The sequence below is a fragment of the Kitasatospora sp. NPDC056184 genome (genome assembly GCF_042268405.1).
In the GTDB taxonomy this organism is placed as follows: Bacteria; Actinomycetota; Actinomycetes; order Streptomycetales; family Streptomycetaceae; genus Kitasatospora.
Genome location: NZ_JBHJUI010000012.1, coordinates 206,330 through 263,105 on the forward strand (window position 1 = coordinate 206,330; position 56,776 = coordinate 263,105).

At 74.4% G+C, this 56,776-nt stretch carries 46 protein-coding genes, 1 tRNA gene, 1 other RNA gene and 1 riboswitch (2 of these 49 cut by a window edge); of the genes, 10 read left to right on the plus strand and 38 right to left on the minus strand.

The features are described 5' to 3' along the window. Positions 1-561: the 3' portion of a GNAT family N-acetyltransferase gene (locus ACFC0B_RS24485; protein ID WP_376089521.1), read on the plus strand. 9 nt of this gene lie to the left of the window's left edge; only the last 561 of its 570 coding nucleotides appear in the window; its start codon lies off the left edge, out of view; its stop codon occupies positions 559-561. On the opposite strand, the gene mycP is transcribed toward ACFC0B_RS24485, so the two are convergent. The 6 genes from mycP to ACFC0B_RS24515 all read right to left on the minus strand — a co-directional run bounded on the left by mycP (position 552) and on the right by ACFC0B_RS24515 (position 7,122). Further along, positions 552-1,781, minus strand: coding sequence for a type VII secretion-associated serine protease mycosin (mycP, locus tag ACFC0B_RS24490; protein ID WP_376089524.1), 1,230 nt, complete (start codon positions 1,779-1,781; stop codon positions 552-554). The two genes, ACFC0B_RS24485 and mycP, sit on opposite strands and share 10 nt — an antisense overlap. A 124-nt stretch (positions 1,782-1,905) precedes the next feature. Continuing rightward, positions 1,906-3,432, minus strand: a complete 1,527-nt coding sequence (locus ACFC0B_RS24495; RefSeq protein ID WP_376089527.1) for a PPE domain-containing protein — start codon at positions 3,430-3,432, stop codon at positions 1,906-1,908. Beyond that, on the minus strand, positions 3,429-3,881 hold the full coding sequence (locus ACFC0B_RS24500; RefSeq protein WP_376089530.1) for a hypothetical protein: 453 nt from the start codon (positions 3,879-3,881) through the stop codon (positions 3,429-3,431). Before ACFC0B_RS24500 ends, ACFC0B_RS24495 begins: the two co-directional genes overlap by 4 nt. Positions 3,882-3,976: 95 nt before the next feature. Next, positions 3,977-4,717: an endonuclease V gene (locus ACFC0B_RS24505; protein WP_376089533.1), complete on the minus strand. Its 741-nt coding sequence runs from the start codon at positions 4,715-4,717 to the stop codon at positions 3,977-3,979. A 163-nt stretch (positions 4,718-4,880) separates the two neighbouring features. Continuing rightward, positions 4,881-5,606, minus strand: a complete 726-nt coding sequence (locus ACFC0B_RS24510) for an RDD family protein (protein ID WP_376089536.1) — start codon at positions 5,604-5,606, stop codon at positions 4,881-4,883. Between the two features lie 91 nt (positions 5,607-5,697). Beyond that, positions 5,698-7,122: an RDD family protein gene (locus ACFC0B_RS24515; RefSeq protein ID WP_376089539.1), complete on the minus strand. Its 1,425-nt coding sequence runs from the start codon at positions 7,120-7,122 to the stop codon at positions 5,698-5,700. Between the two features lie 421 nt (positions 7,123-7,543). Here ACFC0B_RS24515 and ACFC0B_RS24520 point away from each other — a divergent pair, with 421 nt between their 5' ends. Then, the gene (locus ACFC0B_RS24520) at positions 7,544-7,987 is read left to right on the plus strand and encodes an SsgA family sporulation/cell division regulator (protein ID WP_376089542.1); all 444 of its coding nucleotides are present in this window, start codon (positions 7,544-7,546) and stop codon (positions 7,985-7,987) included. 41 nt (positions 7,988-8,028) lie between these two features. On the opposite strand, the gene ACFC0B_RS24525 is transcribed toward ACFC0B_RS24520, so the two are convergent. The 4 genes from ACFC0B_RS24525 to ACFC0B_RS24540 all read right to left on the minus strand — a co-directional run bounded on the left by ACFC0B_RS24525 (position 8,029) and on the right by ACFC0B_RS24540 (position 13,722). Further along, a complete protein-coding gene (locus ACFC0B_RS24525) occupies positions 8,029-9,429 on the minus strand; it encodes a glycosyltransferase 87 family protein (RefSeq protein ID WP_376089545.1) in 1,401 nt (466 codons plus the stop codon). 163 nt (positions 9,430-9,592) lie between these two features. Further along, positions 9,593-11,224: a cellulose binding domain-containing protein gene (locus ACFC0B_RS24530; RefSeq protein ID WP_376089548.1), complete on the minus strand. Its 1,632-nt coding sequence runs from the start codon at positions 11,222-11,224 to the stop codon at positions 9,593-9,595. Between the two features lie 216 nt (positions 11,225-11,440). Continuing rightward, on the minus strand, positions 11,441-13,000 hold the full coding sequence (locus ACFC0B_RS24535) for an ATP-binding protein (protein WP_376089551.1): 1,560 nt from the start codon (positions 12,998-13,000) through the stop codon (positions 11,441-11,443). Beyond that, on the minus strand, positions 12,997-13,722 hold the full coding sequence (locus ACFC0B_RS24540) for a response regulator transcription factor (protein ID WP_376089554.1): 726 nt from the start codon (positions 13,720-13,722) through the stop codon (positions 12,997-12,999). Before ACFC0B_RS24540 ends, ACFC0B_RS24535 begins: the two co-directional genes overlap by 4 nt. A 154-nt stretch (positions 13,723-13,876) precedes the next feature. On the opposite strand from ACFC0B_RS24540, the gene ACFC0B_RS24545 reads away from it, so the two are divergent. After that, positions 13,877-14,428 carry a hypothetical protein gene (locus tag ACFC0B_RS24545; RefSeq protein ID WP_376089557.1) on the plus strand — a complete coding sequence of 184 codons (552 nt, stop codon included), beginning with the start codon at positions 13,877-13,879 and terminating at the stop codon, positions 14,426-14,428. 10 nt (positions 14,429-14,438) lie between these two features. On the opposite strand, the gene ACFC0B_RS24550 is transcribed toward ACFC0B_RS24545, so the two are convergent. Further along, on the minus strand, positions 14,439-15,044 hold the full coding sequence (locus ACFC0B_RS24550; protein ID WP_376089560.1) for a VOC family protein: 606 nt from the start codon (positions 15,042-15,044) through the stop codon (positions 14,439-14,441). A gap of 203 nt (positions 15,045-15,247) precedes the next feature. Between ACFC0B_RS24550 and ACFC0B_RS24555 the strand changes: the two genes are divergently transcribed. After that, on the plus strand, positions 15,248-15,823 hold the full coding sequence (locus ACFC0B_RS24555; protein ID WP_376089563.1) for an Lrp/AsnC family transcriptional regulator: 576 nt from the start codon (positions 15,248-15,250) through the stop codon (positions 15,821-15,823). A gap of 30 nt (positions 15,824-15,853) precedes the next feature. Here ACFC0B_RS24555 and ACFC0B_RS24560 read toward each other — a convergent pair whose 3' ends face one another. The 5 genes from ACFC0B_RS24560 to ACFC0B_RS24580 form a co-directional block, all read right to left on the minus strand. Continuing rightward, complete coding sequence (locus ACFC0B_RS24560; protein ID WP_376089565.1) at positions 15,854-16,660, minus strand: S16 family serine protease; 807 nt, start codon at positions 16,658-16,660, stop codon at positions 15,854-15,856. Between the two features lie 80 nt (positions 16,661-16,740). Then, a complete protein-coding gene (locus ACFC0B_RS24565) occupies positions 16,741-17,391 on the minus strand; it encodes an IclR family transcriptional regulator (protein WP_270146684.1) in 651 nt (216 codons plus the stop codon). 409 nt (positions 17,392-17,800) lie between these two features. Next, on the minus strand, positions 17,801-18,241 hold the full coding sequence (locus ACFC0B_RS24570) for a DUF2752 domain-containing protein (RefSeq protein WP_376089569.1): 441 nt from the start codon (positions 18,239-18,241) through the stop codon (positions 17,801-17,803). Positions 18,242-18,244: 3 nt separating this feature from the next. Beyond that, positions 18,245-18,490, minus strand: coding sequence for a TM2 domain-containing protein (locus tag ACFC0B_RS24575; RefSeq protein ID WP_376089572.1), 246 nt, complete (start codon positions 18,488-18,490; stop codon positions 18,245-18,247). A 265-nt stretch (positions 18,491-18,755) separates the two neighbouring features. Further along, positions 18,756-20,588, minus strand: a complete 1,833-nt coding sequence (locus ACFC0B_RS24580; protein WP_376089737.1) for a DEAD/DEAH box helicase — start codon at positions 20,586-20,588, stop codon at positions 18,756-18,758. A 327-nt stretch (positions 20,589-20,915) separates the two neighbouring features. Between ACFC0B_RS24580 and ACFC0B_RS24585 the strand changes: the two genes are divergently transcribed. Continuing rightward, positions 20,916-21,353 (plus strand): SsgA family sporulation/cell division regulator, encoded by a 438-nt coding sequence (locus ACFC0B_RS24585; RefSeq protein WP_376089575.1) that lies wholly within the window; start codon positions 20,916-20,918, stop codon positions 21,351-21,353. Between the two features lie 91 nt (positions 21,354-21,444). Here ACFC0B_RS24585 and ACFC0B_RS24590 read toward each other — a convergent pair whose 3' ends face one another. From ACFC0B_RS24590 to ACFC0B_RS24600, 3 genes are read right to left on the minus strand one after another with little or no spacing between them, the layout of a single operon-like run. After that, on the minus strand, positions 21,445-24,081 hold the full coding sequence (locus ACFC0B_RS24590; RefSeq protein ID WP_376089578.1) for a bifunctional lysylphosphatidylglycerol flippase/synthetase MprF: 2,637 nt from the start codon (positions 24,079-24,081) through the stop codon (positions 21,445-21,447). Further along, positions 24,078-25,406, minus strand: a complete 1,329-nt coding sequence (locus ACFC0B_RS24595; protein ID WP_376089581.1) for an alpha/beta hydrolase — start codon at positions 25,404-25,406, stop codon at positions 24,078-24,080. Before ACFC0B_RS24595 ends, ACFC0B_RS24590 begins: the two co-directional genes overlap by 4 nt. Beyond that, positions 25,403-26,047: a class F sortase gene (locus ACFC0B_RS24600; protein WP_376089584.1), complete on the minus strand. Its 645-nt coding sequence runs from the start codon at positions 26,045-26,047 to the stop codon at positions 25,403-25,405. The genes ACFC0B_RS24595 and ACFC0B_RS24600 overlap by 4 nt, the downstream gene beginning before the upstream one ends. 440 nt (positions 26,048-26,487) lie before the next feature. Here ACFC0B_RS24600 and ACFC0B_RS24605 point away from each other — a divergent pair, with 440 nt between their 5' ends. Then, on the plus strand, positions 26,488-27,774 hold the full coding sequence (locus ACFC0B_RS24605) for a hypothetical protein (protein ID WP_376089587.1): 1,287 nt from the start codon (positions 26,488-26,490) through the stop codon (positions 27,772-27,774). Between the two features lie 4 nt (positions 27,775-27,778). Here the strand turns inward: ACFC0B_RS24605 and ACFC0B_RS24610 are convergent, their stop codons facing one another. After that, a complete protein-coding gene (locus tag ACFC0B_RS24610; RefSeq protein WP_376089590.1) occupies positions 27,779-29,218 on the minus strand; it encodes an MFS transporter in 1,440 nt (479 codons plus the stop codon). Positions 29,219-29,312: 94 nt separating this feature from the next. Beyond that, positions 29,313-29,627, minus strand: a complete 315-nt coding sequence (locus tag ACFC0B_RS24615; protein ID WP_376089593.1) for a DMT family transporter — start codon at positions 29,625-29,627, stop codon at positions 29,313-29,315. Positions 29,628-29,672: 45 nt separating this feature from the next. Continuing rightward, a riboswitch (guanidine-III (ykkC-III) riboswitch) is annotated at positions 29,673-29,738 on the minus strand. A gap of 245 nt (positions 29,739-29,983) precedes the next feature. Between ACFC0B_RS24615 and ACFC0B_RS24620 the strand changes: the two genes are divergently transcribed. Further along, positions 29,984-30,055 (plus strand) — tRNA-Cys (locus ACFC0B_RS24620). Between the two features lie 110 nt (positions 30,056-30,165). On the opposite strand, the gene ACFC0B_RS24625 is transcribed toward ACFC0B_RS24620, so the two are convergent. The 6 genes from ACFC0B_RS24625 to ACFC0B_RS24650 form a co-directional block, all read right to left on the minus strand. Next, positions 30,166-32,493 carry a xanthine dehydrogenase family protein molybdopterin-binding subunit gene (locus tag ACFC0B_RS24625; RefSeq protein WP_376089596.1) on the minus strand — a complete coding sequence of 776 codons (2,328 nt, stop codon included), beginning with the start codon at positions 32,491-32,493 and terminating at the stop codon, positions 30,166-30,168. Next, entirely contained in the window at positions 32,490-33,737 is a 1,248-nt protein-coding gene (locus ACFC0B_RS24630) for a 2Fe-2S iron-sulfur cluster-binding protein (protein WP_376089599.1), read from the minus strand. The genes ACFC0B_RS24625 and ACFC0B_RS24630 overlap by 4 nt, the downstream gene beginning before the upstream one ends. Next, positions 33,734-34,600, minus strand: a complete 867-nt coding sequence (locus tag ACFC0B_RS24635; protein ID WP_350545037.1) for an FAD binding domain-containing protein — start codon at positions 34,598-34,600, stop codon at positions 33,734-33,736. The genes ACFC0B_RS24630 and ACFC0B_RS24635 overlap by 4 nt, the downstream gene beginning before the upstream one ends. Positions 34,601-34,923: 323 nt before the next feature. Then, positions 34,924-36,531, minus strand: a complete 1,608-nt coding sequence (locus ACFC0B_RS24640) for a beta-N-acetylhexosaminidase (protein WP_376089602.1) — start codon at positions 36,529-36,531, stop codon at positions 34,924-34,926. 95 nt (positions 36,532-36,626) lie between these two features. After that, complete coding sequence (locus ACFC0B_RS24645) at positions 36,627-36,908, minus strand: DUF3039 domain-containing protein (protein WP_376089604.1); 282 nt, start codon at positions 36,906-36,908, stop codon at positions 36,627-36,629. A gap of 76 nt (positions 36,909-36,984) precedes the next feature. Further along, positions 36,985-37,569 (minus strand): YqgE/AlgH family protein, encoded by a 585-nt coding sequence (locus ACFC0B_RS24650; RefSeq protein ID WP_376089607.1) that lies wholly within the window; start codon positions 37,567-37,569, stop codon positions 36,985-36,987. A 299-nt stretch (positions 37,570-37,868) separates the two neighbouring features. Here ACFC0B_RS24650 and murA point away from each other — a divergent pair, with 299 nt between their 5' ends. Continuing rightward, complete coding sequence (murA, locus tag ACFC0B_RS24655) at positions 37,869-39,221, plus strand: UDP-N-acetylglucosamine 1-carboxyvinyltransferase (protein WP_376089610.1); 1,353 nt, start codon at positions 37,869-37,871, stop codon at positions 39,219-39,221. Positions 39,222-39,296: 75 nt separating this feature from the next. On the opposite strand, the gene ACFC0B_RS24660 is transcribed toward murA, so the two are convergent. The 8 genes from ACFC0B_RS24660 to ftsE all read right to left on the minus strand — a co-directional run bounded on the left by ACFC0B_RS24660 (position 39,297) and on the right by ftsE (position 48,362). Continuing rightward, a complete protein-coding gene (locus ACFC0B_RS24660) occupies positions 39,297-39,578 on the minus strand; it encodes an HU family DNA-binding protein (protein WP_030308200.1) in 282 nt (93 codons plus the stop codon). A 559-nt stretch (positions 39,579-40,137) separates the two neighbouring features. Next, positions 40,138-41,610: an NAD-dependent malic enzyme gene (locus ACFC0B_RS24665; RefSeq protein ID WP_376089613.1), complete on the minus strand. Its 1,473-nt coding sequence runs from the start codon at positions 41,608-41,610 to the stop codon at positions 40,138-40,140. A gap of 369 nt (positions 41,611-41,979) precedes the next feature. Further along, positions 41,980-44,295, minus strand: coding sequence for a HelD family protein (locus ACFC0B_RS24670; RefSeq protein WP_376089616.1), 2,316 nt, complete (start codon positions 44,293-44,295; stop codon positions 41,980-41,982). A 128-nt stretch (positions 44,296-44,423) separates the two neighbouring features. Further along, positions 44,424-44,805, minus strand: a transfer-messenger RNA (tmRNA) gene (gene ssrA / locus ACFC0B_RS24675). Positions 44,806-44,892: 87 nt separating this feature from the next. Beyond that, the gene (gene smpB, locus ACFC0B_RS24680; RefSeq protein ID WP_350544683.1) at positions 44,893-45,369 is read right to left on the minus strand and encodes an SsrA-binding protein SmpB; all 477 of its coding nucleotides are present in this window, start codon (positions 45,367-45,369) and stop codon (positions 44,893-44,895) included. Positions 45,370-45,413: 44 nt separating this feature from the next. Beyond that, positions 45,414-46,562, minus strand: a complete 1,149-nt coding sequence (locus ACFC0B_RS24685) for a S41 family peptidase (protein WP_376089619.1) — start codon at positions 46,560-46,562, stop codon at positions 45,414-45,416. Between the two features lie 122 nt (positions 46,563-46,684). Next, a complete protein-coding gene (gene ftsX, locus ACFC0B_RS24690; RefSeq protein WP_376089622.1) occupies positions 46,685-47,596 on the minus strand; it encodes a permease-like cell division protein FtsX in 912 nt (303 codons plus the stop codon). 76 nt (positions 47,597-47,672) lie between these two features. Then, a complete protein-coding gene (gene ftsE / locus ACFC0B_RS24695) occupies positions 47,673-48,362 on the minus strand; it encodes a cell division ATP-binding protein FtsE (RefSeq protein ID WP_350544679.1) in 690 nt (229 codons plus the stop codon). 350 nt (positions 48,363-48,712) lie between these two features. On the opposite strand from ftsE, the gene ACFC0B_RS24700 reads away from it, so the two are divergent. After that, positions 48,713-48,907, plus strand: coding sequence for a hypothetical protein (locus ACFC0B_RS24700; protein ID WP_344325125.1), 195 nt, complete (start codon positions 48,713-48,715; stop codon positions 48,905-48,907). An 87-nt stretch (positions 48,908-48,994) separates the two neighbouring features. Here the strand turns inward: ACFC0B_RS24700 and prfB are convergent, their stop codons facing one another. The 3 genes from prfB to ACFC0B_RS24715 all read right to left on the minus strand — a co-directional run bounded on the left by prfB (position 48,995) and on the right by ACFC0B_RS24715 (position 53,682). Further along, positions 48,995-50,107, minus strand: a complete 1,113-nt coding sequence (gene prfB / locus ACFC0B_RS24705) for a peptide chain release factor 2 (RefSeq protein ID WP_376089627.1) — start codon at positions 50,105-50,107, stop codon at positions 48,995-48,997. A gap of 115 nt (positions 50,108-50,222) precedes the next feature. Beyond that, complete coding sequence (locus tag ACFC0B_RS24710) at positions 50,223-51,482, minus strand: serine/threonine-protein kinase (protein WP_376089630.1); 1,260 nt, start codon at positions 51,480-51,482, stop codon at positions 50,223-50,225. 211 nt (positions 51,483-51,693) lie between these two features. Further along, on the minus strand, positions 51,694-53,682 hold the full coding sequence (locus ACFC0B_RS24715) for a protein kinase (protein ID WP_376089633.1): 1,989 nt from the start codon (positions 53,680-53,682) through the stop codon (positions 51,694-51,696). Positions 53,683-54,107: 425 nt separating this feature from the next. Between ACFC0B_RS24715 and ACFC0B_RS24720 the strand changes: the two genes are divergently transcribed. Then, positions 54,108-56,776, plus strand: the 5' portion of a protein-coding gene (locus ACFC0B_RS24720; protein ID WP_376089636.1) for an FtsK/SpoIIIE domain-containing protein. Its footprint extends 139 nt past the window's final position; 2,669 of the gene's 2,808 nt are visible here — the first part of the coding sequence; the start codon lies at positions 54,108-54,110; its stop codon lies beyond the right edge, outside the window.

Here is a 56,776-nt window from a genome sequence, read left to right on the forward strand (position 1 = left end):
TTCGACCCCGGCGCGCTCGCGCACAAGCCGACCCTGCCCGGTGCCACCGTCACCCTCGTGCCGCTCACCGCCCGGCACACCGACGCCATGTGGCGGTTCACCGCCGACGAGGAGACCAACCGCCTCACCGGCACCCGCCGGGCCTTCACCCACGACGAGATCCGCGACTGGTGCACCACCCGCCCCGAACAGCCCGACCGCCTCGATCTGGCCGTCGAGGACCGGGCCACCGGCCGCTTCCTCGGCGAACTCGCCCTCAACGACCTCGACCCCGACAACGCCTCCGCCCACTACCGGATCGCCCTCACCCCCGGCAGCACCGGCCGCGGCCTCGGTACCGAGGCCACCCTCCTGCTCCTGCGGCACGCCTTCGCGACCGTCCGCCTCCACCGGGTCGAACTGGAGGTCTACGCCTACAACCCCCGCGCCGCCCGCGCCTACGAGAAGGCCGGCTTCCACCACGAGGGCCGCGCCCGCCAGGCCCACCACTGGGCCGGCGAATACCACGACGTCCTGCGGATGGCTGCCCTCGGCCCCGAGTGGCTCGCCGCTCACCCCTGAGACGGCGGCCACTGCTGCGGCGGCGGATACCCCTGGTACCCCGCCGCCGCGGCCCGCTCCCGCCGACGCCGCCCGCGCACCACCAGCAGCACGGTCACCACGACCCCGATCAGCACCACACCGGCGACCCCCGCCGTGCCCGCCAGCACCCACTGCACGCCGCGGTTCGGCCCGCTCGGCGGCGGCACCGCCACGGGCGACCCCCACTCCTCCTCGCTCGGCGTCGGGGTCGCACCCCGCTGCGCCTCCGCCCGCCCGGCCAGCGGGTTCTCCCGCGGTCCCCCGTCCACGGCGGGATTCGGCTCCAACGCCTTCGCCGGCGACAACAGCCCGTACCCGTAGCGGTTGCTCGGCACCGCCGAGCCGTCGGCGGGCGGCGCGGCGCTCTTGATCATCCGGTTGATGACCTGGCCGGCGGAGAGGTCCGGGTACTTCGCCCGGATCAGCGCGGCGGTGGCGGAGACGTAGGCGGTGGCACTCGATGTGCCGTTACCGATGGCATGTCCGCTCGTGGAACTGGCGCTCGCCCGAGCGATCTCCGCACCAGGCGCCGCCAGTGTGGTCTCGGGACCGAAGCTCGACTTTCCCCAGATCAGCCCGTTCCGGTCCACCGCGCCGACCGCCACGACCCCGGGGAAGGCGGCCGGATACTCCACCGAGCCACCCTTGTCACCGCTGTTGCCCGCGCTCGCAACCAGGACGACGTCCTTGTCCATCGCGTACTTGACTGCCGCACGCTCGTCGGGGTCGCTTCCGGACGGCCCGCCCACCGACAAGTTGATGACCTTCGCACCGTGGTCAACCGCATAGCGGATCGCCATGGCCGTCTCCGACCGCGGCGAGAGTGAGTCTTCGTTCAGCGCGATCCGGATCGGGAGGATCTTGCTCTCTGGAGACAACCCCATGATGCCTGCGCCGTTCCCATGGCCGTGCCCGGCGATAAGGCTCGCCATGCCGGTTCCGTGGCCGTTGGTGTCCACCGTGCCATCGGTCTTCTCACCGGTGAAGTCCACCCCTGCCAGCACCTGGCCCGTCAGGTCTTGATGATCCTTTAGGACCCCGCTGTCGATGACGGCGACTGTGACGCCTTCGCCCCGGGAGATCGGCCAGATTGCCGACTCTGCCCGGTACGTCGCGAGCGGCCACTGCGCATCGCGCACGTTGTCGGCATGGGCGGGACCCGTAGCCACCGCCGCCAGAAGTCCGCCCGCCAGCAGCACGGCCGCCCCGCGACTCAGACGCCAGTTCCTCAAGTCCCGCCACCCCACTCAGCGCAGAGGTTGTCCCACGGCCCTTTGAACCGCAGGGCACCCGATCGATCCAGCCGGCCCCGACGTCCGGGCGTCATTCCACCACGTTGGGATTGACCGGGTCGTCCGACGCCCAGGTCTCCTCGTCCTCGACGAGGTAGTCGGGACGGCCCTTCCTCTTCTCGTCGTCCCTCTTGCCCCGGTCGGCGCTGCCCAGGGGAACCATGGGTGGCTGCGCCAACGGACTGCCCGAGCCGGCCTCTGGCCGGATCCGCCCGCGCGCTCCCAGGCCTGAGCCGCCCTCGGTGAAAGCCTGCTTGCCACCGTTGCTCTTGCCAGACCGGTCCCCGACACCGACGACCGTGCCACCGGCTGCGGCCTCGGCGGCGCCCATTCCCCGGCCAGAACCCCCTCCGGCAGTCCCGCCGCCGCTCACACCAGGAACGCCCTCGGCACCGAAGATCGCACCACTGCGGCCAGCTCCGGTCCGACCCGGTAACCCCGAGCGGTCGCCGCGTACGGCCTCCGGACGGGCCTGTCCATTCCATCCGGCACCTGATCCGGGCGCCTGCCCTCCGACGGAACCAAAGGGCTGCGGGATCCCGCTCGGGTGGGGCGTTCCTCCCCCCTGGCTGCCCTGCGGCGCAGCGGGCTGCAACAAGGGACTGTGGGAAAGGGACTGGCCTCCGCCGTTCCCCTGCGACCCGAGGATCGACGTACCGGTCCCCCCGGACGGCGACTGCCCGCCTGACGCCGACGGGGCTGACACGACCGCTGCACCGTCAACGACGGTCCCGGTACCGAAACTCACCGGCGTGGCCTTGGGCTGCGGCATGGCCACCCCGCCCTTGACACCGGGGTCGGAGGGAGTCGACGGTGCCTTCGAGAACGACGGGCTTGGCCCCTGGGGGTTCGAGCGTCCGGCGCCGCCTGCACGAGGATCCGCCACCGCTCCTTCCCGTGGGCGGGACACCGGCGCCGTACCCGTACTGGCGTTGCCGACCCCGACGCCGCCGAGGAAGCCGCCCACAGCCGCGTACCCGCTTTCTCCCGTGCCATCCGCCGGGAGGTCCGTGCTGTCGCTGTCCTTCCAGTCATTCTTCGGCGGCCCTGGAGGCTGCGGGGGCTTCAGCATCGGAGTAGCGGTGCGGTAGTGCATGGCCAGGGTCTGCAGGACCGTGGCGGCTTCGGTCTTCTTCTGGTTGACGAGGTCGGTGTGGGCGTCCTCGTCGTCGGCGCCGAAGAGGGAGGAGAAGGTGTCGCCGACGGCGTCCTTGAGCTGCGCGAAGCCGCTGGGTTCCTCGGGCATGTCGGCCTTGGCCTTGTCGATGGCCTCGGAGATCGCTTTGAGGGTGATGGCCGCGTCGTTGGCGTAGGACGCGGCGGTGTTGATGGTGGTGGCGAGGTGGAGCATGCGGCTGTGGAAGGCGTCGCTGGTGCTGCCCTCCCAGGAGGTGGCGGCTTCGGTGCTGGCGCGGGTGAGGGTGGTGCGGATGGCCTTGAGGGTGTCGGCGGCGCGGCGCCAGGGGTCGGCGGCGGCCATCACCTCGCCGGGGTTGAGGGTCTGGACCATCCGGCGGAGTTCGGCGTGGCTGTACTTGCTGAAGTCGGTGTAGCTCACCGGACGCCCTTCCCGTCGTCGTGCTGGGCCTGCGCGACGGTCCAGCCGTAGCTCGCGTAGCTGGTGGCGGAGGGGTTGGCCACGGACCAGCCGTCGTCGCCGAGCTTCAGCTTGGACTTGGTCTGCTGCTCCTGCTCCTCGTAGTTGGTGGCGGTGAGCTCGGCCTTCTTCTGGGCCTCGTCGACCGCTTCCTGGAGCTGGTTGAGGACGTCGCGCAGGCCGTCCCGCATGGTCTGGTAGCGGCCGTGCAGGTCGGTGGCCTCGGCGAAGGTACCGAGCGACGTGGGGCCGATGCCGCTGCGGCCGTGTGTCGCGTTGCCGTCGGCGTGGTGCTGGAACTCGGCCAGCAGCAGCCGCACTTGGGCGGCGAAGGCGCGCAGCTGCTCGACCTCGACGCGGTAGCCGCGTCCCGATCCGCCGGTCGATCCCGTTCCGTTCCCCGTTGCCACGTGCGGCGCCTCCCCCGTGCGTCCGGCCGGTGTGTCGTTGACGGTTCTGGTGAGCCAGTCATGTCTAACACACGGGCCGCCCCCCTGGCGTGCCGTCAGTTCACGTCCGGTACCCGACTCTCGGCGGCGAGGGCGCGGCGGCAGAGCGAGTCGGCGTGCCGGGTGGTTTCGGGGAGGCGGTAGCGGGGGGTGAGCGCGAGGGTGGTCTCGACGGCTTCGGCGAGGCCGATCCGGTGGCCGACCGAGACGAAGACGGGTTTGACGCCGGGCCGGGTGCGCAGGGCCCGGCCGACCTCCTCGCCGGTGGCCGGGTCGCTGAGCGGGGACGAGTCGCCGCGGGCGGGGCCGGGCTCGCGGTGGTCGAAGGTGAACGGGGTCTTGGCGACGCCGAGGGTGCGCAGGCCGGTGAGGACGCCGAGGTGGCTGGCGAGGCCGAGGCGGCGCGGATGGGCGAGGCCGTAGCCGTCGCAGACGACGGTGCCGGGGCGGTGGGTCAGGGCGGCGAGGGCGTCGAGGACGGCAGGGAGTTCGCGGAAGGCCAGCAGGCCGGGGATGTAGGGGAAGGCGATGCGTCCGGTGGCGGTGGCCTCCTCGACGACGGCGAGGGTGGCCCGGTCGAGGACCACCGCGGCGGCGACGACGAGGTCGCGGTCGTCGTCGTAGGCGACGTCGACGCCGGCGATCAGCCGGTCATCACCGGCGCCCTCCGCACGGTCGTCCGCGCCGGTTGCGCCGGTCGCGTCGTCCGCGCCGGTCGGCCGGACGAGCGGGCGCAGGCGTTCCTGTTCGGCGAGCGCCTCGGCCTCGGTGGTGGGCCAGTCGGCGGGGATGGGCACGGTGGTTCCCCCAAGGTGCACGGAGCGGTGGTGGTGCGGTCGGGCCCACCGTACCGAGCGGGGCGGACGGCCCCGGGGGCGAGTCCGCGCGCCCGTACGCGCCCGACCGGCGTGCGGGCCCCGCACGCCGGTCGGTGGAGGAGGCCGGGGCCCGGCCGCCGGTTCAGGCGGTGGAGACCACCACCGTCTTCGCGGCCTTGTCGTGGATGCACTGCCGGTACGGCTTGTCGAAGACGCCGAACAGACCGTCGATGAGCCACCAGAGCACGGCGCAGCAGAGCACGGCGGGCAGGATGAAGACCGCCGCCCTGGTCCAGGCGGCCGACTGGGTCGGGGAGTTGCCGTCGACGAGCATGGCGACCCGGATCTTCATGGCCTTCTTGCCGAGGGTCTGCCCGTCCCGGCCGAGCATCACGCCCTCGTAGACGAGGTAGAGCGCGCAGGCGAGCCAGAAGGACCCGGCCGAGCCGGAACGGTCGGAGAGGCTCGCGAACGGCAGGACCAGCAGGAGGGCGACGGCCTGCACCAGCAGGTAGTCGATCACCCGGGCGAGGATCCGGTTGGGCCAGCTGCCGAGCGGGGGCATGCCGGGGACGGGTCCGCTGCCGGGCGCGCCGTACCCGGCGGGGCCGTGGCCGGGCGGGGGCTGGTCGTACGGCGACCGGCCGTAGGGGTCCTGGCCGTAGGGCGGGCCTGCGGGAGCGCCGCCGTAGGTGCCGCCGTACGCACCGGGCCCGCCGGCCGGCGGCGGGCCGGCGGGGGGCGGGGTGCCGTACGGGTCCGACGGCGCACCTTCCGGCGGGCCGCCGCCCGACTGCGGGGGCTGCTTGCCGAAGGAGGGCTTGCCGCCCCCCTCCGGCTCGGGGCCTGAGGGGTCGTAGGTGCTCATGCCCCGAGTAGAACATCACGGATTGTACGAACTTGGGATATTGAGTCCGTTTTGTTCGACAGAGCCATTGATCGGGGCGGCCGGTGGGACCTCAGACCCGGACGACCCGGGTACCGGCCGCCCGGTCGTGCCAGCCGCGCCGGGCCGGGCGGTCGAACAGCGGCCAGAGCAGGCCGGCCACCAGCAGCATCGAGAGCTGCCTGACCAGCCACCGGACCAGGGAGCGGCCGATCCCCGGACGGACCGGTGCGGCGGCGGCCGGTGTCCGGGCCGCCGCGACCACCCGGATCCGGGCGAGCCGCTTGCCGAAGGTCTGGCCGGTGCGGGCGGTCGGCAGGACCTCGTAGAGCAGGCCCACGAAGAGCAGGATGCCGAGCAGGACGGCGGCCTTGCCGACCACCGTGCCGTCGACCAGCCAGACGTCGATCTGGCGGCGGGTGAGGCGGCTGGCCATCCGGGCCTGGTCGAGCTTGCGCTGGAGGTGGGCCTCGACCGAGCGGCCGAGCGGGACGCCCGCGGCGACGGCGACCACGGCCAGCACGGCGGTGTCGACCAGCCGGGCGGCGAGGCGGCGCCCGAGCCCGGCCGGCAGTGGCGCGGGCGCCGGTGCGGCCCCGGCGCGACGGCGCGACGTCGCGGGCGTCGGTCGAACGGCGGTGGCGGCAGCGGCGGGCCGGGTGACAACCGGAGGGACCGGTGCGGACGGGGACGGTGCGGACGGCGCCGGGGACGGCGCGGACGGCGCCGGCGGAGCGGCCTCGACGTCCTGCACGGCCTCGACGACCTCCGCCGCCGGGGCCGGGGCCGGTTCCGCGGCCGGCGACACGGCGGGCGCGGCCGACATCACCGGGATGAGCATCGGACCCGCCGGCTCCGGAACACCCGCCCGCTCCGGGACGGGCGCTCCGGCGGAAGGCTCCTCCGCCGCCCCGGGCAGCACGCCCCAGGACACCCAGCGCGACCCGTGGCCCATCTCCATCCGCCCGTGCGGCGCCCACGGATCCGCCTGCCACCCGGCCGACTCCGGCTCCACCACCGGCCCCGGCCCCGACTCCGGCCCCGGCTCGACGCCCGCCCCGGCCGCCGGCTCCGCGACGGGCGCCCGCTCCCCGCCGCGGCGGAACACCGGCCCGTTCTCCGGCACCGCGAAGGTGAACGACGCGCCGCCGCCCGTCTGGTCCAGGTACACCGGCCCGGTGTCCCCGCCGGACGACGCCCGTCCCGCGGGCTCCCCCACGGGGCCGCCCACCGGCTCCGCCGAGGACCCGGCCGCCACCGGCGGCGGCACCCGCCGCCCCGCCCCGGCCCCGCCGCCCGCCACCCCCGGCCGGCGGGTCGCGTACCGGGGCGGTTCGAGCACCTCGCCCTCCGCCGGGGCGGGCCGGCTGGTGCCCGGTACCCAGGCGGAGCCGCCCCAGTAGCGGACGAACCCGGGGATGGAGGGGTCGGGGTAGTAGCCCGGCGCAGGGCCGGCGGCCGTGTCCGTGCTGCCGCCGGCGAAGGGCCGGTCCGTCATGGGGGCTCGCTTTCCTGGCAGGCCGATGCGGCGCGCCCGGCGAGGGGGTGTGCACGACGGCGGCACGGGCGACCCGGGCGGCTCCGCCGTCGGCGCGCGAGGAGGTGCCACCGCGGAGGTGCCGCCGAGGAGGCGGACAGTCGCCGGGCAGTCACAAAGGGTAGTACCTCGGCGGGTGGGCCGAGCGAACTTGGCCAATCACCGGACAGGCCGAGGCCGCCCGCGGTAAGGAAGACGGCGCGTACGCCCGACCGCACGCCCGCCGTCCCGCGTTCACCCCTCCCCGCACCACCGCCGACGGATCTCCGCAAGAAAATCCCGAGAAATCCCGGAAACCCGTGTAAGAGCGCTCCCGGGCCGCGCTCTCCAAGGTCACAGGGCCCGGAACCGGGTACCGACCCCAGGAAGAGAGGATCCGATCATGGAGCGCCCGACGAGCGTGGTCGAGCACGAGCTGGAGCTCAACCTGGTGCTCTCCCCGGAGCACAGCGTCCCCGTCCCGGCCCGGCTGTCGTACGGCAGCCACGACCCCTACGCCGTGCACATCACCTTCCACCTGGACACCGGCTCGCCGGTGACCTGGGTGTTCGCCCGCGAGCTGCTGGTGGAGGGCACCTTCCGGCCGTGCGGCCAGGGCGACGTGCGGATCTGGCCGACCCTCTCCCAGCCTTCGGCCGGCGGGACCCCCAAGGGCCGGCGCAGCGTGCTCTGCCTGGCGCTGAGCTCGCCGGCCGGGGACGCGCTGCTGGAGGCGCCGCTGCCGGCGGTGGCCGCCTGGCTGGAGCGGGCCCACCGGCTGGTGCCGCCGGGCAGCGAGATGGCCGCGCTGGACATGGACGGCTCGCTGGCCGCGCTGCTCGCGTGAGGCCCGCGAGCCGCCGCCCCGCCCCCGGCGACCCGGCCGACTCAGCGGGCCGCGGGGGCCTGCTGACGCTCGCGCGCGGAGCCCGGCCGCCCGCCGCCGCGCTGGCCGGGCAGCGCCGCAGGCGGCGCGCCGGCGGCCGCGCGCCGGGCGCGCACGCGTAGCGCGGCGGCCAGCAGGAAGGCGATCCCGACGAGCGGGTAGACCGAGGTCGGGATCTGGCGGAGCGGCGACAGCTCCAGCACCAGCGCGCCCTGCGGCTTGGCGAGCCACATCGAGAAGGACAGGAAGGCGACCAGCGTGGCGGCGAAGGCGGCCCGCCAGCGGACCTTCCGGACGGCGGCCGGACGCGCCCGTTCGACCGCCGCCTCGCAGGCGAGCAGGACGAGCAGCGGCACGCACCAGACCCAGTGGTGGGTCCAGCTGATCGGCGAGATCAGCACGGCGGTGACGGCGGCGCAGCAGACGCCCCAGGCCTCGGAGCGCGACAGCCAGCGCGAGCTGCGGGCGGCCCAGGCGGCGACGCCGAGGCCGGCCACCGCGACGACGGCGGAGGCCAGCGTGGCGGCGGCACCCGGTTCGGCGGTGTGCAGCAGCCGGGCGACGGCGCCGCTGAGCGCCTGGTTGTCGACGATCTCGGTCTTGCCCACGCGCGAGGAGTCGTAGAGGTACTTGGTCCAGAAGCCCCAGGTGGCGTCCGGCAGGACGAGCGCGCCGATCAGGAAGGTGCCGAGGAAGGTCGCCCCGGCCACGAACGCGGCCCGGACCCGGCCGGTGAGCAGCAGGTAGACCGCGAACAGGCCGGGGGTGAGCTTGATGCCGGCGGCGATGCCGATCGCGACGCCCTTGCTGCGGCGCGCGTCGGGCCGGGTGAGGTCCCAGAGGATGAGGCAGGCCAGGGCGAGGTTGATCTGGCCGTAGCGCAGCGTGGTGTAGACGGGTTCGAGCCAGACGCCGGCGCCGGTGACCAGGACGACGCCGATCGCGCGCAGGTCCCGGCGCGGCCAGCCGACCAGCTTGAACGACAGGTGGGTGAGCAGCGCGAGCAGGCCGAGGTTGCAGAGCGTGACCGCGACCCGGAGGAACGGGATCGGGAACCAGGTCGTCGGCACGAACAGCATCGCGGCGAACGGCGGGTAGGTGGCGGGCAGGTCCCACTGCGTGACGCGCAGCCCGTAGAGGTCCTCGCCCCGGGCGACGGCGGCCCCCTCGGCCCGGTAGACGATCATGTCCACCATCGAGGTGTGGGCGAAGTGCCGGACCACCGCGTAGGCGAGCAGGGAGAACAACGCGACCGCGGAGGCGGCCAGCAGCGGCCGGCGCGGGGCCTCGCGCAGGGCGCGCAGGGGTGCGCCGAGGGCGGTGCGCAGCCGGTCCGACAGGGGGGCGGGCGCCCGGTCCGGAGCGGTGGGCACCGCGCCGCGCTCGTCTTGCACCGCTGTCACTCTTCGCTCCGTCCGCCGGTCGGCCAACCAGCGACGATACCCGATGCCCCGCGGCCGTCCCGGATCGGACCGGTGACGCTGAGTAGTCGCCCGGAATGTGGTGCCGGCCGGCCGTGCCCCGCTGCGGTCGGGGCACGGACGGCCGGGGTCGGTGGGGCGGGGGTCAGCCGGTGTAGGCGCCCAGGGCCCGGGTGAAGTCCAGCGGCTGCTGGACGATCGAGCTGCAGCTGGCGTCGGCGTACGCCTTGGCGCCGCCCTCGCAGGCCTTGTCGCGGGTGCCGGACCACATCGCCAGCCAGGCCAGGTGCTTGCTCTTCGCGAAGTCGGCGAGCTGCTTGGCGTCGGCGACGGTGAAGACCTCGCTGGCGACGTCGTTGACGCCGATCATCGGGGTGACCGCGACCTTCCGCCAGGCGGCCGCGTCGTCGAGCCCGAGCACGCTCTTCACCTGGGCCTGGGTGGCGGTGGCCGCGGCGATGGCGTACTTGCCCATCTGGCCCTGCGGGTTGGGGGCGACGCCGTCGCCGAAGTCCATCGCCATGATGTTGACCGCGCCGATCGCCACGCCGTTGTTCTTGGCGTCGGCGACCAGGTTGACGCCCTCCTGGGTCAGGCCGGAGGGGAGCGCGGGGAGGGTGTAGGAGACGTCCAGCGCCTTGCCCTTGGCGGCGGCGTTCTTCTGGAGCTGGGCGATGGCCTGGGCCCGGCGGGTGTTGGCGGCGGTGTTGGCGATCGCGCCGCCCTCGACGTCGAAGTCGACCTTGGTGAGGCCGTAGGCGTCGACGGTCTTCTGGTAGACGGCGGCGAGGTCGGCGGCCGAGGAGCAGGCGAGGGCCAGCTCGGTGCCGTTGGCGCCGCCGAAGGAGACCCGGACGTCGCCGCCGATCGCGCGCAGGGCGCCGATCTGGGCGGCCACCGCGTCGGCGGCGAGGTCGCTCACGCCGCCCCACTTCGGGGTGCAGCCGCCGCCGGAGACGACGAAGGCCAGGGTGAAGTCCTTGACGCCGGTGGCCTTGGCGGTGGCGACCAGGTCGTAGGGCGGGTAGAGCGAGGTGTCGACGTACGGCGCGAAGCCGGCGCCGCCGGCCGGGGCGGGGGTGCCGGTCGCGGTGGCGGTGGGCGCCGGGGTGGTGGGGACGGCGGTGGCGGTCGCGGTGGCCGTCGGGGCCGGGGTGGTGGGCCGGGGGGTCGCCGTGGCGGTCGGGCTCGGTGCGCCGGTGGCGGTCGCCGTCGCGGTGGCGGTCGGCGTCGGCGCCGCGGTGGGCGTGGCCGAGGCGGACGGGGAGGCCGTCGCGGTGGTGGTCGGGCGGCCGGACGGGGTGGGCGCGGTGCCGTCCCCCGGCTTGCACGAGGCCTTGTTGATCAGGCAGTTGCCCGGCTCGGACTGCGCGGCGCCGGAGCCCTGGGCGACGAAGCCGACCACGATGCTCTTGCCGGCCTCCAGCCGCTTGCTCCACGCCTCCGGCCGGACGGTGATGTGCTGGCCCTCCGCGGTGAAGGTGGCGTTCCAGAGCGAGTCGATCCTGGCGCCGGCCGGCAGGTCGAAGCTGAGCGTCCAGTCCTCGATGGCGCTGCTGTCCGGGTTGGTGACCAGGTACTGGCCGGTGAAGCCGGAGTCCCAGCTGCTGGTGCGGCTGTAGACGGCGCCGAGCGAGGCGGCGCTGGCCGAGGAGGCGAGGACGACGACGCCTCCGGCGACCAGGGCGGCGGCGACCGCCGAGGCACCGATCAGCATGCCCTTGCGGCTGCGCCGACGGCGGCCTCCCTGGCGGCGGTGGGGCTGCTGGGTCGTCATGGGGGGCTTACCTCCGGGGCTGGCAGGTGCGCGGTCGGGGGGTGACCGCCGCCGATGACGCTAACGGTGCGCCATGGCCGGAAACCGCCTGCTGAGCCAGGGGTAGAACTCCCTTACGGTGCGCTTAAGAAAGAGACGGCACACCCCTCCCCCTGAGCTCCCAGGGCCCGGACGAAGCGCTGAAACCTTTCGCCACCCGGCCCGCGGAAGCCCGGTTCAGCGCGGGAACAGCGACCCGCGGCCGCGGCGTCTGCCGGTCCGCTCCGGGGCGGTGCCGTCCTGCCGGGTGCGCAGCCGCAGCCTGATCTCCGCACCGCCGAGCACCGCCGACGCGCCGAGCGCGAGGTCGCCGCCGGTCGCCTCGGCGAGCTTGCGGACGATGTCCAGCCCGAGGCCGGTGGAGCCCTCGCCGCCGTGGCCCTCGCCGCGCCTGAGCGCGGCCTGCGGGTCGGTGAAGCCCGGGCCCGCGTCCCCGACCAGCACGATCACCGAGCTCTCGGTGGGCAGCACGTCCACCGAGAAGGCGGTGCCGACCGCGGTGTGCCGGAAGACGTTGCCGAGCAGCGTGTCCACCGCCGCGGCCAGGTCGCCGCGCTGGACCGGGACGGGCGTCTCGCGGTCGGCGCCGGCCAGCTGCCAGGGCCGGCCCTCGTCCTCGGCGAGCGCGGACCAGAAGCCGACCCGCTCCCGGATCACCTCGGCGGCGTCGCAGCCGACGGTGACGGCGGGCGCGTCCTCGGGCGCCCGGCGGGCCGAGCGGATGATCTGGTCGACCTCGCGTTCCAGCTGCGACACCGCGTGCCGGGTGGCGTCGGCCGCGTCGCCCTCGCCGAGCGAGGCGGCGTTCAGCCGCAGCACGGTCAGCGGGGTGCGCAGCCGGTGCGACAGGTCCGCGGCCAGCTCGCGTTCGGCGGCGAGCAGTTGGACGACCCGGTCGGCCATCGCGTTGAACGCGTGGGCGGCCTCGTGCAGCTCCACGGGGCTGCCGGCGGCCTGCTTGCCGTCCACCGGCACCCGGACGGCGAGGTTGCCCGAGCCGAGCGAGCGGGCGGCGGCGGCGAGCCGGCGGGCCGAGGCGACGATCCGGGCGCCCATCCGGTCGGCGACCAGCACCGAGATGGCGACCAGCCCGAGCGCGACCCCGGAGAGCACCTGCCAGGCGGTGGCGACGCCCCGGGTGAGGTCGCCGTCGGCCACGAACACCTCGACCACGGCGGTCCGCGCGGTGTCCACGGCGACCGGCTGGAGCAGCGCGAAGCCGCCCGGGACCTGCACGGTGAACGAGCGCCCCTGGACGCCCGCGGTGGCCACATCGGCGTCCAGCGCCCGGACTTCGCCGATGGTCGCACCGGCCGCGGGCCCGGTGGCCGCCGCGGCGGCGGCCACCCCCGGCGTGCCCGCGACCGGCCCCGTCCCGCCAGGCGCCGCGGCCACCCCGCCCGCGGCGCCGGCCGGGCCGGAGGCGGCACCCGTGCCGGAGCCGGCCCCAGAACCCGCCCCGGCGGCCTCCGGCGGCGGCAGGTGCACCGCCATCCGCCCCTGCGCGCCCGCGTCCGTCGAGGCCACCGCCCGGGCGATGGCGTCCTCGCTGGTGGTGATGGCCAGCGCCGGGCCGAGCGCCGCGGCCTGCCGCTCGGCGGCCGTGAACGCCCGGTCCCGGGCGGTCTGCTGGACCATCAGGCCGAGCGGGATCAGGAAGGCCAGCGCGACCATGGTGGTCCCGGCCACGGCGGCCTTGATCAGGGCCCAGCGCAGCGAGTGCCGCAACCGCCTCATGTCAGGCGCTCCACGGGAACGGGCCCGGGCCCGGCGGCCTGTCCGGACGCCTCCAGCCGGACCCCGACCCCGCGCACGGTGTGCAGGTAGCGCGGGTTCGACGCGGTCTCACCGAGCTTGCGGCGCAGCCAGGACAGGTGCACGTCGATGGTCTGGTCCCCGCCGTAGGTCTGCCGCCAGACCTCGGCCAAGATCTCCTTGCGGGGCACCACCACGCCCGGCCGGGCCGCGAGGAAGGCCAGCAGGTCGAACTCACGGCGGGTCAGGTCCAGCGCCCGTCCGTCCAGCGAGGCCTCCCGGCGCTGGAGGTCGATGGCCAGCCCGCCGACCCGGAGCACCTGGCTCACCGGGGCCGCCCCGCCGCCGAGCCGGCGCAGCACGGCGGCCATCCGGGCGCTCAGGTGCTCCCCGGAGAACGGTTTCACCAGGTAGTCGTCGGCCCCGTCGTTGAGCAGCCGGACGATCTCGGCCTCGTCGTCCCGGGCGGTGGAGATGATGACCGGGACGTTGGTCAGGCCACGGATCATCTTGAGCGCCTCGCTGCCGTCCAGATCCGGCAGCCCCAGGTCCAGGATCACCAGGTCGCAGCCGACCTGGGCGACCTCGCGCAGCGCCTCAAGTGCCGTGCCCACGCTGCGAACCGCGTGGCCGGTGTCGGTCAGGTGGCGGATGAGGGCGGATCGCACGAAGGGGTCGTCCTCGACCACGAGCACTGTTGCCATGGGGCTGCACGGTACGCCATCGGCCCCGAATGGTCTGTACCTCGGGTTGGTTGGCACCGGTCTGCGGGGAGCTGCCCGCACTTGTGCAAGTTCCCTGTGGAAGTACCGGGGCGCCCACCTGCGCCCCCGGGAGATACGGCAGGATGTGCGCACGATGCGGAACGGACTGGTACAGCTCGGCGCCTGGGCGGCGGCCACCGGGGCGGCGGTGGCGCTGTCCTGGTTCGGCGTGCACGCCGTGCTGACCGGCGACGCCTTCGAACAGCCCACCGCGCTGCCGCTGCCCTCACCGGCGTCGGCCGACGGGGCGAGACCCGTGCCGACGCCCGCGGCGACCCAGCCGCAGCCGGCCGACCGCACCGGGCCGACCGCGGCGCCGTCCACCGCCCGGGCGTCGGCGTCCCCGCCCAGGCCCGTGGCCCCCGCCACCCCGTCGGCCGCCGCGCCGGCCCCGCAGCGCCCGGCGCCGGTCAGCAGCACCACGTCCTCCGTGCACAGCTATCCCGTCCCGGGCGGCAAGGTCGCCCTGGACCTCCAGCCGGACCGGGCCTCGCTGGTCTCGGCCACCCCGGACTCGGGATGGCAGATGCAGGTCTGGAACGGTCCCCAGTGGCTCCGGGTGGACTTCACCAAGGACAACCAGGCCAACTCGGTGATCGTCTCCTGGAACGGCTACCCCCCGAGGGTCGACACCGTCGTCCGCTGACCCGGGCCGGTCACCAGCGCTCGAAGGGCACGTAGCCCGGCAGGTAGGGCCCGCGGTACCGGGAGCGGTCGACCAGGGTGTGCCTGGTCCCGCCGGGCACCCCGATCGCGGCGAGCACCACGGTGCCGTACGCGTCCCGCACCTCGTAGGGCTCGGCGAGCGAGGCCGCGCCCCGGTCGACGGCGTAGTCGTACGCGTAACAGACGTCCGGCACCGCGACCGCGAGGTCGACCACCCCGTCCCCGTGCCGGGCCAGGTGCCCGGCCAGCTCCCGGCCGCGCGGGCCGATCACCTGGACGAGCGAGGTCAGCACGAATCTGGTCCCGGGCGCGCGCAGCACGTAGGAGACCGTCTCCGGCTCGCCCGTCTCCGGCCCGGCGTACGCGGTGCAGCGCAGCCCGAGCGCGACCGCGTACCGGCGGGCCGCCCGCTCGGCGTCGCCGACCACGAAGACCACCGCGTCGGCGCGGCCCATCGGGAGCAGGCCGATCTCCTCCGCGGCGCCGGCGCCGCGCAGGGCCGCACCGGGCGCGGACCTGCCGGGGCCGACGCCGCCCGGGGCGGCCGTGCCCGGGGCCTCGGCGAGCAGCACGCGTTCGGCGGCGGTGTCGGTCATGTCGGCTCTCCCGGTCGGGGTGCGGGACCACGGGTCTCCCCCGGACGCCGGGGTGGGGACGGGCGCACGGGGTTGTGGCTGGAGGGTGGCGCCGAGCCGACGTCCGCGCAACTGTTCCGTTTCCTCCTGGTCAAGCTGTGCTCCGGGGCGGGAGAATCGGGCGCACCGCTGTACAGAATGCCCACCGGAGGACGGACCCCTCGATGCCCCCCGCCCACGCCGCCAACTCCCCGGGCGCCCCCGGAGCGTCCAACTCGCCCACCGGACAAGGGCATTCGATCGCTCCGGGCGGGCCCGCCGGAAGCACCAACGACGCGATCGACGTCCTGGACGGCCGGCTGATCCGGCTGCTCGCCGAGGAGCCGCGGATCGGCGTCCTGGAGTGCTCGCGCCGGCTCCAGGTGGCGCGCGGCACGGTGCAGGCCCGGCTGGACCGGCTCCAGGCGCGCGGGGTGATCGGCGGCTTCGGCCCGGAGGTGGACCCGGCGGCGCTGGGCTACCCGGTGACGGCCTTCGCGACCCTGGAGATCTCCCAGGGTCAGGGCGCGGACGTGCGCGCGCACCTGGCGGCGGTGCCGGAGGTGCTGGAGCTGCACACCATCACCGGGCACGGCGACATGATGGTGCGGATCGTGGCCCGGTCGAACGCCGATCTGCAGCGGGTGATCGACCGGGTGGTCGGCTTCGACGGGATCGTCCGCTCCTCGACGGCGATCGCGCTGGAGAACCCGGTGCCGTACCGGATCCTGCCGCTGGTCGACCAGGCCGCCGCCGAGTAGCCGGCGCCCGAGCCGCTGCGGCGGACCGGCTCAGCAGGCCGGGACGGCCCCGCCGGTGCGCAGCGCCTCCAGCGCGGAGACCGACTCCGTCAGCGTGCCGACCGGCACCAGCCGCAGCCCCGCGGGCGTGTTCACCTTGGCGTCCGCGCACTCGTCCTTGGGCAGCAGGAAGACGGTCGCGCCGTCCCGGGCCGCCGCCTGGGTCTTCAGCGGCACGCCGCCGACCGGGCCGACCACGCCCTGATCGTCGATGGTCCCCGTCCCCGCGACGGTCAGCCCGCCCGTGAGGTCGCCGCCCTTGCCGTCCCCGGCGAGCTTGTCGATGATGCCGAGCGCGAGCATCTGGCCGGCGCTCGGGCCGCCGATGTCGCCGAGGTCGATCTTCACCTTCACCTGGGCGGGCGACAGCCCGAGGTGGGAGAGCGCGGCCGCGGTGGCGGCGTCCTGGGACTCCGTCATCTGCTGGGCGGTGACCTCCTCCGCCTTGGCCGGGTCGCCCTGCGGGTAGACGGTCTCGGTGGGCCGGACGGCCTCGTCCGGGTCGAACCAGGCCTGCAGCGAGCGCCAGAAGGTGTTCCGCTCCCCCGGGTTGGTCGCCGAGATGGTCACCATCCGCAGCTGCCCCTGGGTGCTGCGGACCGGCGCGCCGGTGATGGTGAGCACCGGCCGGTCCTGGTAGCTGCCGAGGGTGTCCGCGGTCACGCCGGGGAAGGTCAGCGTGTACGGCAGCGGGACGAAGGCGGCCACGCCGAACAGCGCGGTGACCAGGGCGCCGCAGAGCGCGAGGGCGCGGGTCCGGGGAGCGGTGAGGGCCGGGGGCAGCTTGGTGTCGGACACAGAGGCATCCAAACACACCCGGGCCGCCCGGCGGGCACGCACACGGCCACCCGGACGGCCCCGCCCGCCGCGCCGGGCGCTCAGCGCAGCGCGTCGGCGACCTCGGTTGCGGCCTCGACGACCCGGGGGCCGACCCGCTCGGGGACGAGGCCGTTGAGCATCACCACGCCGACGCTGCCCTCGATGCCGCTCAGCCCGAGCAGCGCCGCGGCCGCGCCGGACGCCCCCGACTGCTCCTCCGCCCGGGTGATGACGAAGCCCTGCTCCGGCCGGCGCTGGCTCGGGAAGGCCCGGGCCTCCAGGATCGCCCGGCCCGCCGCGCTCTCCCCCAGCGGGTGGCGCAGCCCGGTCCGGTAGGCGACGTGGAAGTCGGTCCAGCTGGGTTCGACCACCGCCACCGCGAGCGCCTCGTTGCCGTCCACCAGGGTGAGGTGGGCGGTGGCGCCGAGGTCCTCGGCGAGGCTGCGCAGCGCGGGCAGCGCCGCCTCGCGCAGCAGTGGGTGGACCCGGTGGGCGAGCCGGAGGACGCCCAGGCCGACCCGGGCCCGGCCGCCGATGTCCCGGCGGACCAGCCCGTGCTGCTCCAGGGTGGCCAGCAGCCGGTAGACGACGGTCCGGTTGACGGCCAGGCGGGCCGCCAGCTCGGTCACGGTGAGCCCGCGTTCCGAGTCGGCGAGCAGCTTGAGGACCCGGACACCGCGGTCCAGGGTCTGGGAGGTCTCTGCAGTCACGACGCGCAATTCCTTTCCGCGGCGGGTCGCGGATCGGCAGGCCGGTCCGGGACTCGGGTGTCGCGCGCAGGTGGGTGGCCGCGCTCGGGCCGCGGAGAGTCGTCCTTGACGTCCTGGGGCCCTGCGGCGCCCGTCTCGCGGGGGGTTGCCCGGCGGGAGAGCGTGTGGGAAAGGTAGTGAAGTAATTGCGGCGGCGGAAGTGTTTGTCCAAAATTCGGGCAAGATCAATTGCCCATGCTCCACCGAATCGGGTCAAAGCATCACAGAACACCCCGACCAGGCGTTCGCAGGTTCGACCACAGTCCGAGTTCCGGACGGATCGGGCCAGGTCCGGCCGGACGGCACCGGAACGGATCGTGCCGGAACGGATCGCACCGGGAACCGGAGCGCCGGACCGCCCCGGGCCGCGTCAGAGCAGATTGCGCAGGACGGTCCAGGCCGTCGCCGCACCGAGCAGCACGGCCGTGCCGCGCCGGCCGAGCGGCGGCTGCCAGCGCCGGCCGGCCAGGCCGTGCCGCAGCCACACCAGGTAGAGCGCGGCGACCAGCGGCAGCGCCAGCAGCAGCGCCGCGTTGTCGTGCCAGGCGGCGGCGAGGTCGCCGTGCAGCAGGTCGTAGGCCATCCGGGTGCCGCCGCAGCCGGGGCACTGCAGCCCGGTGACCTTGCGCCAGGGGCAGAACGGCAGCGCCTGCCCGGGCAGGTGGGGGTCGCGCGACCACAGGTACACCGAGCCGGCCGCGCCGCCGGCCAGTACCGCGAGCGGCGCCCACGCGGTGCGCAGCCGTTCGGGAACGGCGAAGCCGCCCCGGCCGGGAGGGCCGGGGCGGCGCGCCTTCGCGGAGGTGGCCAAGGATCAGCCGCGCAGCAGACGGCCCTGGGCGTCGGTGCGGTCGTTGCTGGTGAGGAACAGGATGCCGTCGATCAGCGACCAGACACCGAGGCCGCCGCAGGTCAGCAGCTGGGCGATGCCCATGCCGATGTGGCCGGTGTAGAAGCGGCCGACGCCCAGGCCGCCGAGCAGGATCTGCAGGACACCCGCGACGACCTTCGACTTGTCGGAGAGCTCGGGCTGCTGGGCGTGGGGCTGCTGGTACGACACGTTCGGTGTGCTCCTTGAAAGACAGACAGGCCCGGGCGCACGACGGAGCGTCGCGCCTCCCCGGGTCGGTGAGGTGCCGGCCGGAGTCACCGGGAGCTGCGACGGCCGTCCCCGGACGGGGGGCGTGCGGCGTCGGCGGCCCGGAGGGAGCGCGGCACGCGGAAGACTAGCCGATCATCTGACCGAATGTCTCCACAATTCCTTCGCGTATACCTGAACGTCATATGACCTTTATGGTCATGCCGCCCGCCCCGCCGACGGATCGTTACTTCGCCCACTCCCGGATCTTGGCGATCCGCGCCTTCAGTTGATTGGCCGTCGCCTGCGCGGTCAGCGGACCGCCGCACTGCCGGCGCAGATCGTTGTGGATGGTCCCGTGCGGCTGGCTGGTGCGGTGGTGCCAGGCGGCCACCAGCGCGTTCAGCTCCTTGCGCAGCTCGCGCAGCTCCTGGTGCGTCACGACCGGCCGCTGCTCGGCCGGCAGCTCCAGCAGGTCGGCCTCCTCGGCCGGCTTGCCCTTGCTCCGCTGGATCTGCCGGTGCTGGCGCTTCTGCAGCAGCATCTGCACCTGGTCCGGCTCCAGCAGGCCCGGGATGCCGAGGTAGTCCTCCTCCTCCTCGCTGCCCGGGTGCGCCTGCATGCCGAACTCCATGGCGTTGTACAGCACCCGGTCGAAGACCGCGTCGGAGCCCAGCGCCTCGTAGGAGAACTCCTCGCCGCCCGCGCCGTCCGGACCGTCGTTGGCCCGCTCGGCCTCGGCGAGCAGCCGGTCCTCCTCGTCGAAGAGGCCCTCGCCCTCCTTCTTCGGCCGGTCCAGCACGTGGTCGCGCTGGAGCTCCATCTCGTTGGCGAAGCCCAGCAGCATCGGGATGGTCGGCAGGAAGACGGAGGCGGTCTCGCCGCGCTTGCGGGCGCGCACGAAGCGCCCGACGGCCTGGGCGAAGAACAGCGGGGTGGAGATCGAGGTCGCGTACACCCCGACGGCCAGCCGGGGCACGTCGACGCCCTCGGACACCATGCGGACCGCGACCATCCAGCGCGAGGTCCCCTCCGCGTAGTCGGAGATCCGCTGGGAGGCCTCGGCCTCGTCGGAGAGGACCAGGGCGACCTTCTCGCCGCTGATCTCGCGCAGCATCTTGGCGTAGGCGCGGGCCACCGTCTGGTCGGTGGCGATCACCAGGCCGCCGGCGTCCGGGATCGCCTTGCGGACCTCGCTGAGCCGGCGGTCGGCGGCCTGCAGCACGGCCGGGATCCACTCGCCCTGCGGGGAGAGCGCGGTGCGCCAGGCCTGGGCGATGAGGTCCTTGGTCATCGGCTCGCCGAGCCGGGCCTCCAGCTCGTCGCCGGACTTGGTGCGCCAGCGCATGTTGCCGCTGTAGGAGAGGAAGATCACCGGACGGACGACGTGGTCGGCGAGCGCGTGCCCGTAGCCGTAGGTGTAGTCGGCGACCGACTTGCGGATCCCGTCGCCGCCCGCCTCGTACTGGACGAACGGGATCGGGTTGGTGTCCGAGCGGAACGGCGTACCGGTCAGCGCCAGCCGCCGGGAGGCCGGCTCGAAGGCCTCGAAGCAGGCCTCGCCCCAGGACTTCGAGTCACCGGCGTGGTGGATCTCGTCCATGATGACCAGCGTCTTGCGGGCCTCGGTCCGGTTGCGGTGCAGCATCGGGTTCACGCCGACGCCCGCGTAGGTGACCACGACGCCGTGGTAGTCCCGGGAGAGCGGCCCGGACGAGTAGGCGGGATCCAGCCGGATGCCTATCCGGGCGGCGGCCTCGGCCCACTGCTTCTTCAGGTGCTCGGTCGGCGCGACCACGGTGACCTGCTGCACCAGGTGGTTGTGCAGCAGGTAGGAGGCCAGGGTCAGCGCGAAGGTGGTCTTGCCGGCGCCCGGGGTCGCGACGGCGAGGAAGTCGCGCGGCTGGTTCTCGATGTACTTGTCCAGCGCCCCCTGCTGCCAGGCCCGGAGCTTGCCCGCGGTGCCCCAGGGGGCGCGGCCGGGGAAGGCCGGGGACAGGTGGTGCGAGGAGGTCGGCGCGGCATGGCCGACGGTCCGGACGGGCGCGTGCGCCTCCTGGGCGTCGGAGAAGAGCGGCATCGAGGCGGCGGCAGTACTCACGGTCTCCGAGGGGGGATCATCGCAGGTCAGGGGCGGTTTTGCGGCCCCGCCCCGCGGTCGGACGGCGTTCGGACAACCAGCCCAGCCTACCGGGCCCGGGGGCGTTCGGGCGGCCTCGACGGGGCCGGGCGGCGCGCACGTCCGGCCTTCCGGCGCCCGACGCGGCCGGAAATCGATGTGACGTGGATCACGTCGGAAAGTTGCGAAAACGCGGTAAGCGGAACCCCCTCGACCGCCTCTCTTCCGGGTGAGGCCGCCCCAACCCCACAGCCGTCACCGGCCTCGCACCCAGAGAAGGGAACCGCCGTGCACGCCACCGCCGAAGAGACCGTCCAGGCCCGTCTGGTCCTCTCCCCCCACCGCTCCGTCCGACTGCGGGTCACCCTGACCTACCTCCCGGAGGACCCGCTCGCCGTCCGGATGGCCTTCCCCTCCGAGTTCTCGCTGGACGAGCCGGCCGACGGCCCCGGGGAGGGGGCCGCCGACATCGTCTGGGTCTTCGCCCGCCGGCTGCTCTCCTGCGGCCTGGAGGTGCCCTCCGGCATCGGCGACGTCCACGTCCGGCCCGGGGGGCTCGGCCGGCGCACCCTGGTCGAGCTGCGCGCGCCCGAGGGCACCGCGCTGGTCCAGTTCGACACCGCCGACCTGCGGCGCTTCCTGTGGCGCAGCCGGCTGGTCGTCCCCGAGGGCGAGGAGCACCTGCACCTGGACGCCGACCGCGCCCTGGCCCAGCTGCTCGGCTGAGCGGCCCGGCGGGGCGCACGTCGGCGGCCGCCCGGGACCGGGGCCCGGGCAGCCGCTGGTGACCGCCCGTCCGGGCGGGTCCCGTGGCCGGCTACGCCGAGAGCTTCCGCATCAGCCGCACGCCCTGCGCCGGAGTGAGGTGGGGCAGGTACGCCTTGCCGATCGCCCGGGTGATGCTGGGCAGCGCGGCCGGGTCGGGGTAGGCCATGTACATCGGCCGGTACTCCGGCTGGAACTTCGCCTTGAACGCGAGCAGGGAGCGGAAGCCGTACACCGGCTCCAGCGCCCGGCCCAGCCAGTCCAGGGTCTTCTGCAGCCCGGTCGGCGGCTCCTTCTCGGAGCGGGCCAGCGGCGCGCCGGAGAGCGACAGGAAGCGGGCGCCCTCCTGCTTGAAGCCGAGCGCCGCGGAGGCGATCAGGAACTCGGTGACGCCGCGGAAGCCGTCCGAGCGCCGGCGCATGAAGTCCAGCGTCCAGCCGACCGCCTCGCCGTTCTCGTAGACCGGCATCCAGCTGGTCAGCCCGTGCACGGAGCGGTCCTCGTCGACGGCGATCAGCAGCCGCACCGCCGGGTCGTCCAGCTCCTCCAGGCCGCCGAGGGTGAAGCCCATCTCGGGCAGCCCCTTCTCCGAGACCCACTCCTCGGAGATGGCGCGGATCTGCTCCTTCAGCGCGAGCGGCGCCTCGTGGTACGACCACCACTCGGCGGCGATGCCCTGCTTGCCGGCCTTGTTGAGCGCGGTGCGGATGTCCTGCCACTTGCGGCCGGTGAAGGCGAGGTCCGGCAGCGCGACCACGGTGTCCTCGGCGACCTGCAGCGAGCGCCAGCCGAGCTGTCCGGCGGCGGCCCGGGTCTCCGGGGTGACGCTGTAGAAGCAGGGCGTCCAGCCGCGCGCGTCGCAGTACCGGGCGAACCCGGCCACCGCGCGGGCGCGTGCCTCCGGGGCGCCGAACGGGTCGCCGGTGGTCAGCGCGACGGTGTTCAGCACCCGGTAGGCGACGGCCGCCCGGCCCTCCTCGTCGAACCAGTAGTGGTTGCCGTCCCAGGTGGTGAGGAAGGAGAGCGTCCCGCCGCCGTGCTCGGTGAGCAGGGTGCGGGCCCGCGCGGCGTCCTCGGCGTCGACGTGCACCACCGGGCGGCGGAAGGCCACCAGCAGCGCGACCAGCGCGACCACCCAGAAGGCCAGCCCGCAGTACGTCTCCAGGAGGCGCGCGAGCGGCCCGACCGCGATCGGGTAGTCGGGGAGCAGGTCGTTGTAGGCGGGCGGCAGGAACTGGGCCGGCAGTCCGGCGACCAGTCCGCGGAAGGTCGCGCCCGGCTCGAACTGCCGGGCGACCAGCACGCCCAGCCCGGTGTACGCGGCGGCCGCGACGAGCAGCGTGCCGCCGACCACGGCGGTCAGCCGGCCGAGCACCGCCCGCGGCAGCCGCAGCGGGAAGCGCTTGCGGGTGGCCAGCAGCAGGCCGCCGGTGACCAGCGGCAGCAGCAGCGCCTCGACGAAGTACTGGACGACGCCGCCCGCCCGGGTGCCGGTCTCCTTGAACAGCCAGAGCAGCATGAAGGTCCAGAGCAGCTCGGTGACGACGGTGATCCGCCAGGCGAGCCGCAGACCGCGGCGCAGGCCCTCGGCCAGCACCAGCAGCAGGGCCGGGAAGAGCGTGGCCATCAGCCGGGCCGGGGTGTCGAAGATCCGCTCGACGGCGTGGGCGCGGGCGCAGTCGCGCGCCGAGGAGGCGCAGAAGTCGGCGACCTCGTCCGGGGTGAGCCGGTGCGAGAGGTAGATCTCCGAGAAGGTGTTGAACGGGCCGGTCGCGTTGTCGTACAGCGAGGCGATCATCGGCCCGAGCGCGGCGGCGACCAGGCAGAGCGCGATCAGCACCCGGGTCTCGGTGTGCGAGGAGCGGTGGGAGCGCAGGTGCGGGCGGCGGCGGGTGAGCAGCGCGCCGACGGCCAGGCCGGCCAGCGCGCCGGAGAAGCGCTGGACGCTCTGCAGGTGGCCCACGTAGAGGGTCATCACCAGCGGCACCAGCACCACCAGCAGGTGCAGCCGGCGGCGCCAGAGCACGGTGAGCCGGTAGCCGAGCACCCCGGCCAGGGCGAACAGGCCCGCCGTCGGGCCGACCGCGGTCTGGTCGACGACCGAGGCGGTCCACTGCTCACCGAGCCGTGCGCCGGCCGCGACCACCGCGGTGCCGGCCAGGGTGCCGGCCAGCTGTCCGGCGACCAGCGCGCCGGCGGTGCGCAGCGCGCCGAGCCGGCGCTCGGCGGCCGGGACGACCAGGAGCAGCAGCAGGCTGGCGGCGACGTAGGAGCCGGCGCCGGAGCACCAGAACATCGAGCTGAGCGGCGTCCACCAGCGGCCCTCGCCGAGGGTCGGCACACCGGTGCCGACCCGGGCCCGCAGGGCCTCGGACGGACCGTGGCCGAGGCTGCGGGTGGCGGCGCCGACGGCCCACAGGCCGACCAGCAGCACCAGGGTCAGCGGGGCCTCGCCGACCCGGGCGGCCAGCCGGTTGCCGAAGCCCGCGGCCGCGCGCGCCACCCGCTGCGGGCGGCGCGGCGCGGGGGCGCCGGGATCCGGGGCGGCGGGGCCGCCGTGCGGCTGCTCGGGGACCCGCGGGCCCGCCTGTTCGTCGCCCGTCCCGTGTCCGCGCTCGCGCGCCCGCAAGGACTGCGGCGCGCGTTCGCCGAGCAGTGAGGAGACCGGGGCCGAGCCGAGCCGGATCACCGGATCAGCCCGGTCTGCTGGGCCAGCCAGGGCAGCTGGTCGACGATGCCCGGCCGGAAGATGACCCAGCCGTGGGCGCCCGGCATCAGGTCGAACTTGGCCTTCATCCCGGCGGCCTGGACCGCCGCGAAGACCTTCTCCTGCTGCGGGCGGAACTCCCCGTCGGTGCGGCCGACCACGATCGCGGCGGCGGTGTCCGGGAACTGCTTGCGGGCCATCACCTGCAGCGGGTCGACGGCGTCGAACTTCGAGGCGTCACCGTCGAAGGCCTCCTTGACGGTCTGTTCGCGGGTGCCCAGGGTCGGCTCCTGCTGGCCGGCCATGTCCAGGAAGGAACCGTAGACCTCGGGAGCGTTGACCGCGAGCTGCAGCGCGCAGGTGCCGCCCATCGAGGCTCCGCCGATCGCCCAGGACTGCCGGCCCTTGGCCGCCTGGAGGTGGGTGCCCACCCAGTCCGGGATGTCCTTGGACAGGTAGGTCTGGACGTTGGCGATCTTGGAGTCGAAGCAGAGCGTGTTCTTCCAGACCGATCCCAGCTGGTCCGGCATCACCACGATCGGCGCGAGGCCGTTGTGCTGGGCGGCGAAGGCGTCCAGGGCCTCGTTGACCTGGCCGGCGAGCACCCAGTCCCCCGGGTTGCCGGGCTGGCCGGAGACGAGCACCACGACCGGGAGCAGCGGCCGGGGGGTGGCCCGGTAGGCCGGCGGCAGGTAGACGTACGCGTCGCGGGCGGTGAAGCCCGACTTCGTGCCGGGGATCGGCACGATCGAGACGGTGCCCTTCTCGGGGAGGCCGGGAGGGGCCCCCCAGACCTCCTCCAGCACCTTGCCGGGCGGCGGGCTGAGCGTCTTGGCGGCCATGTCGGTGGTGAGCTCCTGGGTCTTGGACAGCCAGGGCGCGAGCATGATCCGCCCGGTCGGGAACTGGCCGAAGCCGCGGTTGACCTGGGAGGAGGCCATCAGCAGCACCAGTGCCCCGGCGCCGGCGGCCAGGAGCTTGCGCCGGCGGCCCGTGCCGGGCATCCGGAATCCCGCCAGGCTGAGCCCGAGCAGGGCGGTGGCGATCCACCAGGTGACGTAGCGGGGGATGCCCTCGGGGAAGGGGTGCCACCACCCGTCGACGACGACGTCCAGGAGCAGGCTGAGCGCCGCGGCGGTGAGCAGGGCGGCCGGGAGCCGGCGGCGCCACCAGGTACGGCTGCGCGCCAGCAGGGCGAGGACCAGCAGGGAACCCCAGCCGGCCGCCAGGACGGCGTACGGGATCGGGCCGTGGGTGAGCGGCCAGTCGATCGGGTTCCAGGCCAGGGCGAGAGAGGCGGTGGTCATACGTTCTTCCCCGGGCGGGTGGTGTCGGCCAGGAAGCCGTAGGCGACGACGTTGCCCTCGTAGCCGCGGTCCTCGCGGTATCCGCCGCCACAGGTGATCACCCGCAGCTGGGCGTCGGCGGCCTGACGGTACACCCGGTCGTCCGGGAAGTCCTTTCGGTCGTGCACTTCGATGGCGTAGAGCTGGTAGACGGCGGTCCGGCCGTCCTCGCGGAGGATCTCGATCCGGTCGCCGCGGTGCAGCGAGCCCAGATGGTAGAAGACGGCGGGACCGCGGTGGTTGTCGACGTGTCCGGCGATGATGGCGGTGCCGCGCTGGCCCGGGGAGGCGCCGTCGCGGTACCAGCCGGCGAGGTTGGGGTCCGCCTCCGGCGGGGTCTGGAGGCGGCCGTCCCGGTCGAGCCCGAGGTCGGTGACCGGCGCGTCGAGCCGGACGGCGGGGATGCGGATCCGGGTCGGCCGGGAGGGGCCGAGCGGCGGCGCCACGGAGACCGGGGCGAAGCCGGTGAGGGCCTGTCCCGTGCCGGGGGCCGGGGGCAGCCCGGTGGTCCCGCCGTCGTGCAGCAGCCACGCGCCCAGCACGAGCGCGGCACCGACCGCCAAGGTGCCCGGCCACGGGCTCCTGCTCTGCTGGGCGCCCACCGGCGCTCCCCTCTGCTGACGTCGGACCGGCCGCCGGTTCCTGGGAGCTTGCTGAGAACCATGCAACAGGATCGGACCCTATGCCACATTCATACGCTGGTCGTACTCACTCCCCCCGATCGGCAGGGCCTACCGGGATCCAACCCGGGCCAAAGGGATGAGACGTCACCTTGCCGCCACCCTCCGGTCACCTGGCGGCTCTCAGGAACGACGACAATCTCTTCATCGGACACTCAGGAACACCATCCCGGTTGCATCCTTCGAGCGATGAGTTCCGACCATTCGTGGTGAATCGCTGACCGATCTCGATCACATGCCATGCTGACCCCGTTCACAGGCCTATCACCGCACTTGTCCGACCGGACCCCCGTTCCGCCCGGACGGCCGTGCGCCGCGCCTGCCGCGCCCCGCCCCGCGCACGCCCCACGAACGGAGTGACCATGGACGCCCTCTCCCGTCGCACCCTGCTGGCCGCGGGTGCCGCCGGCGCCGCCGCCCTCGCCGCGGGGTGCGGGGCCCGGACCGACCCGGGCGGCGGGCAGGCGACCACTCCGGCCCCGGCGCCGGCCACCCCGGCCGAGGACCACGTGACGGTCCCGACCGAGCCGGCCAAGCCCCCGGTCACCCTGATCGGCGACGGCTCCACCTCGGACACCGGCCCGCAGCCCGGCCAGGCTCCCCCCGAGGCGCTGCCGCCCGGCCGGCGCCCGCCGCAGTTCGTGGTCTTCTCCTGGGACGGCGCCGGCGAGCTCGACAACGGGCTGTTCCGGCGCTTCCGCCGGCTCGCCCGGGAGCACGACGCCTCGATGACCTTCTTCCTCAGCGGCCTCTACCTGCTGCCGGAGTCCCGGAAGGACCTCTACCGCCCGCCGCAGCACAAGGCCGGCGCCTCCGACATCGGCTACCTGAGCGACCAGCACATCCGCGACACGCTGGAGAACGTGCACGACGCCTGGTTGGAGGGCCACGAGATCGGCACCCACTTCAACGGCCACTTCTGCGGCGCCACCGGCGTCGGCAAGTGGTCGCCGGAGGAGTGGGACAGCGAGATCCAGCAGGCGATGGACTTCGTGACGAACTGGCGCACCAACACCGGCTTCACCGACCTGCCGGCGCTGCCCTTCGACTACCGCAAGGAGCTGATCGGCAGCCGCACCCCCTGCCTGGAGGGCCAGCGCAACCTGCTGCCCACCGCCGTCAAGCGCGGCTGGCGCTACGACAGCAGCGGCAACGGCACGCAGATCTGGCCGCAGAAGATCCAGGGCGGCGCGCTCTGGGACCTCCCGCTGCAGTCCATCCCGTTCCCCGGGCACACCTTCCAGGTGCTGTCGATGGACTACAACATCATGTTCAACCAGTGCGGCAGCAACACCAAGGCCGACCCGGCGCTGCACCCCGGCTACCAGGCCCAGGCCCGGGACGCCTATCTGATGGGCTTCGAGCGCGCCTACACCACCAACCGCGCGCCGTACGTCATCGGCAACCACTTCGAGGAGTGGAACGGCGGCATCTACATGAACGCCGTCGAGGAGGTGCTCAAGGCGATCGCCGGGCGGCCCGAGGTGCGGCTGGTGTCCTTCCGCCAGCTGGTGGACTGGCTGGACGCCCAGGACCCGGCGGTGCTGCGCAAGCTGCAGACCCTCGGCCCCGGCCAGGCCCCGGCCGGCGGCTGGGAGGCCTTCCTCGGATCCCCCGCCGCCGCCCCCGCCGGGGCCGTCGCCGGCTGAGTCCTCAGGCGGTCTTCCGGACCCGCCCGGAGACCAGCGCGCCGAGCAGCGCGACCCCGGTCATGGTCAGGAAGATCACCGCGAACGCGCCGGTCGAGCCGGTGCTCCCGGCGCCCTCGTGGGCGGCGGCCACCGAGCCGCCGCCCAGCGCCGCGAACAGCACCCCGGCCAGGCCCACCAGCAGCACGTTGCCCAGCGCGTCGCTCACCTGGAGCGAGGCCGAGTTGGCCCCGGCGTCCTCCGGCGTCGACAGCTTCATCATCAGCACGCTGACGCTCGCGACCGTCATGCCCATGCCGAGCCCGCCGATGCCCCAGGCCACCGCCGCCGCCCAGCTCGGCGCCCCCGGGACGAGCACCAGCGCCGCCCCCGCGATCGCCACCGCGGTCAGCACGAAGCCGCCGCGGATCATCAGCTCGCGGTACCGCTCCGCCCCCGGCCGGCCCTGCAGCCAGGAACCGAGTGCCCAGGTCAGGCCGCCGCTGGTCAGGGAGAGCCCGGCCAGCGTCGGCGACAGGTCGCGCTCGGTCACCATCATCAGCGGGATGAACGCCTCGGCCGCGAAGAACGCCCCCGCCGCGACCCCGCGCAGCAGGATCACCGTCGGCAGTCCCCGCCCGGCCCGCAGCGTCCCGGCCGGCAGCAGCCCGAGCACCGCCGGGGCCAGCAGCGCCACCCCGGCGACGGCCGGCAGCAGGCCGATCAGGTCCAGCCGCTGGCCCGCGTACTGCAGCAGGCCGGCGCCCAGCGCGGCCATCGCGGCCAGCCCGGTGCGGCGGCGGTCGAACGCGGCGCCCCTGAGCACCGGCTGCTCCTTCTCCGAGCGGCGCAGCGCCGGGCCCATCACCGCCAGCGGCAGCAGGATCAGCACCGGCACGGCGAGGAAGACCCAGCGCCAGCCGAGGTGCTGGGTGACCGCCCCGGAGACCACCGGTCCGACGATCGAGGGCAGCACCCAGGCCGAGGAGAAGGCCGCGAACACCGCGGGCCGCAGCCGCTCGGGATAGGCCCGGCCGACCACCACGTAGAGCGCGACGATCACCAGGCCGCCGCCGAGGCCCTGGATCGCCCGGCCGCCGACGAAGATCCACATCCCGGGCGCCGCGCCGGCCACCAGCAGGCCCGCGCCGAACACCGCGATGCCGGTGAACAGCGGCTGCAGCGGACCGCTCCGGTCGCACCACTGGCCGGAGACGACCAGGGCGAACAGCGTGGTGGTGAAGTAGCCGGAGAAGGCGAAGGCGTACAGCCCGAGCCCGTCCAGCTCGCGGGCGGCCACCGGCATCGCGGTGTTGACGGCCGTCGCCTCGAAGGCGATCACCAGGACCACCGAGACGATCCCCAGGGTCAGGGCCCGGAAACGGTCGCCGAGGACCCCGCCTCCGGAGTCGGCCGGTATCGGGACGGAGGCGGTATCGGCCGAGGCTGGGGAGGCAGTGGTCATACGTATGATCGTAAGGTGCGCCCGGGCCGATAACCCCTGACCCCGGTCCCCCGTCCCCTCCGACTCCGGACCTAGGCCACGGTCGGCGCGGCGGTCAGTGCAGCACCTTGAGACCCACCACGCCGGAGACGATCAGCAGCAGGCAGCCGATCCTGGCCAGGGTCACCGCGTCCCCCAGCACCGCCATGCCGTACAGCGCGGTGCCCACCGCGCCGATGCCCACCCACACCGCGTAGCCGGTGCCGATCGGGATCGAGCGCATCGCGTACGCCAGGCCGCCCATCGAGAGCGCCAGCGCCACGCCGAACACCACCGTCGGGACGAGGCGGGAGAAGCCCTTGGAGGCCTCCAGGGCCACCGCCCACACGGTCTCCAGGACACCGGACAGAACCAGAACGAGCCAAGCCATGACGGTCGCACCTCCGCAGTCGGCAGCGGCCGGATTGCCGCTGTCACTGCGCCGTCTTGTCATCACCGGGTACGACGCGCTCGTCCGGGGCGGCCACGGAGGACCACCTGCCCCCGACGGTAGCACAGGCCCCGCCACACAGAATTTACAAAAGGATATTGACGTTCCGCCCCGCATTCCGCCAAACTGAATTCACCAACACGGCGAACGACGACAGGAGTCGGACATGGACAGGAAGACGGCGGCCCGCGCGCCCCGCACCTGCGCCACCGCTCCCCGCTGTTGTCGCGCCTGTCGCTGCTGCCGCTGCGCCTGAGCGCACCCGCAGTCCAGCCCCGCCTCCAGCTCCACCCCACGGCCGTGTGCCCGAGTGGTTTAGGGAACCGCCTGCAAAGCGGTGTACACGGGTTCGATTCCCGTCATGGCCTCCCAGAAAGCGAATTGCCGGTCGGCGCCCGAAAGCGCCGACCGGCAATTCGCCATGCTTTCCCCGGGGAATTCCGCAGGCAATTCCGTGCGAAACTCCCCGGCCCTCCGCTCAGCCGGTGACGGCGTCCTCCGGGCGGATCGGCAGCCGGCCCACCGGCAGTCCGGTGGCGGCCCGCACCGCCGCCGCCACCGCCGCCGGCGCAGTCACCGCCGGCACCGCGCTGACCGCCTTGGCCCCGAACGGGGCCACCACGTCGCGCTCCTCCAGCAGGGCCGCCACCCGGATCTCCGGGGTGTCCAGCGCGGTCGGCAGCCGGTAGCCGGTGAGCGAGGGGTTGGCCAGCAGGCCGCCCTCGGTCCGGAGCTCCTCCAGCAGCGCCAGGCCGACGCCCTGGGCGACGCCCGCCTCGATCCGGTCCTCGATCTGCCGGGGGTTCAGCGCCCGGCCGACCTCCTGGGCGACCGTCACCTCGACCACCCGGACCGCGCCCAGCTCGATGTCCACGTCCACCACCGCGCGCATCGCGCAGAACGCGATGGACACGAAGGCGTCGCCCTGCCCCGCCTCGTCCAGCGGCTCGGTCGGGTGCGGGCGGCACTGGGCGGTCGCCCAGAGCTCCTTGCCCTCCAGCGCCTCGGCCACCGGCATGCCGAGCACCCCGTCGTACGAGGTGATCTTGCCGTCGGCGATCTGCAGCAGCTCCGCCGACATCCCGAAGTTGGCGGCGATCGGCTGGAGCAGCTGGTGGCGGACCATCAGCGCGGCCCGCTCGACCGCGCCGCCGGACACCCAGGTGTGCCGGCCCCGGGCGGACGGCCCGGCCACCGACTGGTCGCTGTCGGCCGGCGCGATGTACACCTCGCTGACGCCCAGCACGCTCTGCACGATCTGCCGGGCCAGCGTGGCGAAGCCCTGTCCGGCGTCGACCGCGGCGCAGATCACCGTGGCGTGGTCGCCGCTGACCCGCACCGTCGCGGTGGAGACCTCGTCCTCGCCCTCGGCGCCCAGCATGTGCACCATGCCCAGCGCGTAGCCGATGCCGCGCCGCACCGCGGCCGGGTCCCCGGCGCCGCCGGGCCCGCCCGGCAGCAGCCACTCGGCGTCCGGGTCGTCCACCGGCAGCGCCGGCAGCGGCTCCCCGGCGACGGCCTCCAGCAGCGCGGCCACCGGGGCCGGGCAGGTGACGGCCTGTCCGGTGGGCAGCGGGTCGCCGGTCGCCATCACGTTGCGGCGGCGGATCTCCACCGGGTCGACGCCGACCCGGGCGGCCAGCTGGTCCAGCTGCGACTCGTAGGCGAAGCACGCCTGCAGCGCGCCCTCGCCGCGCATCCGGCCGGCCGGCGGGTTGTTGGTGCGCACCGCCCAGGCGTCCACGAAGACGTTGGGGCAGTTGTAGGGGCCGACCGAGAAGGCGGTGGCGGCGGCCAGCGCCTCGGCCGAGACGTCCGCGTAGGCGCCGCCGTCCAGCAGGATCTGCGCCTCGACCTTCAGCAGCCGGCCCTCGGCGTCCGCGTGGTGGCGGTAGCGCAGCAGCGCCGGGTGCCGCGAGGCGTGGGTGTGGAAGGACTCCTCGCGGGTGAAGGTCATCTTCACCGGGCGGCCGGTGCGCAGCGCCAGCAGCGCCAGGGTGACCTGGAAGGACGGGTCCTCGCGGTCGGCGGTGGCGCCGGGCACGCCGGTGACCACCAGCCGGACCCGGTCCGGCTCCAGGCCCAGGCAGGCGGCGGTGCGGTCGCGGTCGCCGTGCGGGTCGGTGGAGGACAGGTGCAGCTCGACCCCGCCGTCCGGGCGCGGTACGGCCAGGCCCGCCTCGGCGCCCAGCGGCGCCGGGTCCTGCCGGCCCACCTGGTACAGGCCCTCGACGACGATCTCGCCGGCCGCCTCCGGGTCGCCGGTGCGCAGCGGCAGGTGGCGGAAGAGGTTGCCGTCCGGGTGCAGCGCCGGGGCGGTGAAGGACTGCTCGGGGTCGGTGACGGCGTCCAGCGGCTCGTAGTCGACGGCGATCAGGCCGACCGCGAGCCGGGCGGTGTCGGGGTGGTCGGCGGCGACCGCGGCCACCGGCTCGCCGTGGTGGCGGACCACCCCGGCGGCGAGCACCGGCCGGTCGGCGACGATCGGTCCGGACGGCGCGCCGTCCGGCAGGCCGTCCGGGCCGGCCGGCAGGTCGGCGGCGGTGACCACGGCGTGCACGCCGGGCAGGGCCAGCGCGGCCGAGGTGTCGATGCCGCGGATCCGCGCGTGCGGGTGCGGCGAGCGCAGCACCGCGCCCCACAGCAGGCCCTCGGCCCACAGGTCGGAGGCGTACGGGTAGATGCCCAGCGCCTTGGGCAGGGCGTCGCTGCGCAGCGGGGAGCTGCCCAGCCCGAACGGCTCCGTCGCGCCGCCCGCGTCGCCGTCCTGCGGGAGTGCTGCGCCGATGTCGGTAGGCGACGTCATGATGCGTGGTCGTCCTCGGGGAGCCGGATGCCGTGGGCGGGGGTGGCGCCGTACGGGACGCCGGCCGGGGCGGTGCCCTCGGCCGGGACGCCGTGCGGGGGCGTGGGGATGTACGGCGTGCCGTGCGCGGGGGTGCCGCCGTCGTGGCCGGGCTGCTGCGGGTAGCCGGCGGCCGGGGTCTCGTAGACGGGGCCGTCGTACACCGTGCCGTCGTAGGCCGGGGCCCGGTCGTAGCCGGGCTGCTGCGGGTAGCCGCCCGCCTCCGGATAGCCGCCGGCCCCGGGCAGGTAGGTGCCGTGCGCCGGGGTGGTGCCCGGGTAGGGCTGCTGCTCGGGGTAGCCCTGGACCGGGTGGAAGCCGGTGGAGGCGTCGGCCGGCTGGGCCGGGACGTCCCGGATCGGGGCCAGCACGGTGGTGTCGTACACGCCGCTGTCGTAGCCGCCGGCGCCGTCGTACGGCGCGGCGGTGACGGGGGCGGGCTCCGCGGCGGGCGGCTGCGGGACGTGCTCGATCCAGGCGTCGCCGTCGGTGTAGACCGGCAGGTCGGCGGCGGTCGCGGCGTCGTCCGCGGCGGGCGCCGGCGCGGTCGCGGGGGCCGCCTCCTCCACGGCGGCGGCCTTGGCGGCCTTGGTGGCCTTGGCAGCTTCCTCGGCGGCGGCCGCCTCGTCCGCCGACTCGGCCACGGCCGCGCGGGCGTCGGCGACGCTCTGCACGGCGGCCAGCGCGCCCCGATAGCCGGTGCACCGGCAGAGGTTGCCGCACAGCGCCTGCCGCGCCTCGACCTCGGTGGGCCGGTGGTTGCGCTGGAGCAGGTCGTGCACGGCCATCGCCAGGCCGGGCACGCAGTAGCCGCACTGCACCGCGCCGGACTCCGCCAGCGCCTGCTGGACGTCGCTGGCGCCGCCGCCGGCCGACAGGCCCTCGACGGTGTTGATCTCGCTGTCCTGCGCCAGCGCGGCGGGGACCAGGCAGCCGGCCACCAGCTGCCCGTCGACCTGCACCGAGCAGGCCCCGCACTCGCCCTGCTCGCAGCCGTCCTTGGCGCCGGCCAGGCCGAGCCGCTCGCGCAGCACGTAGAGCAGGCTCTCGCCGATCCAGGCGTCGGTGACGGGCCGTTCGAAGCCGTTCACCCGCAGGCTGTACGAGGTGGTCGGCCGCAGCTCGCGGCTGACCTGCGGCGCGTGGTCGTGCGGATGGTCGAGCAGCCCCGCGTCCAGGGCCTCGATGGGGTGGTCTGTGGTCACTTGAGCGCCCTTCCCAGTGCCCTGCGGGCCAGCACGGCTACGGTACGCCGCAGGCGGACGGCGGCGGCGCTCGGCCCCTCGGTGACGGCCTCCCAGGCGCCCTCCGCGCCGTAGCCGTCGGGGACGCAGGCGGCGGCCACGTACTCGCCGAAGGCGGCGGTCGCGGCGGGGTCGATCTCCCGCGAGCCGTCCCAGTCGATGCAGCCGGCCACCCAGGCCTCGGCCTCCAGGGGCCGCAGCGGCACCGGGGCGACGGCGCCGACCGCGCAGCGCACCGCGCGCCGGGCCGGGTCGAGGACGAGGGCGACGGAGGCGGTGGCGCGGGCCGGGCCGCTGCGGCCGGTGGCCTTGAGGAAGACCTGCGGGGCGTGCAGCAGCGGGACGCGCACCCAGGTGAGCAGCTCGCCGGGGCGCAGCGGGTCGAGGCCGGTGAGCAGGTGGCTGACCGGGACCTCGCGGGTGGCGCCGGCCCGGGCGAGGGTGACGCTGGCCTCCAGCGCGGCGAGCACCGGGAGGGTGTCGCCGGCCGGGGCGGCGGTGGCGATGTTGCCGCCGAGGGTGCCGACGTTGCGCACCTGCGGGGGGCCGGCGGTGCGGGCCGCGTCGGCGAGCGCGGGGATGAGCGCGGCGAAGTCGGGGCGGTCCATCCGGGCGTGGGTGAGCCCGGCGCCCAGCACGGCGGTGCCGCCGTCCTCGTAGCGCCAGCCGCGGAGTTCGGTGATCCGCCCGAGGCCGACCAGGGCGGCGGGGCGCAGGCGACCGGCGTTGACGGCCTCCATCAGGTCGGTGGCGCCGGCCACCGGTACCGCGGCCGGGTGAGCGGCCAGCGCTTCGACAGCCTCGTCGAGGGAGGCCGGCAGCATGATCGTCCGGTTCACCTGGGTCCCACCGTGCTCCACTTGCTCATCGATCGCCTGCCGCCCGCGGCCCTCGGCCGGGGTCCTTGCTCCGGCAGCCCGGCCTGGCCCGTAGGGTACGGGCGATCGGGCCGGGTTGGGCAACTCTGGCACACAATGCTCGATGATCATCTCGGGACAGGCGAACGGTACTGCCCGATTGGGACCGATACCGGGCGGTATCCGACCCGGTCCGATACGGACCGGGTCGGATGTTCATCTGTTCTTGACGTCCGACGACCGCTCGGAAGTTCCCGCGGGCCACGTCCGTCCGCCCTCCCGGCGCGCCGTCAGACCACCGGCGGCGGCCCCTCCAGCGGCCGGCCCTGGACGCCGGGCCAGGTCTGCCACGGGTGCGGACCGGCGGCCGGGCGGTACTCGACGCCGAGCGCGTCCAGCACCTCCAGGTGGCCCGCCATCCGCCGCTCGAAGCCGGCGAAGTCGCGCGCGGCCGGGTCGGTGGGCAGCGCCGACCAGGCGACCTCGGCGAAGGCCGCGAGCCGCGGGAAGGCCCGGTAGTCGATGTCCCGGGCGCTGTGCATGAACTCGCTCCACAGGTTCGCCTGGGTGCCGATCACCCGGCGGGCCGCGGTCTCGTCGAGCTGCGCGGGCACCGGCTCGAACCGGTAGACGTCCTCCAGGGTCCGCACGAAGCCGACCGGGATCGGCTCGTCCTCGCCCGGCGCCTGCCGGTGGTCGAAGTAGACGTGCTGCTCCGGGCACATCACCACGTCGTGCCCGGCCTGCGCCGCGGCGATCCCGCCGCCGTAGCCGCGCCAGGACGACACGGCGGCGCCGGGGGCCAGGCCGCCCTCCAGGATCTCGTCCCAGCCGATCAGCCGCCGGCCGCGCTCGGCCAGCCAGCGGTCGAAGTGCCGGATGATGTGGCTCTGCAGCTCGTCCTCGTTGGACAGGCCCAGCTCGCGGATCCGCGCCTGCGCGGCGGCGCTGTCCTTCCACTGCTCCTTGGGGCACTCGTCGCCGCCGAGGTGGATGAACTCGGACGGGAAGAGCTCCAGGACCTCCTCCAGGACCCCCTCGAAGAACCGCAGGGTGGCCTCGGACGGGTTGAGCACGTTGTGGCTGACGCCCCAGTCGGTCCAGACGCCGAGCGCCGCGGTGTCCACCACGTCGGTGTTGCCCAGCTCGGGGTAGGCGGCGACGACGGCCTGGGTGTGGCCCGGCAGCTCGATCTCGGGCACCACCGTGACGCCCCGCTCGGCCGCGTAGGCGACGATCTCCCGCAGGTCGGCCTGGGTGTAGAAGCCGCCGTGCGGGCGGTCGTCGCGGCGCTGGCCGGCCCGGTAGCCGACCATCGAGCGCTCACGCCAGGACGCGGCCTCGGTGAGGCGGGGGTAGCGCTTGATCTCCACCCGCCAGCCCTGGTCGTCGGTCAGGTGCAGGTGCAGCACGTTGAGCTTGTGCGCGGACAGCTGGTCGACGAAGCGCAGCACGTCGGCCTTGGGCAGGAAGTGCCGGGCGACGTCCAGCAGCGCGCCGCGCCAGCCGAACCGGGGCGCGTCCTCGATGTCCACGCCGGGCAGCACCCACTCCGAGCGCAGCGGGGCGCGCCGGTAGGCGTCCGGGCCGAGCAGCCGGCGCAGCGTCTGGGCGCCCCAGAGCGCCCCGGCCGGCCCGCCGGCGGTGATCACCGCGCGGCCGGGGCGCACCGAGAGCCGGTACGCCTCGGCGGCCAGCGTGTCGTCGTGAACCAGTTCGACGCCCTCCCCGGGCCGCCCGGGGGCGAGCGGCAGGCCGGTGGCGGCGGTCAGCGAGGAGCGCAGCCACCGTTCGGCCCCGGCCAGCTCCGGCGGCGCGGTCAGGGTGGTGGTCCGGTCGAGCGGGAAGTCCTGGTCCGGGAGGCGGACGGAACTCACGGGGGCGGGAATGAGGTCCATTGCGCCATCCTCCCCCCGGCCCGGACGACTGGCATAGACCACTCCGGAATCGCCGTGCAATGCAAAACGGCGGTGCGGAAAACGGAGCGGGCCGCCTACTGCTTGCCGTTGTCGTCGCCGCCCTGCGGCTTGCCGATGCCGTCGTAGATCTCCTTGCACATCGGGCAGACCGGGTACTTCTTCGGGTCGCGCCCGGGCACCCACACCTTGCCGCAGAGCGCCACCACGGGGGATCCGGAGAGGGCGCTCTCCATGATCTTGTCCTTCTGGACGTAGTGCGCGAAGCGCTCGTGGTCGCCGTCCCCGTGGGAGACCTGGGGGACGGGCTCGACCAGGGTGCCGGTGCCGAGGCCGCGCTCGGGCTCAAGAGTGCTCATGGGTGCCAAGTCTATGGGCGCCCCGCGAAACCGGGCCAGTGTCGCGGCGGCCGCGCCCGCCGGGCCGCGGCGCCCCTCAGTTGAGCGTCGGATCGTCCGGGTAGCTCGCCAGCAGGGCGAGCGGGCCGCGCTGGCGGCGCAGCACCGCGCGCCAGAGCCGCTCCGGCTCGGGGCTGGAGATGTCCCCCGGCTCGCAGTCCACCAGGTACCAGGCGCCGCTGGAGATCTCCGACTCCAGCTGTCCCGGCGCCCAGCCCGCGTACCCGGCGAAGATCCGCAGCGCGCCCAGCTCGCCGGCCAGCACCTCCGGCGGCGCCTCCAGGTCCACCAGGCCGATCGCCCCGTGCACCCGCCGCCAGCCGAGCGGCTCCCCGGTGCCCGGCTCCCCCGGTGCCACCGCCAGGCCGAGCGCCGAGTCCAGCGCCACCGGCCCGCCCTGGAACACCACCGCCGGCCGGCCGGCCAGCACGCCCCAGCCGTCCAGCACGCTGCCGACCTCGACCGGGGTCGGCCGGTTCAGCACCACGCCGAGCGCCCCCTCGGCGTCGTGGTCGAGGAGGAGCACCACCGCCCGGGCGAAGTTCGGGTCGGTGAGCACGGGCGTCGCGACGAGCAGACGGCCGGTGTGGGACCGGCCTGCGTGCGAATGGGCCGCCGTCATGTCCACATGATCCCGCAGAACGCCCGGCGGCGGACACCCGAAAACCGGCGGGCCGGGGAATCGGCCACGAACACCCGTACGGACGCACCGGCGCGCGCCGCGGCGCCCGGGGAGAGCACCATCACGGGAGAGGCTCACGGGAACCGTCGGCACGACCACTACCATCTACTGATGGTGGACGCCCGTCCACGGTACCGATTCGGTCACTCCGGGGGCCCGACGCGCCCGTGCAACCGTTCCACCGCATGGCTCGTCGCCGAGCCCCACCCACTCCTCTGGCACCCCGGATTGCGAGAACGATGACCGACGACGTCCTGCTGGTCCACGGCGGAAACCCGCTCGAAGGCGAGATCCGCGTCCGCGGTGCGAAGAACCTGGTGCCCAAGGCCATGGTCGCCGCCCTGCTCGGCCAGGGCCCCAGCAGACTGCGCAACGTCCCGGACATCCGCGACGTCAAGGTGGTCCGCGGGCTGCTCCAGCTGCACGGCGTGACCGTGCGCACCGGCGACGAGGACGGCGAGCTGATCCTCGACCCTTCGCACGTGGAGAGCGCCAACGTCGCCGACATCGACGCGCACGCCGGCTCCTCGCGGATCCCGATCCTGTTCTGCGGCCCGCTGCTGCACCGCCTCGGCCACGCCTTCATCCCGGGCCTGGGCGGCTGCGACATCGGCGGCCGCCCGGTCGACTTCCACTTCGAGGTGCTGCGCCAGTTCGGCGCCACCATCGAGAAGCACCCGCAGGGCACCTACCTGGTCGCCCAGCAGCGGCTGCGCGGCACCAGGATCGAGCTGCCCTACCCCTCGGTCGGCGCGACCGAGCAGGTGCTGCTCACCGCGGTGCTCGCCGAGGGCGTCACCGAGCTGCGCAACGCCGCCATCGAGCCGGAGATCGTCGACCTCATCTGCGTGCTGCAGAAGATGGGCGCGATCATCACCCTGGGCACCGACCGCACCATCCTGATCACCGGCGTCGACGAGCTGGACGGCTACACCCACCGCGCGCTGCCGGACCGCCTGGAGTCGGCCTCCTGGGCCTGCGCGGCGCTGGCCACCAAGGGCGACATCTACGTCCGCGGCGCCCGCCAGCTGGAGATGATGACCTTCCTCAACACCTTCCGGAAGGTCGGCGGCGCCTTCGAGGTGGAGGACGAGGGCATCCGGTTCTGGCACCCGGGCGGCGAACTCAAGGCGATCGCCCTGGAGACCGACGTCCACCCCGGCTTCCAGACCGACTGGCAGCAGCCGCTGGTGGTCGCGCTGACCCAGGCGACCGGCCTGTCCATCGTGCACGAGACGGTGTACGAGTCGCGGCTGGGCTTCACCGGCGCGCTCAACCAGATGGGCGCGCACATCCAGCTCTACCGCGAGTGCCTGGGCGCCACCCCGTGCCGCTTCGGCGCCCGCAACTTCCTGCACTCCGCGGTGGTCTCCGGCCCGTCCAAGCTGATCGGCTCCGAGCTGGTCATCCCGGACCTGCGCGGCGGCTTCTCGTACCTGATCGCGGCGCTGGCGGCCGAGGGCACCTCGACCGTGCACGGCATCGACCTGATCAACCGCGGCTACGAGAACTTCATGGACAAGCTGCGCGACCTCGGCGCCCACGTCGAGCTGCCGAGCGAGCAGGGCAGCGAGGAGCTGGTCGGCGCCTGACCGGCGCCCTCCGCCACGGCGAGAGGCCGGGCCCCCGCGACGGGGACCCGGCCTCTCGGGCGTTCAAGGGGTGGTTCAGGCGCCCTTGGCGGCTTCCTTCAGCTTGGAGCCGGCGCTGACCTTGGCGCTGTAGCCCTCGGGGATCTGGATCGGCTCGCCGGTCTGCGGGTTGCGGGCGGTGCGAGCGGCGCGGTGGGTGCGCTCGAAGGTCAGGAAACCGGGGATGGTGACCTTCTCGTCGCCCTTGGCGACGACCTCGCCGACGATCTCGGCGAAGGCGGCCAGAACGGCGTCGGCGTCCTTGCGGGTCACCTCGGCGCGCTCGGACAGCGCGGCCACCAGCTCACTGCGGTTCATGTGTACTCCTGTGGTCTGTTCGCTTGCGGTGTGCGGGGGCCCATCGGTGCTCCCACCGGGGAGCACCCGGATGGGCCGCAGGTCCGCACACTGTGCTCATGCAGGCAATGCGTGGTCGCGAGCCGGGTCCGCACCCAGTGCCGCGCGCCGTGCCTTCGAAGGCCCGCCTGCCTGCCCGGATACGAATCCTGCCCCGACCGGCCCCGAGAATGCCAATCGGGCCCCGGCGGCACAACCCGAACAGCGCCCGCCCGCCGGAGGTGTGACGCTCCGTCGGCTCCGGCGGACCGGGCGCGGGCGGCGGTCGGGAGGACGCGCCGGAAGACCGGGGGGACGTTCCGTACTTGTCGGACACGCCTGCCCCGTGCAGGGCTACCGTACGCCCTAGGTCCGACAAGCCCAAACACGCCCCTCGCCCTTGTGTCGCAAGGGTTCGGGGCGGGAACGGGCGGGTACGACCGCTAATCGGTCATTTGACCGATCCGCGACACATCGCGACCGGCCTCCGCGGGAGCTCGCCGACGGGCCCGGCGCAGGGGCCCGGCGGCGCGGTCCGGCGTCAGAGCCGCACGGCCGGGAAGGAGGCGGTGTCGAGCGTGCCGACGATGCCCGGGGTCGGACGGGCCGGCGCGGGCTCCTCCGAGGCGGCGGCCAGGGCGGCCTCCCGGACGGCGGCGGCGACGGTCTTGGCGACGTCCTTGTGGAACACGCTGGGGATGATGTAGTTCGGGTTGCGCTCGTCGTCGCCGACGGTGGCGGCCAGGGCCCGGGCGGCGGCGATCATCATCTCGGTGTTGACGGTGCGGCTCTGGGCGTCCAGCAGGCCGCGGAAGACACCCGGGAAGACCAGCACGTTGTTGATCTGGTTGGGGAAGTCGCTGCGGCCGGTGGCGACCACCGCGGCGGTCTGGCGGGCCACCGCCGGGTCGACCTCCGGGTCCGGGTTGGCCAGCGCGAAGACGATCGCGTCCTCGGCCATGGTGGCCAGGTCGTCGCCGTCCAGCACGTTCGGGGCGGAGACGCCGATGAACACGTCGGCGCCGGCCACGGCCTCCTTGAGGGTGCCGGTGCGGCCCGAGCGGTTGGTGTGCTCGGCGATCCAGCGCAGGCTGTCGTTGAGGTCGTCGCGGTCCTCGTGGACCACGCCCTTCACGTCCGCCACGGTGGCGTGCTCGACACCGGCCGCCATCAGCAGCTTGAGGATCGCGGTGCCCGCGGCGCCGGCGCCCGACATCACCACCCGGATGTCGGCGATCTCCTTGCCGACCACCTTGAGCGCGTTCATCAGCGCCGCCAGCACCACGATCGCGGTGCCGTGCTGGTCGTCGTGGAAGACCGGGATGTCCAGGGCCTCGCGCAGCCGGGCCTCGATCTCGAAGCAGCGCGGCGCGGAGATGTCCTCCAGGTTGATGCCCGCGAAGCCCGGGGCGATCGCCTTGACGATGGCCACGATCTCGTCGGTGTCCTGGGTGTCCAGGCAGATCGGCCAGGCGTCGATCCCGGCGAAGCGCTTGAACAGGGCCGCCTTGCCCTCCATGACCGGCAGCGCGGCGGCCGGGCCGATGTTGCCCAGGCCCAGCACGGCGGAGCCGTCGGTGACCACCGCGACGCTGTTGCGCTTGATGGTGAGGCGGCGGGCGTCCTCGGGGTTCTCGGCGATCGCCATGCAGACCCGGGCGACACCCGGGGTGTAGATCATCGAGAGGTCGTCGCGGTTGCGGATCGGCAGCTTCGAGGACATCTCGATCTTGCCGCCGAGGTGCATCAGGAAGGTGCGGTCCGAGACCTTGCCGATGGTGACGCCGTCGATCGCCCGGAGCTTCTCGACGATCTCCTCACCGTGCGCCACCGAGGAGGCGGCGACCGTCACGTCGATCCGCAGCGCCTCCAGGCCGGAGGAGGTCACGTCGAGGCCGGTCACCGAGCCACCGGAGGACTCCACCGCCGTGGTGATCGCGCTGACGGCGTTGCCTCTGGCCGGCACCTCCAGTCGCACCGTGATCGAGTTCGAGACACTGGGCACCGTCGCCATCGACGTCCTTCTTCCGTCTGTCCGTCCGCGAGTTCAACAGCTTGTTGAAATCTCTCGCTTGCGCATGCTAGACGTCGATGGTCGCACCTACCGGGGCATAGTCAGAAATAACGTTCATTGAGTGTGCGGACCCGACAACTTCTTGCCTCCACCGCCCGATGCGTTACATTGGACGGGACACCGGCTCGATCCAAGCCCCCGGGCCCAACCTTCGTCCCTTCGAGGGACCACTTGCCGCGAGGCGAGCATGGCGGGTCGGTGTCGTAGCTTCTGAAGGCCCCTCACCCGCCGGGTGGGGGGCCTTCGTCGTGGTCGCGCACCGTGACGGCGTACGGCCGGCCCGGGCTCCCGGGCCGGCCGTACGGGCCGTCAGTCGCGCAGCAGCGCGGGCACCCCGGCGGCGTCCGGCAGGTCGTCCGGGCCGGACAGCACGGTCAGCCGCTGGGTCGCCCGGGTCAGCGCCACGTACAGCACCCGCAGGCCCGCCTCGGACTCGCCGGCGATCCCGGTCGGGTCGGCCACCACGGTCGCGTCGTACTCCAGGCCCTTGGCCTCCAGGCTGCCCAGCGCCACCACGCGCCCGCCCAGCCCCTCGGCCCAGCCCGCGGCCTCGGCCCGCCGGTCCATCGGCACCACCACGGCCACCGTGCCGTCCACCTCGCCCAGCAGCCGCTCCAGCTCGGCCCGGGCGCCCGCGCCGAAGGCCTCCGGCGACGGGTCGGTGACGGCCGCGAAGCGCGGCTCGACGCCCACGCGCCGCACCGCGCTCGGCGACGGCGTGCCCGGCGCGGCCAGCGCCAGCACCTTGGCCGCCACCTCGGCGATCTCGGCGGGGTTGCGGTAGTTCACGGTCAGCGTGAAGCGGCGGCGGGGCTTGCCGGACAGCACCTCGTCCAGCGCGGCCTGCGCCTCCTCGGGGAACGGCCAGGAGGACTGCGCCGGGTCGCCGACGATGGTCCAGGTGGCCGTCCGGGAGCGGCGGCCGATCATCCGCCACTGCATCGGGGTGAGGTCCTGCGCCTCGTCGACGATCACGTGCGCGTACTCGACCCGCTCGACCGGCACGCGCTCGCGCTGCCGGGCGGAGCGGTCGGCGAAGGTGGTGACCTCGTCCAGGCCGCTCAGCAGGTCCACCGCGTCCACCTCGCGGACCTTCGGCCGGGCCGGCTCGCCGAGCAGCACCTGCAGCTCGTCCACCAGCGCCACGTCGTGCGCCGACAGCGCGCCCTCGCCGCGCTCCGACAGGTGCCGCCAGGACGCCGCCAGCAGCCTCGCCTCGTCGGGGGTGACCGCGCGGCGGGCGATCCGGTTGATGTGCCGGGCCTGCTTCAGCGTGCCGAGCACCCGGCGCGGGGTGACCGCGGGCCACCAGGCGTCCAGGAAGTCCAGGAACGGCGCCTCGTCCGAGACGTACTCGTCGAAGGCCTCCTTCTCCTCCTGGCGCTGCTCGCGGGCGTAGTGGTCGGCGGGCTTGGGCAGGTGGCGGACGGCCTGCTGCCAGAGCGCGTCCAGCAGCAGCCGGCGGGCGCGCGGGCGCAGCAGGTTGAGCGGGGTGCCGCCGGAGCCGATGACGTTGCCGCGCACCGCCTTGAGGCGGCCCCCGTCCAGCTTCAGCACCTCGCCGCGGGCGACCACCTTCAGCTCCTGCGGCGCGCCCAGCTCCAGCGCGGCCCGGGCGGCCCGGCGCAGCAGCTGGACCATCCGGGCCGAGCCCTTGATCCGGGCCGCCTCGGGGGTGTCGTAGGTGCCCGCCTCGATGCCGTCGACCAGCGAGCCGACCGCGCGGATGGCGACCTGGCCCTCCTCGCCGAGCGAGGGCAGCACGCCCTCGGTGTAGGAGACCAGCAGCGGGGTCGGCGAGACCACCAGGATGCCCCCGGCGTAGCGGCGGCGGTCCTGGTAGAGCAGGAAGGCCGCCCGGTGCAGCGCGACGGCGGTCTTGCCGGTCCCGGGGCCGCCGGTGACCAGGGTGGCGCCAGCCGCGGCGGCGCGGATCACCTCGTCCTGCTCCTTCTGGATGGAGGAGACGATGTCGCGCATCGAGTGGCTGCGGGCGCGGCCCAGCGAGGCCATCAGCGCGCCGTCGCCGACCACCGCCAGCTCCTCGCCGTCCAGGGTGGGGGTGAGGTCGGGACGCAGCAGGTCGTCCTCGACGCCGATCACCCTGCGGCCCTTGGAGCGGATCACCCGGCGCCGGATGACCCGGCCGGGCTCCAGCGGGGTGGAACGGTAGAACGGCGCCGCGGCGGGGGCCCGCCAGTCGATCACCAGCGGGCCGTACTCGGCGTCCAGCACCCCGAGCCGGCCGATGTGCAGGGTCTCGGCGACGGCCGGGTCGGCCGGGTCGAGCGGGGTGTTGGAGGGGATGCCGTGTTCCTCCGGCGCGTCGGGCCGTTGGAGGTCGATGCGGCCGAACAGGAAGTCCTCGAACTCGTTGTTGAGCCGCTGGAGGTGCGCTCCGGCCCGGTACACCTGGGCGTCGCGCTCCGCGAGCGCGCCGGGGGTGCCGACGTGCACGCGCTTGGCGGCGTCCTCCAGGATGTACTCGGCCTCGGCGAGCTTCTCCTCCAGCCGGTGGTAGACGGTGTCGAGGTGACGCTGCTCACCGGCGATCTCGCGCGTGCGCACGGTCTCGTGGTCGGTGGCGGTGGTGTCCGTGGTGCTGGTGTCCGTGTTGCTCTGCATGGCCTCGGTGGTTGCGGCGGAATCCGGCTCCGGGAAACGAGCGGACGGACGATCCTACGCCCCGGGCCGGGGAAACGTGAAGGCCGCCCTCCGCAACGCGGTGGACGGCCTTCACTGTCAACATGGGGTGGTGGAGATGCCGGGAATCGAACCCGGGTCCAGTGGAGTTAATTCAGGGCTTCTCCGAGCGCAGTCCGCTGTGCTTTTCTCGGCCCTGGCGGTCACACGGACAAGCCGCCAACAGGCCCAGCTGCTGTTTGATTTCCCCTCCGCCCCCGCAGCCCGGGCGGACGGTTGAGTTCCCTAGATTATGCCAGGATCCGGGTCGGGAACTCCCCGGGCTGACACCCAAGCGCTATCGGTGCTTATTAGGCAGCGAGAGCGAACTGCTGGGAATCGCGCTTAGAGTTGGCGATTATTTTTTTGCGACACGTGGTTAACGAGATCATTGCCGCGTTCCTCGGCTCGCTTCCCCTGTTTCAACATCCCCTGTCGAAACCGATCATCCCCATGTTTTGTTGAGAAACAGCGCGGACGGAGGCCGTCCGTGGTGCTGGGCCCCATGGTACGCGAGGCGACCATCGAGGGTCCAGCCGATTAACGCTGGCGCCGCCGGGCGGCCGCCACCGCGCGCGCGGTCTCGCGGGTGTCCTGCTTCTCGCGCAGGGTCTGCCGCTTGTCGTACAGCTTCTTGCCGACCGCGAGCGCCAGTTCGAGCTTGACCCGGCCGTCCTTGAAGTACAGCGAGAGCGGGACGAGGGTGTGGCCGGCGTCCCGGACCTTCGTCTCGATCTTGCGGATCTCCAGCTTGTGCAGCAGCAGCTTGCGCTTGCGCCGCGCCGCGTGGTTGGTCCACGTCCCCTGGGTGTACTCGGGGATGAAGACGTTGTCGATCCACGCCTCGTGGTTCTGGATGTAGGCGTAGCCGTCGACCAGGTTGGCCCGCCCCTCGCGCAGTGACTTCACCTCCGTGCCGGTGAGCACGAGACCGCACTCGTAGGTGTCGAGGATGGTGTACTCGTGTCGCGCCTTCTTGTTCTGCGCGATCAGCTTGTGTCCGGTTTCCTTTGCCATAGCGCGGTCATTCTCGCACCTCCGCCCGGGGCCGGGCAGCCCCTTTACGCGCGGCTGCCCAGACCGGCCAGCACGCGCAGGGCGAGCGCGGCGGCGTCCTCGGAGGCGCCCGCCGGGACGTCCGGGGCCAGGCCGGTTCCCTCCGGGGAGCGGCCGGCCGGGGTGTAGTAGCGGCCGACGGTCAGCTCCAGCACCGCGCCGTCGGCGAGCCGGCTGGGCTGCTGGACGGTGCCCTTGCCGAAGGTGCGCCCGCCCACCACCACGGCCCGGCCGCGGTCCTGCAGGGCGCCGGTGAGCAGTTCGGCGGCGCTCATCGTGCCGCCGTCGACCAGCACCACCAGCGGGGTGCGCTGGTCGCCGCCGGGCGGGGCGGTCAGCTCCCGGGTGCCGCCGCGGTCCTGGTAGGAGCCGACCGGGCCGCCGTCCAGGAAGACCCCGGCGGTGCCGGCGGCCTCGTCGACCAGCCCGCCGGAGTTGCCGCGCAGGTCCAGCACCACGCCGGCGCGCGCGCCGCGCGCGGCGGCGCGCACCTGCTCGGCCACGCCGGAGGTGAAGGCCCCCACCGCGATCCGCACCACGCCGCCCGCCAGGTGCTCGACCGTCACCTGCTGGCTGTCCAGCAGCGCCCGGCGCAGCCGGACCTCGCGCTCCTCGCCGTCGTCCCGCCGCACGGCCAGGACGACCTCCGAGCCGGGCTGCCGCTCGGCCCCCTCGCGCCCGCGCAGCCGGGCGACCACCTCGGTGACCGGCAGCCGGTCGGCCTGGTCCTCGCCGATCCGCAGCAGCCGGTCGCCGACCGCGATCCCGGCGGCGGCGGCCGGCCCGGCGGGCCGCACCCGGGAGACGGTGGTGACGCCGTCCTCGCCGCGGCCCACGGACAGGCCCACCCCGAGGTAGCGGCCGTCCAGGCCCTGGCTGAACTCGGCGTACTCCTGGGCGCTGTAGTACGCGCCCCAGCGGTCGCCGGTGGCGCCGATCAGGTGCTCGGCCTGCTGCTCGGAGAGGTCCGCGCCGGCCGGGTCCTGGCCGGCGCCGATGGTCGCGGCGGCGGCCTGCGCGGTGTCGGCGGACGGCGGCCGCGCCGTCGCGCCGGGCTCGCCCCAGGCGCCGGTGGCGGCTCCGGCCAGCAGGACCACGCCGAACACCAGGCTGAGGGTGGCCACCTGACGCGCCGCGCGGGGAGTGACTGGCATGGACCGGAGTCTAGAACCCTTCGGAAACGCCGCGGCCCGGAAAGGGACCGCGACGGAACGCCGGCGGCCCCGGACGGCGCAGTGCCGTCCGGGGCCGCCGGAGCCGTCCGGGCCCTCGGGCCTCAGACCTTGAGGTACTTGCGGAGGGTGAAGAAGGCCGCGATGCCGGCCATGCCCATACCCACCACGACCAGCAGCGGTATCACCGCCAGCACCGAGGACAGGCCGATGAAGTGGATGAACTGCACCCGGTCGGCGAGCCAGTTCTGGACGAAGAAGTGGCCGCCCAGCAGCAGACCCGCGGCCATCACGGCGCCGAGCAGCGCGGAGAACGCGGCCTCCGCGATGAACGGCATCTGCACGTAGAAGTTCGAGGCACCGACCAGGCGCATGATGCCGGTCTCGCGCCGCCTGCTGTACGCCGACACCCGGACGGTGTTGACGATCAGCAGCAGGGCCACGAAGAGCATCAGCACCATGATGACGAAGGCCGCCGTCTGGAGGCCGTTCAGCAGGCCGAAGAGGTTCTCCAGGATCTTCCGCTGGTCCTCGACCGACTTGACGCCGGGTTTGCCGGCGAAGGCGCTCTGGATGACGTCGTACTTGGTCGGGTCCTTGAGCTTGACCCGCCAGGACTGCGGGATGGCCTCCGGGCCGAGGACGGAGATGAGCGGGTTGTCCGGGTTCATCTCCTTCCAGTGCTTGTACGCCTCGGCGGAGTTCTCGAAGGTCGAGGACTGGACCACCGAGTCCATCTTGTCCAGCTGGGTCTTGATGTCGGCGATCTGCTGGTCGGTGGCCGCGCCCTTGTCGCACTGGGGCGAGTTCCGGGCGTCGGCCTTGGTGCAGAAGTAGATGCTCACCTCGACCTTGTCGTACCAGTACCCCTTCATGGAGTTGACCTGGTCGCGGACCAGGAGGGAGGCACCGGCGAGGGCGAGGGAGAGCGCGACGCTGACGACGACCGCGATGGTCATCGTCAGGTTGCGGCGGAGACCCACACCGATCTCCGACAGGACGAACTGGGCGCGCATGCGTTCAACAACTCCAGGGTCGGTACTGCTGGTCGGACGAGGCGGGCGGGCGGCCCACGGGGTCAGCGCCGAGCGGTCAGTGCTGGTACCCGTAGACGCCGCGGGCCTGGTCGCGGACCAGCAGCCCCTTGTCGAGCTCGATGACGCGCTTGCGCATCTGGTCGACGATGGCCTGGTCGTGGGTGGCCATCAGTACGGTGGTTCCGGTGCGGTTGATCCGGTCGAGCAGCTTCATGATGCCGACCGAGTTCTGCGGGTCGAGGTTGCCGGTGGGCTCGTCCGCGATCAGCAGCATCGGGCGGTTGACGAACGCCCGGGCGATCGCCACGCGCTGCTGCTCACCACCGGACAGCTCGCCCGGCATGCGGTCCTCCTTGCCGCCGAGGCCGACCAGGTCGAGCACCTCGGGCACCACCTTGTTGATGGCGCTCTTCGGCTTGCCGATGACCTCCAGCGCGAACGCGACGTTCTGCGCGACCGTCTTGTTGGGCAGCAGGCGGAAGTCCTGGAAGACGGTGCCCAGCTGGCGGCGCATGTGCGGCACCTTCCAGTTGGACAGCTTGCCCAGGTCCTTGCCCAGCACGTGCACCTCACCGCTGCTGGGGCGCTCCTCGCGCAGGCACAGCCGCAGGAAGGTGGACTTGCCCGAGCCGGACGAGCCGACCAGGAAGACGAACTCACCCTTCTCGATCTCCAGCGAGACGTTGTCCAGGGCGGGACGGTTCTGCTTGGGATAGGTCTTGGAGACGTTGTCGAATCTGATCACGGCTGCATCACGGAGGCCATCCTAGGCGGCGCCAGTCCTGGGTCGGTCCGCCCCTCGGCCTGCCCGGCCCGGGGCGGGCGAGGGGAACGGAACGGCCGCTCCCGGCTTGGGACCATACGCGAACGGGCGCCCGGCCCGCAGGTTCGGGCCGCGACAGCGGCGGAGAACTGGGGGAGAATGACCGGGTATGCCCCGAAAATTGGGAGCCATCTCACAGCCCGGGGGCCGGAACGCCCGGAACCTGGCAGAGTGGAGGGTGCGGTCGGGCCCGACCGCTCCGCCGCACAGGGCAAGAGAAGGAACCAAGGCCCGGTCCGGTGCGTTTGCAGTAGCAGCGAGGAGGAGATCGCATGACCTGCGACCATCTGGTGTGCGCCCACTGCAACGGCCGCGTCAGCGAGGGCCGCTGCCCCGCGTGCCGTGCCACCCGGGCCCGGCTGCAGGAGCAGCAGGGTCCGTTCGCCGCACTCTCCCCCGCGATGCTGCTGGCCGTCCTGGCCGGACTGCTCGCGGTGGCGCTGATCGCGCGGCAGGCGCTGGCCTGAGAAACGTACGGCGAAGGCCCCCGCCCGGTGAACCGGTCGGGGGCCTTCGCGCGTTGCGTCCTGCGGGGCGGCGGACCGCCCTCCGTTCTACTGCGCGGCGGTCTCGCGCTGCTTGCGCCAGCGGATGCCGGCCTCGATGAAGCCGTCGATGTCGCCGTCCAGCACGCCCTGCGGGTTGCCGACCTCGAACTCGGTGCGGACGTCCTTGACCATCTGGTACGGGTGCAGCACGTAGGAGCGCATCTGGTTGCCCCAGGAGCTGCCGCTGTCCTTGAGCGCGTCCATCGCGGCACGCTCCTCCTGGCGGCGCCGCTCCAGCAGCTTGGCCTGGAGGACGTTCATCGCGGACGCCTTGTTCTGGATCTGCGAGCGCTCGTTCTGGCAGGAGACCACCACGCCGGTCGGGATGTGCGTGATGCGCACCGCCGAGTCGGTGGTGTTGACGCCCTGGCCGCCGGGGCCGGAGGCGCGGTAGACGTCGATGCGCAGCTCCGACTCGTCGATGTCGACGTGGTCGGACTGCTCGACGACCGGGAGCACCTCGACACCGGCGAACGAGGTCTGCCGGCGGCCCTGGTTGTCGAACGGGGAGATGCGGACCAGGCGGTGCGTGCCCTGCTCGACCGAGAGGGTGCCGTAGGCGTACGGGGCCTTGACGGTGAAGGTCGCGGACTTGATGCCGGCCTCCTCCGCGTACGAGGTGTCGTACACCTCGGTGGGGTACCCGTGCCGCTCGGCCCAGCGCAGGTACATGCGCATGAGCTGCTCGGCGAAGTCGGCGGCGTCCACGCCACCGGCCTCGGCGCGGATGTTGATCAGCGCCTCGCGGGCGTCGTACTCGCCGGACAGGAGGGTGCGGACCTCCAGCTCCTCGACCGCCTTGGCGACGGCCGTCAGCTCGGTCTCGGCCTCGGCGCGGGTGTCCGCGTCGTCCTCGGCCTCGGCCAGCTCGAACAGGACGCCCAGGTCGTCGATGCGGCCGCGGAGGCCCTCGACCCTGCGCAGTTCGCCCTGGAGGAAGGAGAGCCTGCTGGTCACCTTCTGCGCGTTCGCCAGGTCGTCCCACAGGTCGGGGGCGGCTGCCTCCTCCTCCAGACGCGCGATGTCGGCCCGGATCTTGTCCAGGTCGAGGACGGCCTCGATCGACCCCATGGTCGTTTCGAGGTTCTTGAGCTCTTCGGAAGGATCGACGGCTGCCACGCCCCCAGGGTAATGGTTCCCGGGGGGCTTCTGACGACCGCGGGGGCGTCCGGGGCGCACACGACCCGTCCGCGGGCCTCCGGACAGGCCTCCGGAGCGCTGCCGGAACGCGCCGCTAGGGGGCCCGCGGAGCGGTGGAGACGGTGGCCGGGCGGGAGCCGGATCCGGCGTCCGGGGCGGTGGCGGCGAAGGCGGTCCAGGCCGCGGCGGCGCCGGCCAGCAGCAGGACGACGGCCAGCAGCACGGCCAGCACCCGGCGGCGGCGCAGCAGCGCCTGGCGGTCCCGGCGATGGGCCGCGCCCGGGGCGGTGCGCTGGGCCCGCGACTCGGCCGCGTAGGAGGCCAGCTCGTGCGCGGACGGGCGGCGCAGGCTGGTGTGGGTGTCCCGGGTGGAGTCCGGGGCGACGCCGGGCACCAGCGGCACGGCCGGGCCGCGGCGGCGCTTGTGGGTGCCGGGGGCGGCGTCCACCTCGGCGTACACCGCCTCGGCCGGGGTCAGCTGCTCCTCGGCGGGCGCCCGGCCCTGCTGCGGGACGGCCAGCACCGGCAGCCCGGCCAGGGCCGGCAGCTGCTCGCGCAGCCGGGCGGCCAGTTCGGCGGCGCGCAGCCGGGAGGCCGGGGCCTTGGCCAGGCACTCGGCGATGATCCGCCACAGGCCGTCCGGCAGTCCGGGGATCGGCGGCACCTGCTCGGTGACGTGCCGGCGCAGCACCGCGCCGGTGTGGCCGCCGCCGAAGGGCGTGAAGCCGGCCAGCAACTCGTACAGCACGGTGGCGAGGGCGTAGATGTCGACGGCGGCGCGCGGCTCCAGGCCCTCGATGATCTCGGGGGCGAGGTAGTCGGGGGTGCCGATGATCCGGGTGGCGCGGGTGCGGCGCGGGGCGTCGACCAGCCGGGCCACGCCGAAGTCGGTCAGCTTGGCGCGCGGGGCGCCGCCGGGCCCGGGGGCGGCGGAGAGGTCGAGCAGGACGTTCTCCGGCTTGACGTCCCGGTGCACGATGCCCGCCGCGTGCGCGGCGGCCAGGCCGTCGGCGACGTCCGCGATGATCGAGGCGGCGGTCTGCGGGGGCAGCGCGCCGTCGCGCTCCAGCCGCGAGCGCAGGTCGGTGCCCTGGACCAGCTCCATCACCAGGGCGAGGTCGCTGCCGTCGACGACCATGTCGCGCACGCCGACCACACGGGGGTGGTCGAGGCTGGTCAGCGCGGCGCGTTCCTGCACGAAGCGCCCGACCAGCACCTGGTCGGCGGCCAGGTCCTCGCGGAGCAGCTTGACCGCGACCGGACCGTCCGGGCCCTCGCCGAGCCAGACCGTCCCGGCCGAGCCCCGGCCGATCACCTGGTGGACGGTGTAGCGGCTGCCGATCTTGCGTGCCAATGCTGCTCCGTGGGCGGCGGGAGCGCTCCGGGAGGGTCCGGAGGCGCTCGGTGGGGCGGGACAACAGCGACCAACCTACGCGCCCGAACGCCCTCCGCGGGCCGCCTGAGGGCGCTCGGCAGGTCCTGGGCGGCGGGAAATCCCGCAAATTGTCGACAAAGCGTCAATCCCGCCGCGGAGCCCGGATCCCGGGGCCCCGGGATCCGTCGCGTCAGTTCTTCGCGCTGTCGAACAGTCCGGTCACCCAGTCCTTCGCGCTGGTGAACCAGTCCTGGACGTCGGCCCAGTAGTCCGGCAGCGGGGTGAAGTTCCACAGCGCCACCGCGGCCACCGCCAGCACCAGCAGCACCATGAGGCAGCCCTTCAGGCAGCCCAGGCCCGGGATGTACATCCGGTTGCGGCTGCGCGGGCGCGGCTCGCGGCGCGACGACTCCCGCGGCGCTTCCCGGGGTGCCTCGCGCGGCGGCTCGGCGCGGCGCTGCGGGGGCTCGCGGTGCTGCGGCGCGGGCGGCTCGGCCCGGCGCGGCGGAGCGGCCGGGGCCGCCTGCTGCGGGGGCTCGCGGTGCTGCGGGGCGGGCGCGGCCCGGTGGCCGCCGGGCGGGGCGGCCGGCGGCTGCTGCGCCCGCTGCGGGCGGCCGTACGGCGGAGCCGGCGGCGGGGGCTGGTTGTAGCCGCCGGGCGGCTGCGGACGGCCGCCGCCCGGCGCCGGTCCGCCCGGTCCGCCCTGGTACGGCGGCGGCGCGACCGGCGGGCGCTGGGCGTAGCCGGGCGGCGGGGCCTGCCGGTGGCCGCCGGGCGGCTGCCGGCCCGGCTGCTGGTCGGGGTACTGCCCGGGGTGCTGTCCGGGGTGCCGGCCCGGCTGCTGGTAGCCCTGCGGGGCGCCCTGCTGCGGGCGGCCCCCCGGTCCGGCCTGGTACGGCGGCGGGGCGACCGGCGGGGCCTCGAAGTCCTCGGGCCCGAAGTAGGCGATCTCGGTCTGCTGGTTGCGGTCGCGGGCCGCCCGCAGCTGGGTCTGCCACGGGTGCGGGGTCTCGGCCTGCGGCGGACCGGGCGGGGGCGGCGGCACGGCGGCGGGCGGCATCACCCGGGTCGCGGCCGCCGGGTCGAACGGGGGCGGCTGGGTGCCCATCACCCGGGTCGCCGCCGCCGGGTCGTACTGCTGACCGGGCGGCTGGCCGGGCTGCTGGCCGGCCGGGAGCACCTGGGTGCGGTCCTCGGTCCCGAACGGCGTGTCCGCCGACAGCCCCGGCACGCCCACCGGCGCACCCGGCACGGCGGTCGGCTGCGGGTCCGGCACCAGCAGCGCGCCGACGGCGAGCGCCGCGTCCACCGCCGCCGGGGAGGCGTGCACGCCCACCCCGCCGGCGACCACCCGCAGGGCGTTCGCCAGCGACACCGCGCTCGGCCGCTGCGCCGGGTCCTTGCGCAGGCAGCGCTCGATCACCGTCCAGAGCGGCTCCGGCATGGTCGACGGCCGCTGCGGCTCCTGGGCGAGGTGCGCGTGCAGGATCGCCAGCGGGTTGTCCCCCTGGAACGGCTGTCGGCCGGTGACCAGCTCGTACAGCATGATCCCGGCGCCGTAGACGTCCACCGCGGAGGTCTGCGGCCGGCCCTCGGCGGACTCCGGCGCGACGTACGCGGGGGTGCCGACGAACTCGTGGCTGCGGGTGATGCCCGGGGAGTCGGCGAGCCGGGCGATGCCGAAGTCGGTCAGCATCGGGTGCATCTGCTCGGTGGCGTCGACGACGGCGGTGGCGAGCAGCACGTTGGCCGGCTTGAGGTCGCGGTGCACGATGCCGTCGACGTGGCTGGCGGCCAGCGCGTCGGCGACCTGGGCCATCAGCAGGGCGCCCGCGATCGGGCTGAACGGGCCGTGGTCGCGCAGGTAGCGGGCCAGGTCAGGACCGTCGACGAGGTCCATCACCAGGGCCAGCAGCTCGCCCTCGACGACCAGGTCGCGGACCTTGACGATGTTCGGGTGGGTCAGCCGCAGCAGCACCGAGCGCTCCCGCAGGAAGCGCATCACCACGTCCGGGTCGGCGGCGAGCTCCTCGCGCAGGATCTTGATCGCCACCAGCTGCCCGGGCGCGCTGCCGGGTACCTCGACGTCGGCGCGGACCCGCCCGCGCCAGACCGTGCCGGTGGCGCCCCGTCCGAGCGGGTTCTCCTCCAGCAGATACTTGCTGCCGACTGGCCGCACCTGTCGCACTCCTCGTCGTGCCGCCCGCGCGGGGCGCTCCTCCGCCGGTGCGGTGAGCCTGCCGGGTCCGTGTTCCGGCCACTCTAACGGGGTCCGTAGACGTTTTCGGGGCGACCGGCAGGGGCGTTCGCCCGGGTTGGGGGACATCCCCTACGGGAAGACCCGGAGGGCCCGCGAACGGTTCCACCGAGGCCTCGGGGTCTGCCCTTCCGGGCGCCGGTTGACCTGATTCCCCGTCGCCTCCACCATGGCGATGTTCGCAAGATCGTCAAATCCGGTACGGTGCGCGGACTGTCCGTGACGGATGGCAGGATGACACTCGCCACTCTTGTGGCCCAAGCGGTGTCGCGGCCACCCCCGCTCCCCCGCGGCGGCCCGAGGCAGCGGCACAAGGCGTCACACCAGCAGAAGGGACCGCGGGCGAGATGCAGATCCGGCTGACCGTCCTCCGACCGCGCAGCGGCCCGGCAGCCGCCGGCTCCGCCATCCCGTACGTGGACGTGCTGGTCACCGCGCCCGTCGGTACCGCGCTCGGCTCCCTGGCGGGTGCCCTCGCGGGCGCCGTCGGCGTGCGCGGACCGCGGGCCGCGACCCATGTGCACCTCTATGCCGGGGCGCACCGGGTGGACGAGCACACGCTGCTCGGCCACCCCCCGCTGCTCGACGGCGCCGTCCTCTCGCTCAACGAGCCCGACCCGACCGCCGACGACCCGGACGACACCCCGGCCGCCGCCGAGCTGCGCGTCGTCGGCGGCCCCGACGCCGGCGGCGTGCACCGCCTGCACGGCCGGGAGATCCGGGTCGGCCGCTCCGGCGAGGCCGACGTCCCCGTCGACGACCCCGACGTCTCGCGGCTCCACCTCGCCCTGCACCTCGCCGAGGACGGCACGGTGACCGTCCGCGACCTCGGTTCCACCAACGGCACCACCGTCGACGGCCGGATCGTCCCGCCCGAGGAGGCCGTCCCGCTGGACGGCACCGGCCTGCTGCGGATCGGCGAGACCACCCTGCGGGTCACCACCCCCGATCTCCGGGACGGCCCCGGGGCGCCCGCCCGCGCCGCGCTGCCCGACGGCCACGGCCACCTCCAGCTCGCCGCCCCCGCCCCGGTCCGCCCCGCGCCGCCCGCCGCCGAACCGCCGGCCGCCCCCGAACCGCCCGCCGGGCGCGGCCGCGGCCTGCTCTCGCTGCGGCTCGGCCGCGCCGCCGCCGAACCGGCCGAGGAGAGCGCCGAGCGCCACCACGCCGCCGTCCGCACCCGGCAGGCCGCCGCCCAGCGCGAGCGCTGGCCCGACCTCGCCACCCTGCTGCTCAACGCGCTCGGCCCCGGCCCCCGGCTCTGGGAGCGCGGTCCCGGCCACCCCGACGCGCTCACCCTGCGGCTCGGCACCGCCGACCGGCCCGGCGGCCCCGGCACCTCCCCCGGCACGGTGCTGCCCGCCGTCCCGGTCACCGTCGACCTGCAGACCGCCGGCAGCCTCGGCCTCAGCGGCCCGCGCGCACGCCTCGACGCGCTCACCCGCGCCGTCGTCGCCCAGCTCGCCGCCCTGCACCCGCCGACCGGGCTCAGCCTGGTCGTGGTCGACGCCGACCCGGCCCGCGCCCCGCAGGACCGCGCCGACACCTGGGCCTGGGCCCTGTGGCTGCCCCACCTGCGCCCCGCCGAGGGCCAGGACTGCCGGCTGCTGCTCGGCCTCGACGACGAGCAGGCCACCGCCCGGCTCGGCGAGCTCACCGCCCGGCTCAGCGGCCCGGTCGGCCTCGGCGGCCACCCCGCCACCGTCGTCGTGGTCGACGGCCGCCCGGGCACCGAGTCCGCCCGGCTGGCGCTCGACCTGCTGCTGCGCCAGGGCCCGGCCGTCGGCATCTTCCCGATCTGCCTCGCCGAACAGCCCGAACTGCTGCCCCGCGGCCTCGGCGCCACCGCGCTGATCACCGGCGAGGTCGGCACCCAGCTCTCGCTCGACCGCCCGGGCCCGGTCGCCCGCGGCCGGGAGACCCTGCACGAGGTCTCCCTGGACGCCGTCTCGGACGCCTGGGCCGAGCGGCTCGCCCGCGTCCTCGCCCCGCTGCGGGAAGCCGCCCCGGCCAACCGCGGACCGCTGCCGGACGCGCTGCGCCTGCTCGACCTGCTCCAGTTGGACACCGTCACCCCGGCCAAGCTCTCCGCCCGCTGGGACGCGCACGCCGGCGGCATCGGCGCCGCCACCGCCCTGCTCGGCACCACCCGCGACGAGCTGTGCGTCCTGGACCTCGCCGACCCCGAGCTCACCCTCCCCTCCCCCGACCCGGGCGGCCCGCACCTGCTGATCGGCGGCGCCCGCGGCTCCGGCAAGACCGAGCTGCTGCGCACCCTGGTCGCCTCGCTGGCCGTCTCCGAGCGCCCCGAACGCCTCGCCGTCACCATCGTCGAGGGCCGGGCCACCGAGGACGGGCTCGCCGGGTGCAGCGAGCTGCCGCACGTCACCGGCCGGGTCAACGCCGCCGCCGACCCGCGGGCCGCGCTGCTCGCCGCCGAGGCGCTGGAGGACGAGCTGGCGCTGCGCGAGCGGCTCTTCGACGGGCTGGACTTCGCCTCCTGGCACGCCGCCCGCATCCTCGACGGGGAGCCCGTCCCGGTCCCCGCCACCGTCGGCGCCCCCGCCGCGTCCGCGCCCCCGCTGATCATCCACCCGCGCAGCCCCGACTCCCCCGCCGCCCCGGTGGCCGCCCCCTCCCCGGGGCCGTGCCCGCCCCGGCTCGTCGTCGTGGTCGACGACTACGACGCCCTCCTGGCCCCCACCTCCCCGGCCGGCCGCCCCCTCGCCCGCGCCCTCGCCGCCGTCGCCCGCCGCGGCGGCCCGCTCGGCATCCACCTCGCCGTCACCACGGGCCGGCCCGACGAGACCACCGGCACCGAGGTCGACGACGCCGCCCTGCTGCGGATCGCCCTGCGCACCGACGACCCGGCCGACTCCGACCTCCTCATCCACCTCGGCGACGCCGCCGCCCTCCCCGACACCACCCCCGGCCGCGGCTACCTCCGCCTCCCCGACGGCGGCGTCACCGCCTTCCAGGCCGCCCGCATCAGCGGCCGCATCCCCCGCACCGCCAC

What these genes read in the sequence shown, in the direction of transcription:
- ACFC0B_RS24510 (WP_376089536.1), bottom strand. Translation starts at nt 5,606, where the DNA reads ATGAGCACCTACGACCCCTCAGGCCCCGAGCCGGAGGGGGGCGGCAAG.
- ACFC0B_RS24515 (WP_376089539.1), bottom strand. Translation starts at nt 7,122, where the DNA reads ATGACGGACCGGCCCTTCGCCGGCGGCAGCACGGACACGGCCGCCGGC.
- ACFC0B_RS24520 (WP_376089542.1), top strand. Translation starts at nt 7,544, where the DNA reads ATGGAGCGCCCGACGAGCGTGGTCGAGCACGAGCTGGAGCTCAACCTG.
- ACFC0B_RS24530 (WP_376089548.1), bottom strand. Translation starts at nt 11,224, where the DNA reads ATGACGACCCAGCAGCCCCACCGCCGCCAGGGAGGCCGCCGTCGGCGC.
- ACFC0B_RS24535 (WP_376089551.1), bottom strand. Translation starts at nt 13,000, where the DNA reads ATGAGGCGGTTGCGGCACTCGCTGCGCTGGGCCCTGATCAAGGCCGCC.
- ACFC0B_RS24540 (WP_376089554.1), bottom strand. Translation starts at nt 13,722, where the DNA reads ATGGCAACAGTGCTCGTGGTCGAGGACGACCCCTTCGTGCGATCCGCC.
- ACFC0B_RS24545 (WP_376089557.1), top strand. Translation starts at nt 13,877, where the DNA reads ATGCGGAACGGACTGGTACAGCTCGGCGCCTGGGCGGCGGCCACCGGG.
- ACFC0B_RS24550 (WP_376089560.1), bottom strand. Translation starts at nt 15,044, where the DNA reads ATGACCGACACCGCCGCCGAACGCGTGCTGCTCGCCGAGGCCCCGGGC.
- ACFC0B_RS24555 (WP_376089563.1), top strand. Translation starts at nt 15,248, where the DNA reads ATGCCCCCCGCCCACGCCGCCAACTCCCCGGGCGCCCCCGGAGCGTCC.
- ACFC0B_RS24580 (WP_376089737.1), bottom strand. Translation starts at nt 20,588, where the DNA reads ATGCCGCTCTTCTCCGACGCCCAGGAGGCGCACGCGCCCGTCCGGACC.
- ACFC0B_RS24595 (WP_376089581.1), bottom strand. Translation starts at nt 25,406, where the DNA reads ATGACCACCGCCTCTCTCGCCCTGGCCTGGAACCCGATCGACTGGCCG.
- ACFC0B_RS24605 (WP_376089587.1), top strand. Translation starts at nt 26,488, where the DNA reads ATGGACGCCCTCTCCCGTCGCACCCTGCTGGCCGCGGGTGCCGCCGGC.
- ACFC0B_RS24610 (WP_376089590.1), bottom strand. Translation starts at nt 29,218, where the DNA reads ATGACCACTGCCTCCCCAGCCTCGGCCGATACCGCCTCCGTCCCGATA.
- ACFC0B_RS24615 (WP_376089593.1), bottom strand. Translation starts at nt 29,627, where the DNA reads ATGGCTTGGCTCGTTCTGGTTCTGTCCGGTGTCCTGGAGACCGTGTGG.
- ACFC0B_RS24625 (WP_376089596.1), bottom strand. Translation starts at nt 32,493, where the DNA reads ATGACGTCGCCTACCGACATCGGCGCAGCACTCCCGCAGGACGGCGAC.
- ACFC0B_RS24635 (WP_350545037.1), bottom strand. Translation starts at nt 34,600, where the DNA reads ATGCTGCCGGCCTCCCTCGACGAGGCTGTCGAAGCGCTGGCCGCTCAC.
- ACFC0B_RS24640 (WP_376089602.1), bottom strand. Translation starts at nt 36,531, where the DNA reads ATGGACCTCATTCCCGCCCCCGTGAGTTCCGTCCGCCTCCCGGACCAG.
- ACFC0B_RS24645 (WP_376089604.1), bottom strand. Translation starts at nt 36,908, where the DNA reads ATGAGCACTCTTGAGCCCGAGCGCGGCCTCGGCACCGGCACCCTGGTC.
- ACFC0B_RS24650 (WP_376089607.1), bottom strand. Translation starts at nt 37,569, where the DNA reads ATGACGGCGGCCCATTCGCACGCAGGCCGGTCCCACACCGGCCGTCTG.
- murA (WP_376089610.1), top strand. Translation starts at nt 37,869, where the DNA reads ATGACCGACGACGTCCTGCTGGTCCACGGCGGAAACCCGCTCGAAGGC.
- ACFC0B_RS24660 (WP_030308200.1), bottom strand. Translation starts at nt 39,578, where the DNA reads ATGAACCGCAGTGAGCTGGTGGCCGCGCTGTCCGAGCGCGCCGAGGTG.
- ACFC0B_RS24665 (WP_376089613.1), bottom strand. Translation starts at nt 41,610, where the DNA reads ATGGCGACGGTGCCCAGTGTCTCGAACTCGATCACGGTGCGACTGGAG.
- ACFC0B_RS24670 (WP_376089616.1), bottom strand. Translation starts at nt 44,295, where the DNA reads ATGCAGAGCAACACGGACACCAGCACCACGGACACCACCGCCACCGAC.
- smpB (WP_350544683.1), bottom strand. Translation starts at nt 45,369, where the DNA reads ATGGCAAAGGAAACCGGACACAAGCTGATCGCGCAGAACAAGAAGGCG.
- ACFC0B_RS24685 (WP_376089619.1), bottom strand. Translation starts at nt 46,562, where the DNA reads ATGCCAGTCACTCCCCGCGCGGCGCGTCAGGTGGCCACCCTCAGCCTG.
- ftsX (WP_376089622.1), bottom strand. Translation starts at nt 47,596, where the DNA reads ATGCGCGCCCAGTTCGTCCTGTCGGAGATCGGTGTGGGTCTCCGCCGC.
- ACFC0B_RS24700 (WP_344325125.1), top strand. Translation starts at nt 48,713, where the DNA reads ATGACCTGCGACCATCTGGTGTGCGCCCACTGCAACGGCCGCGTCAGC.